The organism is Achromobacter pestifer (assembly GCF_902859625.1).
GTDB classification, from domain to species: domain Bacteria; phylum Pseudomonadota; class Gammaproteobacteria; order Burkholderiales; family Burkholderiaceae_B; genus Achromobacter; species Achromobacter pestifer.
On sequence record NZ_CADIJX010000014.1, the window covers coordinates 1 to 57,671 of the forward strand.

General features: G+C 63.6%; 45 protein-coding genes, 1 tRNA gene, 1 other RNA gene and 1 pseudogene (1 of these 48 running past the window's edge). 19 read left to right on the forward strand and 29 right to left on the reverse strand.

What is annotated here, in order from left to right; genetic code table 11:
- Positions 1-25: 25 nt before the first annotated feature.
- The 5 genes from HV753_RS28995 to HV753_RS29015 all read left to right on the forward strand — a co-directional run bounded on the left by HV753_RS28995 (position 26) and on the right by HV753_RS29015 (position 6,578).
- Positions 26-3,433 carry a YadA-like family protein gene (locus HV753_RS28995; RefSeq protein WP_246288419.1) on the forward strand — a complete coding sequence of 1,136 codons (3,408 nt, stop codon included), beginning with the start codon at positions 26-28 and terminating at the stop codon, positions 3,431-3,433.
- Positions 3,434-3,500: 67 nt separating this feature from the next.
- Positions 3,501-4,322 carry an outer membrane protein assembly factor BamE domain-containing protein gene (gene bamE, locus HV753_RS29000; protein ID WP_175178026.1) on the forward strand — a complete coding sequence of 274 codons (822 nt, stop codon included), beginning with the start codon at positions 3,501-3,503 and terminating at the stop codon, positions 4,320-4,322.
- 194 nt (positions 4,323-4,516) lie between these two features.
- Entirely contained in the window at positions 4,517-5,119 is a 603-nt protein-coding gene (locus tag HV753_RS29005) for a hypothetical protein (RefSeq protein ID WP_246288420.1), read from the forward strand.
- Positions 5,120-5,337: 218 nt separating this feature from the next.
- Positions 5,338-6,078 (forward strand): S1 family peptidase, encoded by a 741-nt coding sequence (locus tag HV753_RS29010; protein ID WP_175178027.1) that lies wholly within the window; start codon positions 5,338-5,340, stop codon positions 6,076-6,078.
- Positions 6,079-6,119: 41 nt separating this feature from the next.
- The gene (locus HV753_RS29015; protein ID WP_175178028.1) at positions 6,120-6,578 is read left to right on the forward strand and encodes a YbaB/EbfC family DNA-binding protein; all 459 of its coding nucleotides are present in this window, start codon (positions 6,120-6,122) and stop codon (positions 6,576-6,578) included.
- Positions 6,579-6,793: 215 nt separating this feature from the next.
- Here HV753_RS29015 and HV753_RS29020 read toward each other — a convergent pair whose 3' ends face one another.
- The 3 genes and pseudogenes from HV753_RS29020 to HV753_RS29030 form a co-directional block, all read right to left on the reverse strand.
- The gene (locus HV753_RS29020; protein WP_217481506.1) at positions 6,794-7,084 is read right to left on the reverse strand and encodes a HigA family addiction module antitoxin; all 291 of its coding nucleotides are present in this window, start codon (positions 7,082-7,084) and stop codon (positions 6,794-6,796) included.
- A 14-nt stretch (positions 7,085-7,098) separates the two neighbouring features.
- Positions 7,099-7,376 (reverse strand): annotated as a pseudogene (locus tag HV753_RS29025) (type II toxin-antitoxin system RelE/ParE family toxin).
- 212 nt (positions 7,377-7,588) lie between these two features.
- Positions 7,589-7,665: transfer RNA gene (locus HV753_RS29030), tRNA-Pro, on the reverse strand.
- Between the two features lie 191 nt (positions 7,666-7,856).
- Here HV753_RS29030 and HV753_RS29035 point away from each other — a divergent pair.
- Complete coding sequence (locus HV753_RS29035) at positions 7,857-9,233, forward strand: MFS transporter (protein WP_175178030.1); 1,377 nt, start codon at positions 7,857-7,859, stop codon at positions 9,231-9,233.
- 71 nt (positions 9,234-9,304) lie between these two features.
- Here the strand turns inward: HV753_RS29035 and pstB are convergent, their stop codons facing one another.
- The 5 genes from pstB to ppk1 form a co-directional block, all read right to left on the reverse strand.
- Positions 9,305-10,081, reverse strand: a complete 777-nt coding sequence (gene pstB / locus HV753_RS29040; protein WP_006221056.1) for a phosphate ABC transporter ATP-binding protein PstB — start codon at positions 10,079-10,081, stop codon at positions 9,305-9,307.
- Positions 10,082-10,129: 48 nt separating this feature from the next.
- The gene (gene pstA / locus HV753_RS29045; RefSeq protein WP_175178031.1) at positions 10,130-10,984 is read right to left on the reverse strand and encodes a phosphate ABC transporter permease PstA; all 855 of its coding nucleotides are present in this window, start codon (positions 10,982-10,984) and stop codon (positions 10,130-10,132) included.
- Positions 10,985-11,010: 26 nt separating this feature from the next.
- Entirely contained in the window at positions 11,011-12,027 is a 1,017-nt protein-coding gene (gene pstC / locus HV753_RS29050) for a phosphate ABC transporter permease subunit PstC (RefSeq protein ID WP_175178032.1), read from the reverse strand.
- Between the two features lie 156 nt (positions 12,028-12,183).
- Positions 12,184-13,224, reverse strand: a complete 1,041-nt coding sequence (gene pstS / locus HV753_RS29055) for a phosphate ABC transporter substrate-binding protein PstS (protein WP_175178033.1) — start codon at positions 13,222-13,224, stop codon at positions 12,184-12,186.
- Between the two features lie 218 nt (positions 13,225-13,442).
- Positions 13,443-15,518 (reverse strand): polyphosphate kinase 1, encoded by a 2,076-nt coding sequence (gene ppk1, locus HV753_RS29060; protein WP_175178034.1) that lies wholly within the window; start codon positions 15,516-15,518, stop codon positions 13,443-13,445.
- Positions 15,519-15,737: 219 nt separating this feature from the next.
- Here ppk1 and ppx point away from each other — a divergent pair, with 219 nt between their 5' ends.
- On the forward strand, positions 15,738-17,225 hold the full coding sequence (ppx, locus tag HV753_RS29065) for an exopolyphosphatase (RefSeq protein ID WP_175178035.1): 1,488 nt from the start codon (positions 15,738-15,740) through the stop codon (positions 17,223-17,225).
- A 177-nt stretch (positions 17,226-17,402) separates the two neighbouring features.
- Here the strand turns inward: ppx and HV753_RS29070 are convergent, their stop codons facing one another.
- The 5 genes from HV753_RS29070 to HV753_RS29090 form a co-directional block, all read right to left on the reverse strand.
- Complete coding sequence (locus tag HV753_RS29070) at positions 17,403-18,209, reverse strand: GNAT family N-acetyltransferase (RefSeq protein WP_175178036.1); 807 nt, start codon at positions 18,207-18,209, stop codon at positions 17,403-17,405.
- A gap of 216 nt (positions 18,210-18,425) precedes the next feature.
- Positions 18,426-19,769 carry a phosphoglucosamine mutase gene (gene glmM, locus HV753_RS29075; protein WP_175178037.1) on the reverse strand — a complete coding sequence of 448 codons (1,344 nt, stop codon included), beginning with the start codon at positions 19,767-19,769 and terminating at the stop codon, positions 18,426-18,428.
- Positions 19,766-20,611: a dihydropteroate synthase gene (gene folP, locus HV753_RS29080; RefSeq protein ID WP_175178038.1), complete on the reverse strand. Its 846-nt coding sequence runs from the start codon at positions 20,609-20,611 to the stop codon at positions 19,766-19,768. The genes glmM and folP overlap by 4 nt, the downstream gene beginning before the upstream one ends.
- An 18-nt stretch (positions 20,612-20,629) precedes the next feature.
- On the reverse strand, positions 20,630-22,516 hold the full coding sequence (gene ftsH, locus HV753_RS29085) for an ATP-dependent zinc metalloprotease FtsH (protein ID WP_175178039.1): 1,887 nt from the start codon (positions 22,514-22,516) through the stop codon (positions 20,630-20,632).
- A 220-nt stretch (positions 22,517-22,736) separates the two neighbouring features.
- Positions 22,737-23,369 (reverse strand): RlmE family RNA methyltransferase, encoded by a 633-nt coding sequence (locus HV753_RS29090; protein WP_175178040.1) that lies wholly within the window; start codon positions 23,367-23,369, stop codon positions 22,737-22,739.
- Positions 23,370-23,387: 18 nt separating this feature from the next.
- Here HV753_RS29090 and HV753_RS29095 point away from each other — a divergent pair, with 18 nt between their 5' ends.
- On the forward strand, positions 23,388-23,987 hold the full coding sequence (locus HV753_RS29095; RefSeq protein WP_175178041.1) for a YhbY family RNA-binding protein: 600 nt from the start codon (positions 23,388-23,390) through the stop codon (positions 23,985-23,987).
- A gap of 129 nt (positions 23,988-24,116) precedes the next feature.
- Here the strand turns inward: HV753_RS29095 and greA are convergent, their stop codons facing one another.
- Positions 24,117-24,593, reverse strand: coding sequence for a transcription elongation factor GreA (gene greA / locus HV753_RS29100; RefSeq protein ID WP_025139566.1), 477 nt, complete (start codon positions 24,591-24,593; stop codon positions 24,117-24,119).
- A gap of 643 nt (positions 24,594-25,236) precedes the next feature.
- On the opposite strand from greA, the gene HV753_RS29105 reads away from it, so the two are divergent.
- On the forward strand, positions 25,237-26,856 hold the full coding sequence (locus tag HV753_RS29105; RefSeq protein WP_175178042.1) for a methyl-accepting chemotaxis protein: 1,620 nt from the start codon (positions 25,237-25,239) through the stop codon (positions 26,854-26,856).
- A gap of 29 nt (positions 26,857-26,885) precedes the next feature.
- Here HV753_RS29105 and HV753_RS29110 read toward each other — a convergent pair whose 3' ends face one another.
- The gene (locus tag HV753_RS29110) at positions 26,886-28,208 is read right to left on the reverse strand and encodes a solute carrier family 23 protein (RefSeq protein ID WP_175178043.1); all 1,323 of its coding nucleotides are present in this window, start codon (positions 28,206-28,208) and stop codon (positions 26,886-26,888) included.
- A gap of 138 nt (positions 28,209-28,346) precedes the next feature.
- On the opposite strand from HV753_RS29110, the gene HV753_RS29115 reads away from it, so the two are divergent.
- The 6 genes from HV753_RS29115 to HV753_RS29140 all read left to right on the forward strand — a co-directional run bounded on the left by HV753_RS29115 (position 28,347) and on the right by HV753_RS29140 (position 34,691).
- The gene (locus tag HV753_RS29115; protein WP_175178044.1) at positions 28,347-28,766 is read left to right on the forward strand and encodes a FlxA-like family protein; all 420 of its coding nucleotides are present in this window, start codon (positions 28,347-28,349) and stop codon (positions 28,764-28,766) included.
- Positions 28,767-28,897: 131 nt separating this feature from the next.
- A complete protein-coding gene (locus tag HV753_RS29120) occupies positions 28,898-30,223 on the forward strand; it encodes an ABC transporter substrate-binding protein (protein ID WP_175178045.1) in 1,326 nt (441 codons plus the stop codon).
- An 84-nt stretch (positions 30,224-30,307) separates the two neighbouring features.
- Positions 30,308-32,020: an ABC transporter permease gene (locus HV753_RS29125; RefSeq protein WP_175178046.1), complete on the forward strand. Its 1,713-nt coding sequence runs from the start codon at positions 30,308-30,310 to the stop codon at positions 32,018-32,020.
- Entirely contained in the window at positions 32,017-33,102 is a 1,086-nt protein-coding gene (locus HV753_RS29130; protein WP_175178047.1) for an ABC transporter ATP-binding protein, read from the forward strand. Before HV753_RS29125 ends, HV753_RS29130 begins: the two co-directional genes overlap by 4 nt.
- Positions 33,103-33,112: 10 nt before the next feature.
- Positions 33,113-34,021 (forward strand): LysR family transcriptional regulator, encoded by a 909-nt coding sequence (locus tag HV753_RS29135; protein WP_175178048.1) that lies wholly within the window; start codon positions 33,113-33,115, stop codon positions 34,019-34,021.
- A 25-nt stretch (positions 34,022-34,046) separates the two neighbouring features.
- Positions 34,047-34,691 carry a histidine phosphatase family protein gene (locus HV753_RS29140; RefSeq protein ID WP_175178049.1) on the forward strand — a complete coding sequence of 215 codons (645 nt, stop codon included), beginning with the start codon at positions 34,047-34,049 and terminating at the stop codon, positions 34,689-34,691.
- Between the two features lie 27 nt (positions 34,692-34,718).
- Here the strand turns inward: HV753_RS29140 and HV753_RS29145 are convergent, their stop codons facing one another.
- The 3 genes from HV753_RS29145 to carA all read right to left on the reverse strand — a co-directional run bounded on the left by HV753_RS29145 (position 34,719) and on the right by carA (position 40,000).
- The gene (locus HV753_RS29145) at positions 34,719-35,483 is read right to left on the reverse strand and encodes an SDR family oxidoreductase (RefSeq protein ID WP_175178050.1); all 765 of its coding nucleotides are present in this window, start codon (positions 35,481-35,483) and stop codon (positions 34,719-34,721) included.
- 109 nt (positions 35,484-35,592) lie between these two features.
- A complete protein-coding gene (carB, locus tag HV753_RS29150; protein ID WP_175178051.1) occupies positions 35,593-38,835 on the reverse strand; it encodes a carbamoyl-phosphate synthase large subunit in 3,243 nt (1,080 codons plus the stop codon).
- A 10-nt stretch (positions 38,836-38,845) separates the two neighbouring features.
- Positions 38,846-40,000: a glutamine-hydrolyzing carbamoyl-phosphate synthase small subunit gene (carA, locus tag HV753_RS29155; protein ID WP_175178052.1), complete on the reverse strand. Its 1,155-nt coding sequence runs from the start codon at positions 39,998-40,000 to the stop codon at positions 38,846-38,848.
- A gap of 243 nt (positions 40,001-40,243) precedes the next feature.
- On the opposite strand from carA, the gene tal reads away from it, so the two are divergent.
- Entirely contained in the window at positions 40,244-41,197 is a 954-nt protein-coding gene (gene tal / locus HV753_RS29160; protein ID WP_175178053.1) for a transaldolase, read from the forward strand.
- Between the two features lie 67 nt (positions 41,198-41,264).
- Here tal and HV753_RS29165 read toward each other — a convergent pair whose 3' ends face one another.
- Entirely contained in the window at positions 41,265-41,792 is a 528-nt protein-coding gene (locus HV753_RS29165) for a carboxymuconolactone decarboxylase family protein (RefSeq protein ID WP_175178054.1), read from the reverse strand.
- A gap of 98 nt (positions 41,793-41,890) precedes the next feature.
- On the opposite strand from HV753_RS29165, the gene HV753_RS29170 reads away from it, so the two are divergent.
- The 3 genes from HV753_RS29170 to HV753_RS29180 are packed head-to-tail and all read left to right on the forward strand — an operon-like array spanning position 41,891 to position 45,119.
- On the forward strand, positions 41,891-44,080 hold the full coding sequence (locus tag HV753_RS29170; protein ID WP_175178055.1) for an ATP-binding protein: 2,190 nt from the start codon (positions 41,891-41,893) through the stop codon (positions 44,078-44,080).
- A gap of 25 nt (positions 44,081-44,105) precedes the next feature.
- Entirely contained in the window at positions 44,106-44,462 is a 357-nt protein-coding gene (locus HV753_RS29175) for a response regulator (protein WP_246288424.1), read from the forward strand.
- A gap of 12 nt (positions 44,463-44,474) precedes the next feature.
- Positions 44,475-45,119 carry a hypothetical protein gene (locus HV753_RS29180; RefSeq protein WP_175178057.1) on the forward strand — a complete coding sequence of 215 codons (645 nt, stop codon included), beginning with the start codon at positions 44,475-44,477 and terminating at the stop codon, positions 45,117-45,119.
- 44 nt (positions 45,120-45,163) lie between these two features.
- Here HV753_RS29180 and HV753_RS29185 read toward each other — a convergent pair whose 3' ends face one another.
- The 10 genes from HV753_RS29185 to HV753_RS29230 form a co-directional block, all read right to left on the reverse strand.
- On the reverse strand, positions 45,164-45,958 hold the full coding sequence (locus HV753_RS29185; protein ID WP_169271640.1) for an ABC transporter permease: 795 nt from the start codon (positions 45,956-45,958) through the stop codon (positions 45,164-45,166).
- 3 nt (positions 45,959-45,961) lie between these two features.
- Complete coding sequence (locus tag HV753_RS29190) at positions 45,962-46,771, reverse strand: ABC transporter ATP-binding protein (RefSeq protein ID WP_175178058.1); 810 nt, start codon at positions 46,769-46,771, stop codon at positions 45,962-45,964.
- Positions 46,764-47,804, reverse strand: coding sequence for an ABC transporter substrate-binding protein (locus tag HV753_RS29195; protein WP_175178059.1), 1,041 nt, complete (start codon positions 47,802-47,804; stop codon positions 46,764-46,766). Before HV753_RS29195 ends, HV753_RS29190 begins: the two co-directional genes overlap by 8 nt.
- An 11-nt stretch (positions 47,805-47,815) precedes the next feature.
- The gene (locus tag HV753_RS29200; protein WP_175178060.1) at positions 47,816-49,075 is read right to left on the reverse strand and encodes a CaiB/BaiF CoA transferase family protein; all 1,260 of its coding nucleotides are present in this window, start codon (positions 49,073-49,075) and stop codon (positions 47,816-47,818) included.
- 68 nt (positions 49,076-49,143) lie between these two features.
- Positions 49,144-49,752, reverse strand: coding sequence for a recombination mediator RecR (gene recR / locus HV753_RS29205; protein ID WP_175178061.1), 609 nt, complete (start codon positions 49,750-49,752; stop codon positions 49,144-49,146).
- A 21-nt stretch (positions 49,753-49,773) separates the two neighbouring features.
- Positions 49,774-50,100 (reverse strand): YbaB/EbfC family nucleoid-associated protein, encoded by a 327-nt coding sequence (locus HV753_RS29210; protein WP_006221090.1) that lies wholly within the window; start codon positions 50,098-50,100, stop codon positions 49,774-49,776.
- A gap of 44 nt (positions 50,101-50,144) precedes the next feature.
- Positions 50,145-52,394: a DNA polymerase III subunit gamma/tau gene (locus HV753_RS29215; protein WP_175178062.1), complete on the reverse strand. Its 2,250-nt coding sequence runs from the start codon at positions 52,392-52,394 to the stop codon at positions 50,145-50,147.
- A 151-nt stretch (positions 52,395-52,545) separates the two neighbouring features.
- An RNA gene (gene ffs / locus HV753_RS29220) (signal recognition particle sRNA small type) lies at positions 52,546-52,643 on the reverse strand.
- 464 nt (positions 52,644-53,107) lie between these two features.
- Positions 53,108-56,557: a UvrD-helicase domain-containing protein gene (locus tag HV753_RS29225; protein ID WP_175178063.1), complete on the reverse strand. Its 3,450-nt coding sequence runs from the start codon at positions 56,555-56,557 to the stop codon at positions 53,108-53,110.
- 3 nt (positions 56,558-56,560) lie between these two features.
- Positions 56,561-57,671, reverse strand: the 3' end of a protein-coding gene (locus tag HV753_RS29230; protein ID WP_175178064.1) for a PD-(D/E)XK nuclease family protein. The gene runs 1,553 nt beyond the window's last position; the window shows 1,111 of its 2,664 coding nt (coding positions 1,554-2,664); the start codon falls outside the window, past its right edge; it ends in the stop codon at positions 56,561-56,563.

Genomic DNA, 57,671 nt, shown 5'->3' on the forward strand with positions numbered 1-57,671 from the left:
CGAAGCCGATAGCGATGTAGTCAACATGTCGCAACTGAATGAGACCAACACCACTGTCTCGACCGTGGACAACCGTGTGACCAGCGTCGATAACCGGGTCACCAGTGTCGACAACCGCGTCACGAACGTCGACAACCGCGTGATCGGCTTGGAAAACGATGCACTGCTGTGGGATCCGGCTGCCGATGGCGGCGCAGGCGCCTACAGCGCCAATCATGGCGGCACCGGCCCGAACAAGATCACCAATGTCGCCGCAGGCGACCTGACCAACACCAGCACCGATGCGGTCAACGGCAGCCAACTCAAGACCACCAACGATCAGGTCACGTCCATCGACAACCGTGTCACCACGGTCGAAGGCGACGTGACGACAATCGGCGACCGCATTGAAAACGTCTACAACACCGGCACCAAGTATTTCCATGCCAACTCCACCGGCACGGACTCCCAGGCCATCGGCCAGGACTCGGTCGCCATCGGCATGGGCGCCGTTGCCAGCCACGACGGCAGCGTCGCGTTGGGCGCGGGTTCCATCGCCACCGGCGCCACGCTGAGCAACGAAGCCTACCTCGTCGGCGGCCAAGCCACGGGTGAAGTGAACGTGGGCGAACGCCGCATCACCGGCCTGTCGGCTGGCGCAGAAGACTCCGACGCCGTCAACGTCGCACAGTTGAAGCAAGTCGCGACCGACTCCACCGCCGATGCCGTGAAGTACGACAACAGTACGCACAACACCGTGACGATGACGGGCGACACGTACAACTCCACCACCAAGACGGGCGGCACGAAGATCACCAACGTCGCGCGCGGCGAAGCCGATAGCGATGCGGTCAACATGTCGCAACTGAATGAGACCAACACCACTGTCTCGACCGTGGACAACCGTGTGACCAGTGTCGATAACCGCGTTACCAGCGTCGACAACCGTGTCACCACGGTGGAAGGCGACGTGACGACAATCGGCGACCGCATTGAAAACGTCTACAACACCGGCACCAAGTACTTCCACGCCAACTCCACCGGCACGGACTCCCAGGCCATCGGCCAGGACTCGGTCGCCATCGGCATGGGCGCCGTTGCCAGCCACGACGGCAGCGTCGCGTTGGGCGCGGGTTCCATCGCCACCGGCGCCACGCTGAGCAACGAAGCCTACCTCGTCGGCGGCCAAGCCACGGGTGAAGTGAACGTGGGCGAACGCCGCATCACCGGCCTGTCGGCTGGCGCAGAAGACTCCGACGCCGTCAACGTCGCACAGTTGAAGCAAGTCGCGACCGACTCCACCGCCGATGCCGTGAAGTACGACAACAGTACGCACAACACCGTGACGATGACGGGCGACACGTACAACTCCACCACCAAGACGGGCGGCACGAAGATCACCAACGTCGCGCGCGGCGAAGCCGATAGCGATGCGGTCAACATGTCGCAACTGAATGAGACCAACACCACTGTCTCGACCGTGGACAACCGTGTGACCAGTGTCGATAACCGCGTTACCAGCGTCGACAACCGTGTCACCACGGTGGAAGGCGACGTGACGACAATCGGCGACCGCATTGAAAACGTCTACAACACCGGCACCAAGTACTTCCACGCCAACTCCACCGGCACGGACTCCCAGGCCATCGGCCAGGACTCGGTCGCCATCGGCATGGGCGCCGTTGCCAGCCACGACGGCAGCGTCGCATTGGGCGCGGGTTCCATCGCCACCGGCGCCACGCTGGGTAACGAAGCCTACCTCGTCGGCGGCCAAGCCACCGGCGAAGTGAACGTGGGCAATCGCCGCATCACCGGTCTGTCGGCTGGCGCAGAAGACTCCGACGCCGTGAACGTCGCGCAGTTGAAGCAAGTGGCCACCGACTCCACCGCCGACTCCGTCAAGTACGACAACAGCACCCACAACACCGTGACGCTGTCTGGCGATACGTACAACTCGACCACAAAGACCGGTGGCACGCGCATCACCAACGTCGCCGCCGCCGTGGACGGCAGCGATGCGGTCAACCTGGACCAGCTTGAAGGGGGGAAGACGCGCTACTACAGCGTCAACGACGGCGGCGTGGTCGGCGCCAATTACGCCAACGACGGCGCGACCGGCAACAACTCGCTGGCCGCCGGTGTCGCCGCCGGTTCAAGCGGCGCGCAAAGCGTGGCGCTTGGCTTTAACGCGAAGGCGTACTCATCGCAGAGCGTGGCCCTTGGCGCCAACAGCATTGCAAACGCAAGCCTGGTTGCCGGTGCCTACAACCCGAATCCGCTCTTCACCTTGGCCGGCCTGACGCCGATCGGCGAAGTCTCTGTGGGCTCGGTCAGCCAGGAACGCCGTATCACCAACGTCGCCGCCGGCTCCGCCGACACCGACGCGGTGAACGTCAGCCAATTGCGGTCAGCAGTCAGCGCCATCCCGACGACGCCCACGGTCAACGACCGCGCGGTGAAATACGACGGCGCAGCAGGCTCGCCCAAGAACAAGATCACCCTGGAAGGAGCCGTCTCGACGGACGGCGGAAAGACCGGCGGCACGACGATCACCAACGTCAGCCAAGGTGTTCTTTCCAAGACCAGTACCGACGCGGTCAACGGCAGCCAGCTTTTCGAAACCAACCAGAAGGTCGAGAACATCGATGGCCGCGTGACCAATATCGAAAACAAGTTCATCGAGAACATGAACGACCTGGAGAACGGCTCGCGCTACTTCAAGGCGGACGGCACCAACACGGATGCCGACAAGGCGACCGTGCAGGCCGGCACCAACGGCGTCGCATCCGGCGCCAATGCGAACGTCACCGCGAACAACGGTGTCGCCATCGGCAACAGCGCCGTGTCTTCGGCGGAAGAAGCCGTGGCTGTCGGCGCGAATGCGAAGGCCTCCTCGGCCGGAGCGACCGCGACAGGCAGCGGGGCGCGCGCCTCGGGCAAGAAGAGCGTCGCGGTGGGACAAAACGCCAACGCCAGCGCCAACAACGCTGTCGCGGTTGGCGCGGGCGCCCAAGCGTCGCATGCAAACAGCGTGGCGTTGGGCACGGACTCGGTGACCAGCCGCGACAACTCCGTGTCGGTGGGCTACGCAGGCGGCGAACGTCAGATCACGAACGTGGCGGCAGGCACGGCCCCCACCGATGGCGTCAACGTTTCGCAGTTGAATGACGCCAAGAACGACGTCATCAACTACACGAACGGAAAGCTGAGCAACCTGCGCAACGATGCCAACGCTGGAACGGCATCCGCGATGGCCATGGCCGCGTTGCCGCAAGCGACCCTTCCCGGCAAGGGCATGGTTGCGATCGGCGGCGGTACGTACGGCGGCCAAAGCGGCATGGCGGTCGGTGTCTCGGGCATGTCCGAGAGCGGCAAGTGGGTGTTCAAGGCAAACGCCACCACCAATACGCGAGGCAATGTAGGCGCCGGCGTGGGTGTCGGCTTCCACTGGTAATCCGTCCGTCACTAACCCTCCCTGCGGCCGGTCTGGCCGCAGGCGACTTCTCTCTGGTTGAACGATCATGAAGACAAACAGAATGTGGACAGCCCGCGCCCTGGCGGTGTCGGTCCTGATGCTCTTGCAGGCATGTTCCTTCGCACCTGCCGGGATGGGCGGGGCAGCGGAATCCGCCTTTCCCGCGCCGGAAAAGGCGTGGCCCAAAGAAGGCTCCTATCCCAACCCCGAAAACCTCCGGCTATTGAGGCCGGGAATGACCAAAGACCAGTTGTACGGCCTGTTGGGCAGACCTCATTTCAACGAGGGGTTCTTCAACGTGCGGGAATGGAACTACCTGTTTCAGATCAGCGCCAGCGGCGCGCCCTCGGCATACGTCGTCACGTGCCAGCTCAAGGTCAAGTTCGACCCCAACATGCGGGCCGAATCTTATCAATGGAAGCCAGAAAACTGCGCAGAACCGCAGCCTGCGCCCCTCCGTGCCCATGCCCCGTCTGTCGAGGTCCTGAAGCGGGTAGTCCTGTCTGGCGACGTCCTGTTCAGTTTCAACGGATCGAGCCTGAACGACATCACGCCCCGGGGCCGCCAGCAACTGGAAAAACTGGCGGCTGAACTCGACGGGTTGAAGAATGTCTCCCGGATCGAGATTTCGGCCTATGCCGACCGGATCGGCAGCGACGGGTACAACCTGGCGCTGACGCAAAAGCGTGCGATGTCGATCCAGGCGCTGCTGGAGCGCTCGGGCTTCGATGCAAGCATCATTCAGGCCCGCGGTCTGGGCAAGTCCTCTCCGCCGGTTTCGCAATGCGGCTCCCTGCCGAAAGCAGAACTCATCCGGTGCACCGCACCTGACCGTCGGGTAGAGATTCAGGTCATCGGGATGTACTGATCCCCATTGGCGTGAAAGAGGGTTAGCGTGCTTCCTGTGCTAACCCATTGTTTTCAGTGTCCGGAAGATGCGGCGCAATCGGTGCGGCCTGCGCGAAATGTGACATTTTGCCCATCATCCACGCCCTGGCGCTAGCAGGCCGCCATGTCGAAAGCGGTATCATGACGCCACCCTAAATCACCGGATCCGTTGTCGTGACAAAACCCGCATTGCTGCTGGCGCTGGCCATTGTATTGGCTGGCTGCTCCAAAGAAGAATCGCCTTGGACCCGCCTGCAAGCAGCGACGCCGCAATTGAAGGTAACGGCCAATACTCCAGACGCCGCCGTGAAATCCTGGTGGCATGTCCGCGACGAAGAAGAACGGTACGCGGTCGCCGTCTGCAAGGAGTTGGCCGAGCTGTACCGCCCTCTCCGCTCCGCCCGCGACAGCGTGTCGACGGAAGGGCTCCAGGCCAATCTGGCTGGCAATGAGAAATGCGACCAGGAGAGCTACGACCGGGAAATCGTGAACGTCGATGTCCAATCCAACACCCGCGCACTCGTCGTCGCCCACATCCGGAATTCCAAGCCTCCCACCCCGGGCTATGTCATGAACATCGATGAACGGGACAAGAAAGAACGGGGCGTGCGGATGCAGTACCTGCTTGAACGCGCCGACAACACGCAGGCCTGGAAAGTCGCCCAGGTTTACGACCAGCATCGGTACTGCACGGTCACGCCGGTGAACGGATGGTGCCCGCTGTACAACCAGAGCCCGGGCTCCGGCCATACTTACGTGTTGGAGTCCGCCCAGTAAGCCCGAACGACGTGTCGTTCACGGGCAGGTACGGCGGGATCAGTTGGCGGTCGCGCCCGTCCGCCGGGTTTCATGACGCCTGAAAGACATGACTGCCCGCCCGCCTGCCAGGACGGTCACTGGCGGGACATGCTTGGGCAGTATCCTCGCAGCCTTTGATCCCGCCCCGGCCTTGCGCAGCGACAGCGCTCCGGGCGCCCGCTACCGGAATAAGCAGGATGAAGGGTTGGCACCACCCCGTGCACTGGCGGCAATGGGCACTGATCGCGGCCGCCGCGTTCGGTGCCGCGCCGTCCTGCATGGCGGCACCGCTTGCGACACTGCAAACTCAGGCGTCCGGCGTGTTCTTGAATGCGTCGGGCAATGTCCTGACCGCGCGCCATGCCGTGACGGATTGCGCCGTCGTCTACGCGATCAAAGGCAGCCAGGTTGTGCGCGCCCATCTGTTGGCGCAAAGCGAGGCGCTGGATCTGGCCGTGCTGGACACCACCCTGACGCCGTATCTGGCCGCCACGCTGCCTAGCTCGGACGACTGGGAAACCGGCCAGATCGGTGTCTTCGCCGAGGCGTACGGCGTCCTGCAAGACATGCCCGAACGCGCCAGCACCGTATTCAACGCCATGACGGTCCCGTCGGACGACAGCCTGTCGATGCTATCTCCGGTCAGGCCCGGCGCCAGCGGCAGCCCGGTACTCGGAAAAGCGGGCCTGATGTTGGGCGTGATCGTGGAGCGCGTGGCCGTCGACCGTTCCGGGCCGGGTCGCGTCATGCTCAGCCGGGCGCAATCCGCGCCGTCCGGCATCGGCACCCGCGTGAAGGCCGTCTCCGCGCCGCGCATCAAAGCCTTCCTGCGCGAGCAGAACATTGCCTTTTCCGAAAGCGACGCCCCGCAGTTGGGGCCGATGCAGGCCCAAGCCCCAAGGGCAGCCACGCTGTCCGTCGGCATCATCTGCGGTTGAGTCCTGTCATCCGACCCAGCCCTCTCCCTCTGGAATCCGCCATGGCCATTTCCCCATCCGCCGTCCTTCCTTTCCGGTCCCGTCTGCGCGTGAAGGCAGGCAACGCCTTGCGCGTCCTGACGATGGCATTGGGCTTGAGCACCGCCCACGCGCCCGCTCAGTCGCAGTCCGCGGTGCCGCAGCACTGGATCAACTATGCGCAGTTGGTCGGTAACCAGTTCCAGGCCTGGCTGGCAGACCCCGCGCAGGAATCCGCGCAGCGGCTGCACGCGCAGTTGCAAGCACGCGCCGAACATGGCGAGCCGACCGCGCCTATCGTGATGCGCGTCTGGATCGGGCTGGATGGGCGAGTGGAACGTGCCGAGTTCAATTCCCTGGGCGATCTGCAAACCGACACCGACTTGCGGGGAGTGCTGATGGCTCAACCGTTGTCGGAACCCCCGCCCCGGGACATGAAGCAGCCGTTGATCATGCAGTTGAATTTGCAGGTAGGCACCTAGCCCACACGTAACGGCCAGACAGGCTTCAGACCCGCATCGGCCCGCGCAGGTTGCACGTTTCATGCTTACCGACGGCAGGCGGACGTTCCTCGGGATGACAACGGCAAACCGCCGACGATTCCGACTAGCGCTGGCCACTACTGGCCCACAACGCACAAAGGGTTAGCTCATTGACTGGGCTAACCCTTTGATTTTATGGCTTGGGACGGCCAGAGTCATTGCGCAGTTGCTGTCGAGGCCAACGGTCTAACGGGCGGCTGCTCGTGCTGTAGCGCCTGCCACAAATCATAGTTGGCCTGCATTGCAACCCAAGCCTGTGCAGTACCAGCCCCGGCATGCTCCAGCCGGACGGCCAGGTCGGGGCTGATGCCCGCCTTGCCATTGAGCACCCTGGACAGAGCCACCCGCGACATAGCCAGCCTGTCGGCGGCCTCAGTCACAGAAAGCCCCAAGGGGACAATGACATCCTCCCGGAGAACTTCGCCCGGATGCGGAGGGTTGTGCATCATGATGGTGGTTCCTAGTGGTAATCCTGGTAATCGACCAATTCGGCACCGGCCCCTGTAAAACGAAAAGTCACGCGCCAATTGCCGTTGACCCAGACCGACCAATGTTCCGCCAAGTCCCCTTTCAGGGAATGCAGCTTATAGCCTGGCAATTCATGTCCTGCGGCCCCTTCGCGACGTCCAAAACGGACAGAATGCGTCTGAGCTTGCCGACGTGTGCAGCCTGAATGCCTCGGGTTGAACCCGTGCGATAGAAGGCCTCAAGACCTTTGTGGCGGAATCCGATGACCATTCACAACCGTATCTTGTAACGATACACGATTCAAGCAGAGAGGGATGCAATTGTCTCGCTCGGCGGGGACATATACGGCAGGCATTGCGCCTGCTCGTCCACCACTCCAATCGGCCACAGGGTTGGTCAAATAGGAACCTCACAGCCCCAGACATAGCCCCAGAAATGCACAAGGGCTTACGCTTTTAAAGCGTAAGCCCTTGATTCTTTATTGGTCGGGGCGGTGGGATTCGAACTCACGACCCTCTGCTCCCAAAGCAGATGCGCTACCAGGCTGCGCTACGCCCCGAAGGGTGGCAACTATACCAGAATCCAACCCTGCCTGGGGCGCACTCGCCCCTTCGTCCCGAAACGACCGCTTTCCGGCATTCCTCTAATTGACACCTATATAGTTCAAGCCTAAATTAATTACGACTTCCGGCGCGACGATCGGTAGCGGCCTGCGGGCAAAAACACGCAAAAACACTCATCGGGAAACTCATGGCAAACGCCTCCCCTCCATCCGCCTGGGCCGTGCCCCGGCGGACTACCTATACTGTGCTGTTCGTCTGCTGGCTGGCCATTCTGTTTGAAGGCTACGACGTGGGCGTGATGGGTGCGGTGCTGCCGGCGCTGGCCGACGACAAGAGCTGGAACCTGTCTCCGATCGAGCTTGGCGTGCTGGGCAGCTACGCGCTGGCGGGCATGTTCGTTGGGTCTTTCGCCGTCGGCACGCTAAGCGATTTGCTGGGACGCCGCCGCATGCTGCTGGCCTGCGTCAGCCTGTTTTCGCTGACGATGATCGGCGCGTCCTGGGCGCCCACGCCCACTTGGTTCGCGGCGTTCCGTTTCGTCGGCGGGCTGGGGCTGGGCGGCGTGATTCCCGTCGCCGCTGCGCTGACCATCGAATACTCTCCACCGCCCAGGCGCGGCTTCAACTATGGGGTGATGTATTCGGGCTATTCGCTGGGCATCCTGTGTTCGGCAGCCGTCGCGATGGCCTTGCTCAGCCACTGGGGCTGGCGCTCGGTGATCGCCGTGGGCGCCCTGCCCTTGCTGCTGGTGCCGGTGCTGGCGCGGCTGTTGCCCGAATCGCTGGAATACCTCTTGGCCAAGGGTGACGAGGCCGGTGCGCGTGCGCAAGCGCAACGCCTGGGCATCGTGTCGCTGGATCCGTTCCGCCCCCGCGAAATGCCGGGTGAAAAAGCCACATGGCGCGATGTGCTGGCGGCCGTGTTTTCCCCCCGCCACCTGCGCGCCACCCTGTGCTTCTGGGGCGCCTTGTTCCTGGGCATGATGCTGGTCTACGGCCTGAACACCTGGCTGCCGCAGATCATGCGCAAGAACGGCTATGACCTGGGCTCCAGCCTGTCCTTCCTGCTGGTGTTCAGCCTGGCGTCCGCGATTGGCGGCCTGGTGTTGGGGCAGTTCGCCGACAAGACGGAACCGCGCAAGATCGTCGCCCTGTTCTTCCTGGTGGGCGCCGTGGGCATCTACTGCCTGACCTACAACAACCCGCTGGTGGTGAACTACCTGTGGGTGGCCCTGGCCGGCATAGGCAGCATTTCCTCTTCACTGATCTTGACGGGCTATCTGGCCGGTTACTACCCGGCGCACGCGCGCGGCGCGGCGACGGGCTGGGCGCTGTCGTTTGCCCGCATCGGCGCGATGAGCGGCCCTATCGTCGGGGGCTACCTGGCCGGCCTGAAACTGCCGCTGGCCTGGAACTTCATCGCCTTCTCTTGCGCGGCGGTGTTGGCGGCAATCTTCGTCGTGTTGATCCCCGCCCGCTACGCCGGCAACCGCGCGAACGCCGCACCGGACACCCCACAAGCCGGAGCCATGCCAGAACCTGCACGGACCTTGCAGCGTTCCTGATCCCTGGAATGCAAAACGGCGTGCCACACAGGCACGCCGTTTTCACATCAGGGCCTTAGCCGTATACGGAATCAGCCGAAACGGCCCGTGATGTAGTCTTCGGTTTCCTTGCGCGACGGCTTCACGAAGATCTGGTCGGTCTGGCCGAATTCCATCAGCTCACCCAGGTACATGTAGGCGGTGTAGTCCGAGCAACGGGCCGCCTGTTGCATGTTGTGCGTCACGATCACGACCGTGTAATCGTTCTTCAATTCAGCGATCAGCTCTTCGATCTTGGCGGTGGAAATCGGATCCAGCGCCGAACACGGCTCGTCCAGCAGCAGCACTTCCGGCTTGATGGCCACGCCACGCGCGATGCACAGACGCTGTTGCTGGCCGCCCGACAGGCTGTTGCCGCTTTGGTGCAGCTTGTCTTTCACTTCGTTCCACAGCGCGGCCTTGCTCAGCGCCCATTCCACGCGCTCGTCCATCTCGCCCTTGGACAGGCGTTCAAACAGGCGCACACCGAAAGCGATGTTGTCGTAGATGCTCATCGGGAACGGCGTGGGCTTCTGGAACACCATGCCGACTTTCGCGCGGATCAGCGAAATATCAGTCTTGGCCGTCAGCAGATTCTCGCCGTCCAGGATGATTTCGCCTTCGGCGCGCTGGCCAGGGTACAGCTCGAACATGCGGTTGAACGTGCGCAAGAGCGTCGACTTGCCGCAGCCCGACGGGCCGATGAAGGCCGTGACCTTCTTCTCCTGGATCGACATGTTCACATTGCGGATCGCATGGAACTTGCCGTAGTAGAAGTTCAGGTTCTTGACCTCGATCTTGTTCTTGACGGCGGTAGCGGTGTTTTCCATTTCTCTTCCCTTGGCTCCGGCACGCCATGCGTGCCGGCAAAGCGATCTTTACTTGCGGAACATGTTGCGGGCAATGATGTTGATGCCCAGCACCAGCAACGTAATCAGCGTGGCCCCGGCCCAGGCCAGGTCGTTCCAGTCCTTGAAGGGGCTGGCGGCGTATTGGTAAATCACGACAGGCAGGTTGGCCATCGGCGCATTCATGTTGAACGACATGAACTGATTGGACAGCGCGGTGAACAGCAGCGGCGCGGTCTCGCCCGAGATCCGGGCAATCGCCAACAGCACGCCGGTGATGATGCCGCTCTTGGCTGCGCGATAGCACACCAGGGTGATCATGCGCCACTTGGGGCAACCCAGCGCCGCCGCGGCTTCGCGCAAGCTGTTGGGTACCAGCAGCAACATGTTGTCGGTCGTGCGCACCACCACCGGAACCACCAGGATGGACAGTGCGATGGCGCCGGCCCAGCCCGAGTAGTGCCCCACCTGAGCCACGTACACGGCATAGATGAACAGGCCGATGATGATGGACGGCGCCGACAGCAGCACGTCATTCAGGAAGCGCGTCGCCGGCGCCAGCCAGCCCCGCTGGCCATACTCGGCCAGGTAGGTGCCGGCCAGGATGCCCACGGGCGTGCCGATCAGCGTCCCCACGCCCGCCATCACCACGCTGCCGAAGATCGCGTTGATCAGGCCGCCGGATTGGCCCGGCGGCGGCGTGATCTCGGTGAACAGCGTGTACGACAGTGCGGGCGCGCCCTTGACCAGCAGCGTCAGAATGATCCAGAACAGCCAGAACAACCCGAACGCCAGCGTGCCCAGAGACACGGTCAGCATGATGCGGTTGAGAATACGGCGGCGGCGGTAGACGCCATTCTGCATATTGAGTACGGATACAGCCATGATCTTTTCCTTGTGCTCGCGCCGCGTCAGGTCTTCTTGCCTTCACCTGCGGACAGGCGAACCAGCAATACCTTGGCCAAGGCCAGCACGATCGTCGTGATCAGGAACAGGATCAGGCCCAGTTCCAGCAACGCCGATTTCTGAATGCCGCCCGCTTCATTGAATTCGTTGGCCAGCGCAGAGGCGATCGAGTTGCCCGGCGAGAACAACGAGCCAGACCACTTGAAGGCGTTGCCGATCACGAACGTCACGGCCATCGTTTCACCCAGGGCACGCCCAAGGCCCAGCATGATGCCGCCGATGACGCCCGACTTGGTGAAGGGCAGCACCACGCGCCACATCACTTCCCAGGTCGTGCTGCCCAGGCCGTATGCCGATTCCTTCAACATCGTCGGCACCAGCTCGAACACATCGCGCATCACTGCGGCGATGAACGGAATGATCATGATGGACAGGATCAGGCCGGCAGTGAAGATGCCGATACCAAACGGCGGGCCCGCGAAGATGCCGCCGATGACGGGTACGCTGCCCAAGGTGGCGATCAGGAAGGGCTGCACGTACTGCTGGAATACGGGCACGAAAACGAACAGGCCCCACATGCCATAAATGATGGACGGGATGGCCGCCAGCATTTCGACTGCCGTGCCCAGCGGGCGGCGCAGCCAGGTGGGTGACAACTCGGTCAGGAAGATGGCGATGCCGAACGACACCGGCACCGCAATGATCAACGCGATGGCCGAGGTCAGCAAGGTGCCGATGATCGGCACCACGGCGCCATAGTTCTGATTGACGGGATCCCAGTCATTCAGCCACAGGAACGACAAGCCATATTTGGCCAGTGATTCGCGGCTGCCGTAGATCAGGGATACGAGAATCGCCGCCAACAGAATGAACACCAGGAAGGCGAACAGGCGGGTCAGATTCTTGAAAAGCGCATCCATCAGCGCATTTTTATTTTGCTTCATAGGCGAAGGAGTGCCGGTAGTCACGGAGTCCGCCGCATTGGGCGAAAGCGGCACACTATTATCCATTACCGCGCTCATGGATGGACTTTCCTTAGGTAACCTGGGGGAACAACGGGAGGACTTGCGGCGAACCGCCCCGGTTCTTCTGCGGACAGAAGTCCTGGGGCGGTTGCTGATGAGTTGCGCGTTGGGACCGGCGTTCTTGTGCCGACCCTTCCCGCGCTACACCCATCCTTACTTCCAGACGGCCTTGCCGTCGGCAGCCTTCACTTCGCCCCAAGCAGCACGGATTTCCTTGGTGACGGCTTCCGGCAGCGGCACGTAGTCCATGGCTTCGGCCGACTTGGCGCCGTTCTTGAACGCCCAGTCAAAGAAGTCCAGCACAGCCTTGCCTTGAGCCGGCTTGTCTTGCGACTTGTGGATCAGGATGAAGGTGGCGGCGGTGACGGGCCAGGAATCAGCACCCGGCTCGTCGGTCAGGACCACGCCCATACCCGGGGCGCTCTTCCAGTCGGCGTTGGCGGCAGCGGCGGCAAAGGCCTTTTGCTCCGGCTGCACGAACTTGCCTTCCTTGTTCTTCAACTGCGTCCAGGCCAGCTTGTTCTGCTTGGCGTAGGCGTATTCAACGTAGCCGATCGAGTTCTTCAGCTGGCCGACGTAGGCGGCGACGCCTTCGTTGCCCTTGCCGCCTTGACCCACGGGCCACTTGACGGCTTTGCCTTCGCCGACTTGCGACTTCCAGTCAGCCGACACCTTGGACAGGTAGTTGGTCCAACCGAAGGTGGTGCCCGAGCCGTCCGAACGGTGCACGACGATGATGTCGGCCGAAGGCAGCTTGAGGTCGGGGTTCAGCGCCTTGATGGCGTTGTCGTCCCACTTCTTGATCTTGCCCAGGTAGATGTCGGCCAGCACGGCGCCCGTCAGCTTCAGCTTGCCCGGTTCGATACCGTCGACGTTCACGACAGCCACGGTGCCACCGATCACGGCCGGGAATTGCAGCAGACCATTCTTTTCCAGGTCAGCAGCCTTCATGGGATCGTCCGAGGCGCCGAAATCGACGGTCTTGGCGATGATCTGTTGCTGGCCGCCGCCCGACCCGATCGACTGGTAGTTGACCGCGCTGTTGGTGGCAGCCTTGTAGTCGGACGCCCACTTGGCGTAGACCGGGTACGGGAACGATGCGCCGGCGCCGGTGACATCGGCTGCCTGGACGGCAAAGACGGCGGCGCTCAGCGCAACGCCCAGGGAAACTTGCTTGAAGACACGTTTGAACATCAGGGTTCCTTCTGTGCTCGTTGGAGAGGTCTGGACAGGCTTTTTCGGTGCCTGTCTTTCAGCGACCCTCGCATCTTAGAAGCCCAACGTGACAAGATAGTGACAGTCACATACGCTTCATGCGACACCACATTTGTCCCTCAAAACACCACGGCCGCCCTGAGAATCAGGGCGGCCGCAGTATTTAGGGACGAGCCCCCATGTGACAACCAGGCGGGTTACACGCCCAGTTTCTGCATCAGGTACAGGTGCAGATTGAAAGGTTCACGGCGGCTCTTGACCCGCGCGTAATCACCGTCCGCCTGCTGTTGCCATGCCAATTGGTTATCGCGAAGCGCGTAAGTGAACGCCTCGTCGATAACGCGCTTCTTCAAGACCTTGTCGTAGATCGGGAAGGCAATTTCCACGCGGCGGAAGAAGTTGCGATCCATCCAGTCGGCCGACGACAGATAAACCGTTTCCTCGCCGTCCGCATAGAAATAGAACACCCGCGAATGCTCCAGGAAGCGGCCCACGATGGAACGCACCCGGATGTTCTCGGACAATCCCGGCACGCCGGCGCGCAGCGCGCAAACACCGCGCACGATCAGGTCGATCTTCACGCCGGCCTGGCTCGCCTTGTAAAGCTCTTCGATGACCTGTTCTTCCAGCAGCGAATTCATCTTGGCCATGATGCGCGAACGCTTGCCCGCCTTGGCCGCCCGGGCTTCCGCGCGAATCAGCGCCACCATCCCGTCATGCATGGTGAACGGCGACTGCATCAACGCCTTGAGCGAACGGCGCGCGCCCAGCCCGGTCAACTGCGCGAACACCTTGTCCATGTCCTCGCATAATTTCGGGTCCGCGGTCAGCAGCCCGAAATCGGTATAGAGCCTGGCCGTGCGCGGGTGGTAATTACCGGTACCCAAGTGGGCGTAGCGACGCAGCCGGCCGTTCTCACGGCGCAGCACCACCGCCATCTTGGCGTGCGTCTTGTGCGCCACCACCCCATACACCACGTGCGCGCCCACCTCTTCCAGCTTGGACGCCCAGTTGATGTTGGTCTGCTCGTCAAAGCGCGCCATCAGCTCCACCACCACCGTCACTTCCTTGCCGGCGCGCGCGGCGGCCAGCAGGATCTTCATCAGCTCGGAATCCTCGCCGGTGCGGTAGATGGTCTGCTTGATGGCCATCACGTCCGGATCCAGCGCCGCGGCCGTCAGGAAATCAATGACGGGCTGGAACGACTGGTACGGATGGTGCAACAGACGGTCCTGCTGGGCCACGGCCTCGAACAGCTCGGACGGCTTGTCACCCACGCGGTCGAACGGCGCCGGCACCGGCGCACGGTAATCCGGAAACAGCAGATCGGGCCGCAGATCCGAATTGCACAACTGCATCAGGCGCGACAGGTTCACCGGCCCGGGCACGCGGTAGGTATCCTCGGCCGTCAGCGAAAACTCGCGTTGCAGGAAGGTTTCCAGCGCGACGGGCGTCAGCTTGTCGATTTCCAAGCGCACGGCGGCGCCGAAGTTGCGCTGCGACAACTCGCCTTGCAGCGCATGGCGCAGGTTGGTGACTTCTTCCTCGTCCACGAACAGATCGCTGTTGCGCGTGACGCGCCACTGGTAGCAACCCAGCATCTCCAGCCCCGGGAACAGTTCGCCCACGAAGGCGCGCAGCAGGGACGTCAACAGGATGAAGCCTTCGGGGTGGCCGGACAGTTCCGGCGGCATCTTGATCAGGCGCGGCAAGGCGCGCGGCGCCTGCACCACGGCAATCGACGCCTGACGGCCAAAGGCATCGGCCCCTGCCAGCGAGACGATGAAATTCAGGCTTTTGTTGTAGACGCGCGGAAACGGGTGCGCCGGGTCCAGACCAATCGGGGTCAACAGCGGCATCACGTCGCGGTTGAACACATCGCGCGCCCATTCCTGCTGCTCGGCATTCCATTCGGAAGCGTGATGCAGGGTAATGCCCTCGGCCTGCATCGCCGGCAGAATATCGTCGTTCAGCAGGTTGTATTGCCGCGCAACCAGGGAATGCACAGCCTGCTGGACGTTTTCAAACGCCTGGTCCGGCGTCATGCCATCGGGGCCGACCAGATTGGGCGACTGGCGCTGTTGTTCCTTCAGGCTGGAAATCCGGATTTCAAAGAACTCGTCCAGATTGGAACTGACGATACACACGTACCTCAGCCTCTCCAGCAAGGGCGTCTTCGGATTCTCTGCCATCGCCAGCACACGTTCGTTGAATTTGAGCAGCGACAACTCGCGATTCATGAGCAAGGGCTCGCCGGGCGGGCGTGTGGGCATACCGGATTCCATACGTAGGGGGAGCGTGGAGTTTTACTGCAAATAGGTGACGGTTCTATGACACACCACTAAAACCGTAGCGTACGCCAAAATCGGGACGTATAGCATGTGCCCGATTTCGGCCAAGCCTCTGTTCCATAAGCGAAAACCCGTAGCTCAGGGCACTGTCATATGGGGTCTCTATAATCAGGCCACCTCAAAGCCAATATTACGAGCCGCATGGATCAACTTCTGGCCGCGGTGGACCTCGGGTCCAACAGCTTCCGCCTCTCCATCGGACGCATCGTTCAACAGGACGGTACGCCCCAGATCTATCAGATTGATCGTCTCAAGGAAACCGTACGGCTTGCCGCCGGCCTGGACGCCGAAAAGCGCCTGGGCGATGACGCCATCGAGCGTGCCATCGCCGTCCTGGAACGCTTTGGCGACCGTCTGCGCAGTTTCCACCCCAATCGGGTTCGCGCGGTGGCCACCAACACCTTCCGCGTGGCCCGCAACACGCGGGACTTCCTGCCTCGGGCCGAAGCCGCGCTGGGCTTTCCCATCGAAGTCATCGCGGGCCGCGAAGAAGCCCGCCTGATCTTCTCGGGCGTGGTCCACACACTGCCTCCGTCGCCCAACAAACGGCTGGTCATCGACATCGGCGGCGGTTCCACCGAAGTCATCATCGGCAAAGGCCACGAGCCCGGGCTGATGTCGTCGCTTTACATGGGCTGCGTCAGCTACAGCCGCCAGTTCTTCTCGGACGGCGTGGTCGACGCGCACCAGATGAAGCAAGCCGAACTGGCCGCCCGGCGCGAAATCGAAGTCATCGCCAAGCAGTACCGCAAGATGGGCTGGAAAGAAGCCTATGGCTCATCCGGCACCGCCAAGGCACTGTTTGCGATCCTGACCGAAAGCCGCTTTTCCGACCGTGGCATCACCCGCGCGGGCCTGGCCAAGCTGAAAGACCGCATCGTGCGCTCGGGCCGGGTCATCCCGTCCGAGCTGCCGGGCATCAAGATCGAACGCTCCGACGTGCTGCCCGGCGGGCTGGCCATCATGAGCGCCCTGTTCGACGAGCTGGGCATCGAAGTCATGCACACCGGCGACGGCGCGCTGCGCCTGGGCGTGCTGTATGACCTGCTGGGCCGCGACGACGAGCACGACAAGCGCGACGAATCGGTGCGCCAGTTCATGAAGCGCTACCACGTCGACCTGAACCAGGCTCGCCGCGTGCGCCACGCCGCACTGACACTGTTCGACGCGATGTTCCCGGAAGGCCCGGAACGCGACGAGCTGCGCCCTGCCCTGGGCTGGGCGGCGGATCTGCACGAAGTGGGCCTGTCGATCGCGCACAATGCGTATCACAAGCACTCCGCCTACGTGCTGGAAAACGCCGACATGCCGGGCTTCTCGCGCGCTGACCAGCAACTGCTGGCGCTGCTGGCGCTGGGCCACCAAGGCAAGCTGACCAAGCTGGAACCGCTGATCCGCACGCGCCCGCAATGGAAAGCCATTCTCAGCCTGCGCCTGGCCGTCCTGCTGTTCCGCCGCCGCGGCGAAATCGAACCACTGCCGCTGACGGCATCGGTGCGTGACACGTCCATCGTGGTGCGCGTCAACCGCGAATGGCTCGCCCAACATCCCTTAAGCGACTTCACGCTGCGCGCGGAAGAAGCGGAATGGAACAAGGTCGGTTTTTCGTTTGAATTGCTTGAGTTCTAACGCGCACACCAGCGTCTGAACGACAACAAGGGCGATGGCGGCAACGCCATCGCCCTTCTGTTTAAAACGGCGACAGATCCGTCTCGCGATGAAGCTGCTTGAGCTCCATGCGCAAGGGCCGCGTGGCCCGCCGTATCAATCTGATCTTCATACGGCGGAACAGGCGGCGCATGATGATCAGCGCTGGCCGTTGATGGCCGTCGGTTGATCTAGACCGAAGTGACGGCGGTAGCGCTCGTCCATGCGATCCATTTTCAGCAATACCGGGAAGTCCGCAGCATTGAAATCCGGATCCCAGGCGGGTTCACCACACACCTTGGCACCCAGCTTCAAGTAACCCTTGATCAGCGGCGGCACGCGGGCCGGCAACGTGCTGTTCAGCTTTTCCACCGGATAACGGTGCAGCGGCATCACGCGGGGCTCGTTGTCCTGCGGCAAATGCTTGGAGATCGTGCGCCAGACTTCCGCGGCGGTGACGCCATCGTCGCGCAGGCTGACGCTTGCACAACCCAGCACATATTCGTAACCACCCCGGCGCAGGTATTCGGCCAGGCCGGACCACAGCAGCATGATGACAGCGCCGTTGCGGTAGTCCGAGTGTGTACACGAGCGGCCGACTTCGACCAATTCGTCCCGGATCGAACCGAGGCCGGAAAGATCGAATTCGGATTGCGAGTAGTAACCGCCCGCCTCCCGCGCCTTTTCAGGCGTCAGGATTCGATACGTGCCGACGACGCGACCTGTATCCATTTCGCGGACCATCAGATGCTCGCAGAAGGGATCGAAACGATCATGTTCGATACCGTCTTGGGCGTCAGGAAACACCGCGCCCATATCCTCAGTGAAGACGTCGTAGCGCAGACGCTGAATCTGCTCGATTTCTTCAGCCGTGCGCGCCAAGCCAACCGCCAGCACCTTCTGGGCGGCGCCAGTCCACGGTTCTGCGGGATTACGACTTGGGTTGATGCGTGCTAGTTCTAGCATTGCGCGAAGCTCCTAGAGAGTCCAGTCAGTGTGGACGCCCTGTATGTCAAAGACTTGACCAATATGTTACGTGACTATGAAGTTTAGTTCGGAGGAGATAGCTCAACTTTGGGCAAATCTCGACAAAACTTTACAATTCAATACTCGTCTTCAATACACAAAAGCCACCCACCGCCAGGGCGGTGGGTGGCTTTCATCAACAGCAATCCGCAGTGCTTACCCCAGACTGGCGGCAAGCTTCTCGGCGCAGGAAACGGCAAGGGACTCATCCTCAGCTTCGACCATCAACCGCAGCTTCGGTTCGGTGCCAGAGGCACGAATCAAAATGCGGCCCCGGTCGCCTAGTTCCGCCTCGACCGCCTTGCGCGCGGCCGTCAGGCCGGGATGGGTCTTCCAGTCCTGGCCTGCTGCCAGCGGCACGTTGATCATCTTCTGCGGATACATGCGCAGATCGCCCACCCATTGCGCCATCGATACGTTGTTGCGCCGCAACGCGGTCAACACTTGCAGGGCGGCAATGATGCCGTCGCCCGTCGAATGGCAGTCCAGGCACAGCAAGTGGCCAGAGCTTTCGCCGCCGTACAGCCAGCCGCGCGACTGCATCTGCTCCAGCACGTAGCGGTCGCCCACATTGGCGCGCTCGAAACCCACGCCCAGGCGTTCCATTTCGCGCTCGAAACCAAAGTTGGTCATCAGCGTGCCAACCACGCCGTCCACCTTGCTGCGCTGCATGCGTTCGCGGACGATCGCGTACAACAGTTCGTCACCGTTATAGATGCGGCCTTCGCCGTCCACCACCTGCAAGCGGTCGGCATCGCCGTCCAGCGCGACACCCAACTGGGCACCGCGGGCCTTGACTTCCTTGGCCAGCGATTCCGGATGCAACGCTCCCACACCCTTGTTGATATTGAAGCCGTCCGGATGCACGCCGATGGCGTGCACCTCGGCGCCCAACTCGCGGAACACGTGGGGAGCGATGTTGTAGGCAGCACCGTGAGCGGCATCGACGACGATCGTCATGCCGTTCAGGTCCAGATCGTTGGGGAAGGTGCTCTTGCAGAATTCGATGTACCGGCCCTGCGAGTCCGACATGCGGCGCGCGCGGCCCAGGCCTTCAGAGGCGACACAACCCAGCGGTTCGTCCAAGGCGGCTTCGATATCGGCTTCGATCTCGTCCGGCAGCTTCATGCCCTGCGCCGAGAAGAACTTGATGCCGTTGTCCTGGTACGGGTTGTGGGAAGCACTGATGACGATACCCGCCACCAGGCGCAGCGCCCGGGTCAGGTAGGCCACCGCCGGCGTCGGGATCGGACCCGCCAACAGCACGTCGATGCCCGCAGCCGACAGGCCGGCTTCCAAGGCCGATTCCAACATGTAGCCAGAAATCCGGGTGTCCTTGCCGATCACGACTTGCGGACGGCTGCCGCCGCGCACGGCATGTTCGCGGGCCAGCACACGGCCGGCCGCATAACCCAGCCGCAGGGCGAATTCGGCGTTGATCACCGGACCACCCACTTCACCGCGCACCCCATCCGTACCAAAATACTTGCGTCGAATCATGAACTGATAGCTCCTTGTTCGGCCGCGTGCCATACCTTGAGGGCATCCACGGTGGCGGCGACATCGTGCACGCGCACGATCGAGGCCCCCCGGGATACACAGGCAAGCGCAGCGGCAATGCTGCCGGACAACCTGTCGCCAACCGGCCGGCCAGTGGCCTGGCCAATCATGTTCTTGCGCGACAAGCCGATCAGCAATGGATAACCCGTGCTGCGCAGGCTGGACAGCCGGCGCAATAACTGAAAATTCTGGTCTGCCGTTTTACCGAACCCAAAGCCCGGGTCCAGCACGATACGGCGAGGATCAATCCAGGCCGCGCGCAGCTTTTGCGCCCGCGCGCCCAGGAACAGCCCGATTTCACCGATCAGATCGGTGTATTCGGGCGGACTGGCCTGCATCGTGCGCGGCTCGCCCTTCATGTGCATCACACATAGTCCGCACCGCGATTGCGACACTGCCTCGATGGCGCCGGGCTGCCTGAATCCGTAGATATCGTTGATCATGTCGGCACCCGCATCCAGCGTGGCCCGCATGACTTCCGGCTTGAAGGTATCGATGGACAGCGGCACACCGCAATCGCGCAGCGCTTCGATCACCGGCAACAAGCGGTCCAATTCGTCTGCCACCGACACAGGGGCCGCGCCCGGGCGCGTGGACTCGCCGCCCAGATCCAGGATCTGCGCGCCCTCTTCAATCAACTGGCGCGCATGCGCCACCGCGGAATCCGTATCGTCGTGCTCGCCGCCGTCGGAAAAAGAGTCCGGCGTGACATTGACGATACCCATGACAAGCGGGCGCTCGAGATCAAACTCGAAGCGCCCGCAAAGAAAGTTATTTGCCATAACTCAGGACAAAAAACCTCAGACAGCAGCAGCCGTGCTACCACCAGCCGCCAGGCCGGTCGGCGGCGTGTCGGCGGAATCCGACGGGCCTTGCGGCGTTTTCGGGGGACGCGGAGGACGGCCCTCGATGATGTCGTTGATCTGGTCTGCGTCGATGGTTTCCCATTCCAGCAGCGCCGAGGTCATCACTTCGACCTTGTCGCGGTTTTCTTCCAGGATCTTGCGCGCAACACCGTACTGCTCGTCGATGATGCGGCGGATCTCGGTATCCACCTTCTGCATGGTGGCTTCGGACATGTGCGTCGTCTTGGTGACGCTGCGGCCCAGGAACACTTCGCCTTCGTTCTCGGCGTAGACCATGGGGCCCAGTTCGTCGGTCATGCCGTAGCGCGTGACGATGTCGCGGGCGATGGCGGTGGCGCGTTCAAAGTCGTTCGAGGCGCCCGTCGTCATCTGGTCCATGAAGAGTTCTTCGGCGATGCGGCCACCGAACAGCACGGCGATGGTGGACAGCAAGCGGCCCTTGTCCATGCTGTAGCGATCGGTCTCAGGCAACTGCATCGTCACGCCCAGCGCACGGCCGCGCGGGATGATGGTGACTTTGTGGACCGGATCGGTCTTGGGCAGCAGGCGGGCAACGATCGCATGGCCGGATTCGTGGTACGCGGTGTTCTTGCGTTCCTCTTCAGGCATGACGATGGAGCGGCGCTCGGCGCCCATGATGATCTTGTCCTTGGCCTTTTCAAAGTCGGACATATCCACCGTGCGGCCATTGCGGCGCGCGGCGAACAGTGCAGCTTCGTTGACCAGGTTGGCCAGGTCGGCGCCCGAGAAACCGGGGCAGCCGCGCGCCAGGATGGTCGCGTCGACGTTGGGCGACAGCGGAACCTTGCGCATGTGGACCTTCAGTATCTGCTCGCGGCCACGGATATCAGGCAGCGGCACCACGACTTGACGGTCGAAACGGCCCGGACGCAGCAGCGCCGGATCCAGCACGTCAGGACGGTTGGTGGCAGCGATCACGATGACGCCCTGGCCGGATTCAAACCCGTCCATTTCCACCAGCATCTGGTTCAGCGTCTGTTCGCGTTCGTCGTTGCCGCCACCCAGGCCGGCGCCACGCTGACGGCCCACCGCATCGATTTCGTCGATGAAGATGATGCAAGGCGCGTGCTTCTTGGCGTTTTCGAACATGTCGCGCACACGGGCAGCGCCCACGCCGACGAACATTTCAACGAAATCGGAACCCGAGATGCTGAAGAACGGAACCTTGGCTTCGCCAGCGATGGCCTTGGCCAGCAGCGTCTTGCCGGTACCGGGCGAACCCACCATCAGCACGCCACGCGGGATACGGCCACCCAGCTTCTGGAACTTGCTGGGATCGCGCAGGAAGTCGACCAGTTCCTGGACGTCTTCCTTGGCTTCATCGCAGCCAGCGACATCCGCGAACGTGATCTGGTTGGTGTTTTCGTCAAGCATGCGGGCACGCGACTTGCCGAAGCTGAACGCACCGCCCCTGCCGCCGCCTTGCATCTGTCGCATGAAGAATACCCAGACGCCAATCAGCAGCAGCATGGGGAACCACGAGACAAAGATGCTCATCAGCAGCGATTGCTCTTCGCGCGGCTTGCCCGACACCTGCACGCCGTACTTCAACAGATCGGAGACCATCCAAAGGTCGCCGGGAGAAGTCAGCGTGTAGGCGCGGCCCGCGTCCGGGGTGACGTAAAGCACGTCGCCCTGAACGTCGACCTTGCGGATACGTCCCGCCTTGGCGTCGTCCATGAACTGCGTGTACGTCACGCCGTCCTGGGTCTGAGCGCGTCCGTCGAACTGTTTGAAGACGGTGAACAGCACAAGGGCTATCACCATCCAGACAGCGACTTTGGAAAATGAATTATTCAAGGTCGATCTCCTGCTTTCGATTCCGACCCGCGACCGCGCACCCGCATATGGCACAGTCACAAGTATGTCAATAGCCCATTCTACCCTGTTGGACCCGATTGCGTCCTGGGATCCCTGGGGCCCGTGTAGTTACGTCTGATTCGTGATTTGGTAGGTCGTTGTCTCGCCAAGCAGGTAGCGTTTTTTTTGGGGTTCCGGAGCAACAGGCCCCGGCCCGGGGTTACTTCAGATCGCGTGCAACCAGAAAGGTTTCGGATGATTTATCCCGCGACGCCTTCGGCTTGCGCTCGACCACCCGCTTGAAGTGCTGTTTGAAGGTCTGCACGATCTGCGAAAAGCCGCTGCCGTGGAAGGCCTTGACGATCAGCACCCCGTTGGGCTTGAGGTGATTGCGGGAAAACTCCATCGCCAACTCGCACACATGCTGAATGCGCGCGGCGTCGGCGATACCCACGCCTGACAAGTTGGGGGCCATGTCTGAAATAACAAGGTCCACGGCGCGCGTTCCGACCATGTCTTCCAATTGTTTCAGAACGTCATCGTCGCGAAAGTCGCCCTGGATGAACTCCACGCCCGCGACCGGCTCCATCGGGAGCAAATCGAGCGCAATAATACGTCCATCCACGACCCCGCCTGGCCCGGCCAGGCGCTCGCGCGCCACTTGGGACCAACTGCCGGGCGCCGAGCCCAGATCGATGACCAGGTCGCCCCGGCGCATCAATTTTTCGGTGTCCAGGATCTCGATCAGCTTGAAAGCGGCGCGGGCCCGGTAGCCCTTCTGTTGCGCCAGCTTCACATAGGGATCGTTGATGTGCTGGTGAATCCAGTCTTTAGAGAATTTATTCTTGGCCATTACCGTACAATTCCACGCATGCCTATATTAGAACTCACCTCTCGTGAGCGCAGCGACCTTCGCTCCGCCGCTCACCCTCTGCGCCCTGTCGTCCTGATTGGCGACAATGGCCTGACCGAAGCCGTGCTCAAGGAAATCGACCTGGCACTGTCTTCGCACGGCCTTATCAAGGTACGCGCCGGCGGCGATGACCGCGAGGCCCGCGAGACCATGTTGTCGACGATTTGCGACACTCTGTCTTGCGCCCCGGTGCATCACCTGGGCAAGACCCTGATTCTTTTCCGCCCGCTGGCCGGCAACGTCAAGCCCGCCGCCCTGGCCGCCATGGAGCCCGAGGCTCCTGCCAAGCGTCGCGCTTCCGAGCCTTACACGCCCAAGAAGCTGGCCGCCGAAGGCAAGACCCTTGGCAAGCGTCCGCGCCGCAGCGAGTCCGAAGAGCCCAAGCCGGCCAAAACCCGCTTCGTGCCGCAGGACCAGCTCAATAAGAACGGCAAGCCCATGCGTCCCAGCAACAAACGCGCCACCGTCAGCGGCCACGGCATTCCTCGCCGCGCCGGCAGCGCGCTCAGCCTTCGGGCCGGGGCACGCAGCGGCACCAGCCGCAAGACGTCAAAGTAAGCGCGGGCACAAAAACGGGCGCTCTACGCGCCCGGTCCACCATAGCGATCCGCGAATGTACCGCGGAATCCAGACGAACGCAGGGTTCGAGCTATGGTGTTTTGACAGCAAACTGCTTGGGTTGCCGCGTTAGATGTAACGCACACCCAGTACTTCATACTCGCGAACGCCAGCCGGGGCCTTGACCTCGACGACATCGCCTTCGCTCTTGCCGATCAGCGCGCGCGCCACCGGGCTCGACACGGAAATCAGGTTGGACTTGATGTCGGCTTCAACGTCGCCAACGATCTGGTAAGTCACGCGGTCGCCCGAATCCAGATCCTCGATGTCGACGGTGGCGCCAAACACAGCGCGGCCTTCGGCTTCCAGGGAAGAGGGGTCGATCAAGTGGGCGTTGGAAAGCGTGCCTTCAAGCTCGGCAATCCGGCCCTCGATGAAACCTTGGCGCTCGCGAGCGGCATCGTATTCGGCGTTTTCCGACAGATCACCCTGCGCACGCGCCTCAGCGATCGCGTTAATCACGGCAGGACGTTCCACGGTTTTCAGCCGCTGGAGCTCTTCTTGCAAGCGCTCGGCCCCGCGCACGGTCAAAGGAATGGCAGACATGTCGTTTCCCAAACAAAAAGTAGAAAAACGCCCCGACGGAGCGTTCTCGGTGAAGGTCGTTACCCGGGCGCGCGCATGTGGTCTGTTGCCTTTTGGGCAGGACGTGCGGCGCGGACGACCAAAACAAAACCCCGGCTCGGGTCGGAACCGGGGCAATCAAGGTCATATTGTGGTCAAAGTCCACCGGAATTGCAAGCCACGGCAGAAAACGTGCTTTTCGGCGCATTTCAGCGCTGTAACCCGCTAAAACCGGGGATTTCCTGAAAAATTCTCCGACACCATAGGCGCCGCCCCCTGGCACCCTTTTCGGCACGTTGCGTAAAAGATACTTGTCGATAGTTTTTTGGCGACAAGCTGCGAATTTTCAAGAAAATCCGCCAAAAAAAAACGATAAAAACGGTATAACTAACAAGTAGCAGCACTAATAACAATTACATACAAATAAGCAGTACCGGCGCACCTCCTTATTCAAATGTTGCGGGCAACGCGGCAAGTCATGCCGCGGTATCGATTGATTGTGCGTGTTTGCAAGTTTCAGGCGGACGCATCGCAGTCATCCGGCTCGACGTCCGTTCCTTTGCCGCAAAGCCGGCGGACGCTGCCTGCCTGCGCGAAGGATCGCGTTCATGAAAGAGGAGCTCTCATGCTGGAAAAATTGAAAGTCCGAACGGGCATGCTGCTGGTGCTGGCGTGTTTTGTCATCGCCTTGGCGCTGGCTTGCGGGTTGAGCTGGATGAATGCGGACAACAGCGTCCGCGAAATCGAAGATCTGAATACCGTGGCCGTGCACCAGGTCGACCCGCTGTATGAAGCCAACGGCGCCTTGCTGCGGACGCGGCTGGCACTGGACGACGCCCTGGCGGGCATCCAGGCAGGCAACGCGGATCAGACGAGCAAAGCCGAACAAGAGGCCGCCACCGAACTGGCGCAGGCGCGCGAGCGTTTCGCGCGTTACATGGAGGTGCCCAAAAGCGAGCGCGGCCAGGCCCTGGCGCTGACCCTACAGGGTCGTTTCACGGAATATGCGTCCTTGCTGGACAACCTGAGTGCCGCCATCAGGGAACGCGCGCCGGCAAAGTACCAGCAGGAAGTGGGCCGTACCCGGCAGATCGACGCCATGTTCATCAAGGACATGAAGACCTTCCTGGCCCGCGTGCAAGAGCGCAGCGACAGCGTGCTGGCCAGTTCGCAAGCCACCTATTCCAATGCCCGGATATCGGCGATTGCCTTGCTGTCGGTTGCCCTGCTGCTGGCCATCCTGTGCTGGACGTTCATCCGCCGCGGCTTGCTGCTGCCCTTGCAGGACGCCGGCCGGCACTTTGACCGCATCGCGGGCGGCGATCTCACCACCCGCATCGAAAACCGTTCCAACAATGAAATCGGCGCCCTCTTCGCCTCGTTGAAGCGCATGCAGGAAGGCCTGATCCGCACGGTGACATCGGTGCGCCAAGGCGTCGAGGAAATCAACGTGGGCGCAGCGGAGATCGCCGCCGGGAACACCAACCTGTCCACCCGTACCGAAGAGCAGGCCGCCGCCCTGGAAGAAACCGCCGCGACGATGGAAGAGCTGGCCGCCACCGTCAAGCAGAACGCCGAAAATGCCGCCCAGGCCAATCAACTGGCCGCGGTCAGCATGCAGGTCGCGCAGCGCGGCGGCAACAACGTGGGCCAGGTGGTCGCCACCATGCAAGGGATTTCGGACAGCTCGCGCAAGATCTCCGACATCGTGTCGGTGATCGACGGCATCGCCTTCCAGACGAATATCCTGGCGCTGAACGCCGCCGTGGAAGCTGCGCGCGCTGGAGAACAAGGCAAGGGTTTCGCGGTGGTGGCCGGTGAGGTGCGGACACTGGCTCAGCGCGCCGCGCAGGCGGCGAAAGAGATCAAGGTGCTGATCGAGGCGTCCGCGGATACCGTGCAAGCCGGGTCAGCGCAGGTGTCCGCCGCCGGTCAGACCATGCAGGAGATCGTGGCATCGGTGCAGCGTGTCACGGACATCATGGGCGAGATCTCCGCCGCGTCCACGCAGCAGGCCAGCGGGATCGATCAGGTCAGCCTGGCCGTCTCGCAAATGGATGAGGTGACGCAGCAGAACGCCGCGCTGGTGGAAGAGGCCTCGGCCGCCGCTTCCGCGATGGAGGAACAGGCGCGGCGCCTGTCAGAGGCCACCGCCGTGTTCAAGACGCAGTCGGGTCAGGTGATCGAGGCCGTGCCCAGCCAATTGTCCCGCTCGAAGCAGGCGGCACGGCTCTCAAGATCCTGAGCGCGGCGGGGCCTGGCCCCGCGCGCGGATCAGGCCGCCGCCGGCTTTTTGCGGCGCAGCAAGGCGTACAGGATGATGGCGCCGAAGGTGGCGGTACCGATGCCTCCCAGCATGAAGTCACCCAGCTTGATGGTGAAGTCGCCCGCGCCCAGCACCAACGTGACGGCCGCGACGATCAGGTTGCGGTTGTCGCTGAAGTCCACCTGGTTCACCACCCAGATACGGGCGCCGGCGATGGCGATCAAGCCGAAGACCACCACCGACATGCCGCCCAGCACCGGGCCCGGGATGGTCTGGATCAACGCGCCGAACTTGGGCGAGAAACCCAGCACGATCGCGATCAGAGCCGCCACGACGAACACCAGCGTGGAATAGATGCGGGTCACCGCCATGACGCCGATATTCTCGGCGTAGGTGGTGACGCCCGTGCCGCCCACGGAGCCCGAGACCATGGTGGCCACGCCGTCGCCCACGAAGGCGCGGCCCAGATAGCGGTCCAGGTCCTGGCCGGTCATGGCGCTGACCGCCTTCACGTGACCCAGGTTTTCGGCCACCAGGATGATGGCCACCGGAACGATCAGGCCCATTGCCTCGGCCTTGAAGACCGGCGCAGCGAAATGCGGCAGGCCGATCCAGGCGGCGGCGGCCACACCCGAGAAATCAATGGGCTTGCCCAGGCCCATGCCATTGGCCAGCACCGCATACACCACGCAGGCCAGGATCAGTCCGACCAGGATCAGCAGGCGCTGGACCATGCCCTTCGTGTAGACGGCGATCCCGCCCACGCAAACGATGGTGACCAGGGCCATGAACGTATCAAAGCCCGACGCCCCCATCGCGCCCTTGGCAGCAATCGGGGCCAGGTTCAGGCCGATCACGGCCACGACCGCGCCCGTGACGACGGGCGGCATCAGTGTGTCGATCCAATTGGCGCCGCCCCCGGCCCGCGCATTGACGATCCACACGATGACCCCGATCAGCGTATAGACCAGGCCGCAGGCGATGATGGCGCCCAGCGCCACGCCAATATTGGCGTTGGCGCCGCCCCCGGCGTAACCCGTGACCGCGATCACGCCGCCGATGAAGGCGAAGCTGGATCCCAGGTAGCTGGGCACCCGACCGCCGACGAACAGGAAGAAGATCAGCGTGCCAATGCCGGACATCAGGATCGCGACGTTAGGATCGAAACCCATCAGCAACGGCGCCAGCACGGTGGACCCAAACATCGCGACCACGTGCTGCGCGCCCATGGCGACGTTCTTGGGCCAGGACAGCCGCTCATCAGGCGCGATGATGACGCCGGGTTCGGCATCGTCCGCCAGGCGCCAGCGCGGAAAATAGGAATTGGACATGGGTTTCCCAAAATGGGGGTTGGGGATGAACGGGCGCCAGTGTAAATGGGGCCGCGAAGGGGCGGCAATGTTTAAGTTTGCCGACAGAATGCCGTATTAGTGGAAACCCCGAAAACCAGCTTGGCAACAGGAGCAATCATGGCGACTACCCCCCTTAGCGGCATCTCCCGGACCAGCACCCTGGCCGATCTGTGGGCTGAACGGATCCAGGCCAACAAGGACGCCAAGTCGGCCAACGGCGAAGAGGCGACGACCGTGAGCGCAGACGGCAAGATCCGCGTCAACGCGCCCGGCGCCTCGAAGGTGGGCGGCGCGCAGGCCAGCGAAGAAACGGACAACGACGACGAATACACTCGCCAGATCAAGGAACTGCAAAAGCAGCTCAAGCGAGTCATGGACCAGATCGCGAAGGTCAAGGCCAGCGGAATGTCGGATGAAATGAAAGCGCAGCAGCTCCTGGCGTTGAATGCCCAGGCGCTGCAAATTCAAGGCCAGATTTCCCAGGTGATGCAACAGCAGGCCCGCGCAGCCCAGGGCGGCGTTTCCACCACCGCGTAAACCGCATCATGGCCCGCGGGCGCCGGCACCAAGGCGCCCGCACTGATGATGCGCATCAAAATTTGTGATTGGACGCATAGCAGGGCAAACATTACTGTCTCCGAACAAATCAAAAACTACGGAGACAAACCATGCATGCAATGCGCACAGCCCTTGCAGGAGCGCTGCTGGCCATCAGCACGGCGCCCGCCTTGGCCGGCACCGTCACGGTGATCACGTCGTTCCCCAAAGACCTGACCCAGGCTTACAAGACCGCGTTTGAAAAGGCCAATCCCGGCATCTCGCTGGAAATTCTGAACAAGAACACGGTGTCGGGCATCGCTTATGTGCGCGAAACGCCTGCCGGCCAGCGCGCCGAAGTGTTCTGGGCCAGCGCGCCCGACGCCTTCGAGGTGCTGGGCCGCGACAAGCTGCTGGCCAAGTCGTCCGACGTAGCAAACAAGGATGTGCCGGACAAGATCGGCAACTACCCCATCAATGACCCCGGCGGTATGTACCTGGGCCAAGCCCTGGCCGGTTACGGCATCGTCTACAACACGCGCTACATCGCAGCGCACAAGATCCCCGCCCCGGTGGAATGGAAGGATCTGCTGTCACCCAAGTGGTTCGGCCACGTCGGCATCACCTCGCCATCGCGCTCGGGCACGATGCACCTGACCGTCGAAACCATTCTGCAAGGCGAAGGCTGGGATGACGGCTGGAACACCTTGCTGCGCATGTCGGGCAACAGCAGTGCGGTCACCGAGCGGTCGTTCGGCGTGCCCGATGGCGTGAACAACGGCCAGTTCGGCGCCGGCCCGGTCATTGATTTCTTCGGCCTGTCCAGCAAGTATTCCAAGTTCCCGGTGGAGTTCGTCTACCCGTCGGAGACCGCAATTGTGCCGGCCAACATCGCCCTGATCGAAGGCGCGAAGAATACCGAGGAAGGCAAGAAATTCATCGCCTTCACGCTCAGCCAGGCCGGCCAGGAACTGCTGCTTGAGCCGAAGATCTCGCGATTGCCGGTACTGCCCTATTCCGCGCTGGCCGGCAAGATTCCGGCGGGCTATCCCGATCCGGCTGACATCGCCCGCCGCAGCAAGGTGCAGTTCAACGCCGACCTGTCGCAGACGCGCTACTACGTCGTGCAATCGCTGTACGACCAGACCGTCACGTTCCGGCTGAAGGAACTGCAAACCGCCACCAAGGCCATCTATGACGCCGAAGCCAAGCTGGGCGACAAGGCCAAGAGCGGCCAAGCCGCCGAATTGCTGGCGCAGGCGCGCAAGCTGACCTGGGCCCCGCTGGTGGACGGCAAGAAAGCCGCCGACCCGGCCTTCCTGGCGATCTTCGCCGGCAACAAGAAGGACGCCGCCGTGAACCAGCAGATCACGCAGCTGGAAGGCGAATGGAACGGCCAGGCCAAGGCCAACTACGAAGAAGCCGTCAAGCTGGCCAAACAGGCCGCCGCGCTCTGATATCCGCATGACGCCCGCGGCAACGGACGGGATGATTCCCGTCCGTCCCGCCGCGCTTTCTTGGCAACGATTTCGGGAATCTCGATGAATTCTTCGGGCCACTCACGCCTGCCCGCTGGCCCCGTATTGACGGCGCTGCTGGTGTTCGGCTTTCTACTGCTTTTCCTGGCCGTGCCGGTGGGCACGGTGTTCTATAGCGCCTTCGTGAACGCGGATGGCAGCTTCACGATGGGCCACTTCGGCGCGTTCTTCAATCAACCGCTGATGAAGGAAGCCTTCTTCAACAGCCTGTACGTGGCGGGCTGGTCGGCGCTGCTGGCGTCCCTGATCGCCGTGCCGCTGGCGTACTTCACCGTGCGCTTCGACTTCCGGGGCGCGCTGCTGATCCAGACGCTGGGCATTCTGCCGCTGATCATGCCGCCCTTTGTGGGCGCGGTTGCGATGCAGTTGATCTTCGGCCGTTCGGGCAGCGTCAATCTGCTGCTGAACGACTGGTTCGGCTTCACGATCCCGTTCATGGACGGGTTGAACGGCGTGATCTTCGTGGAAGCGCTGCACTACTTCCCGTTCATTCTGATGAACCTGGTGGTGGCACTGCGCAACATCGACGGCGCCATGGAGGAAGCCGCGTTCAACCTGGGGTCGCGCGGGTTCCGGCTGTTCCGCCGCGTGATCTTCCCGCTGGCCCTGCCCGGCTACGTGGCGGGCACGTCGCTGGTGTTCGTCAAGGTGTTCGACGATTTGGGCACGCCGCTGGTGCTGGGCACGACCAACATGCTGGCCCCGCAAGCCTATCTGCGCATTACGCAAGTGGGGCTGGAAGATCCGCTGGGCTATGTGATCAGCGTGATCATGATCGCGTTCTCGATCCTGGCGCTGTGGCTGTCGGCGCGCGTGCTCAAGGGCCGCGACTACTCCACCCTGCAAAAGGGCGGGAATTCGATTCAGAAGCGCAAGCTGGGGCCGATGGAAAGCGTGCTGGCCTATGGATGGATCATCCTGGTGCTATTGCTCGTGCTGTCGCCGCACATGGGCGTGCTGCTGCTGTCGCTTGCCAGCGTCTGGAGCTTCGCGCCGCTGCCTGATGGGTACACGCTGGCGCATTACTCGGCGGTGTTCTCCGAGTCCCAGGGCATGATCGCCAACACCCTGCTCTACTGCGGTCTGGCGGCGGGCGTGGATGTGATCCTGGGCACCGCCATCGCCTACCTGATGCTGCGCACCCGCCTGCCGGCCCGCCAATGGCTGGACTTCATGGCGTCCGCGGCGCTGGCGATTCCCGGCATCGTGCTGGCGATCGGCTTTCTGCGCACCTTCCGTGGCATCGAATTGCCTGGCACCGGCACGTTGCTGACCTCGTCGTGGATCATCATCATGATCGCGTACTCGGTCAGGCGGCTGCCCTACGCATTGCGGTCTTGCGTGGCGTCCTTGCAGCAGATCAACGTCTCGCTGGAAGAGGCGGCCCAATCGCTGGGCGCCACCCGCATGAGCACGATCCGACGCATCGTGGTGCCGCTGATGGCTGGGGGCATGCTGGCGGGATTCGTGACCAGCTTCGTGACGGCGGCGGTGGAACTGTCGGCCACCATCATGCTGGTCACGAAAGACAGCCAGGCGCCCATGAGCTACGGCATCTATCTGTATATGCAAAGCGCGGCCGGCCGAGGGCCGGGCGCCGCGCTGGGCGTGCTGGCGGTGGCCGCGGTGGCTATCGGCACGTATGTATCGCACTTGCTGGTGGAGCGCGCGCAGTCGCGCCAGCGTCCGGCACGCAATGAAGGGGAATCCGCATGAAGAAAGTCAGCGTCGAATGCCGCAACATCCGCCTGTCCTATGGCAAGACGGAAGTGCTGAAGGATGTGAACATCAGCATCGAGCCTGGCGAGTTCTTCGCCCTGCTGGGGCCGTCGGGCTCGGGCAAGTCCACCCTGTTGCGGCTGATCGCCGGCTTCAACCGGCACAGCGCGGGGCAACTGCTGGTGGATGGCAAGGACATCAGCGGGACGCCGCCCTGGGACCGCAACATCGGCATGGTGTTCCAGAACTATGCGTTGTGGCCGCACATGACCGTATGGGACAACGTGGCCTTCGGTCTGGTGGAGCGCAAGCTGCCGAAGGCGGAGATCCGCGCCAAGGTGGAAGCGGCGCTGGAACTGGTGGGCCTGTCGCAGTACGGCAAGCGCCGCCCCAACCAGTTATCCGGCGGGCAACAGCAGCGCGTGGCGCTAGCCCGCACCATCGTCATCGAACCGCAGGTGCTGCTGCTGGACGAACCGCTGTCCAACCTGGACAAGAAGCTGCGCGTGCAGATGCGCCAGGACTTGCTGAGCCTGCAACGGCGCTTGGGCATCACCACCATCTTCGTCACGCACGACCAGGAAGAGGCCATGACCACGGCCGACCGGATGGCGGTGCTGGACCATGGCGTGGTGCAGCAAATCGGCGCACCCAGCACGCTGTTCGACTACCCCGTGAACCGCTTCGTGGCCAATTTCGTGGGCACGATGAATGTGCTGGAAGGCAATGTGCGCGAACGCACCAGCGGCAGCGTGGTGCTGACGGTGGAAGGCGTGGGCGACCTGCACCTGCCCCTGACGGCCGAGGCGCCGGCCGCGTCCCGGCTGGCGGCCAGCTTCCGGCCCCACACGGTGCAGATCGAAATGGCCGACGGGCTGGGTGACGCGCGCTATGTGTGGCTGCCGGGCATCGTCGAAAGCAGCGAATTCCTGGGCGAGTTCACGCGCTATCAGGTGCTGATTGGCGAACAGCGCCTGACCGCAGACCAGTCGCACCTGGCGGGATTGTCGCCTTTCCCGGTCGGTGCGCCCGTTTCGATCGGTTTGGAACCTACCCAAGTGCGGCTGCTCGCAGCCTAAACTTGCGTCCATGGAAATCTATCAGATCCGCGCCTTCGTCACGGTCGCCCGGCTGGGCAACCTGACGAAGGCGGCCGAGGCGCTGTCATTGACCCAGCCTGCCGTCACCGCCCAGATCAAGGCGCTGGAGCAGAGCCTGGGCGTGGCGCTGTTTGACCGCAGCGGCGGACGGCTGGCGTTGGCCAAAGCGGGCGAGGTGCTATTGCCCACGGCGGAATCGCTCTTGGTGCTGGGCGCGCAGCTCAAGTCCGAAGCGCAGCAATTGCAGGGCAGCCTGCACGGTGTGGTGGAATTGGGCGTGCCCAGCGAAAAGCCGGATTTCCTGCGGTTGGGCGAATTGGCGTCCGCCGTGAACCAGCGGCTGCCGCTGGTGGAGTTGAAGACCCAGACCTTGCCTGCCGCCACCCTGGCCGAACAGGTCAGCACCGGCCGGCTGCCCGCCGCGCTGACCATTGCCGCCAATCCCCCACGCGGGGTGCTGTGGCTGCCCTTGCGCAGCGTGCGCTACCGCATCGCCATGCCCAAGGAGCACGCGGCCGTCCTCAAGCGCGGCGGCTGGCGGGAAGTGTCGCAACTGCCCTGGCTGGACGGCCCATCTGGCAGCCACACCCATCTGCTACTGCGCGACATGTTCGAGCGCCATGGCCTGTCGCCTCGCGTGGTCATGCAAAATGACGACCAAGCCAATCTGGAAGCGCTGGTGCGCGCCGGGGCAGGCTGCGCGCTGCTACGCGAGGAAACCGCGCTGACGGGCGCGGCTTCCAATGATTTCATCGTGTGGGGCCAGGCGCGCGTCGACGCCATGCTAGGCTTCATCCTGCCTTATGAGCGCGCTAGCGAGCCTGCATTGGTCGCGTTAAGCTCGATCATTCAAACCATCTGGAAGCCGCGCGCGGCCATCACGCCGGCCCAGCTTTAAGCCTTACTCCCGCATCACGATCCCAATGACTGAAATCTGGTTCATCCGCCACGGCGAAACCGACTGGAACCGCCAGCGCCGCCTGCAAGGCTGGAAAGACATTCCCTTGAACGAATTCGGCGTCAACCAAGCCAGTTTGCTGGCGGCTCGCTTGCGCGAAGAAGCTCGCCATACGCCGATCCACGCCATCTACAGCAGCGACCTGCAACGCGCCCATGCCACCGCCGTGCCGGTATCCGAACAGTTGGGCTTGCGCGTGCGCGTGGAGCCCGGCATCCGCGAGCGTGGATTCGGCGTGCTGGAAGGCCTGGATCACGAAAAAATCGACGTGCTGGCCCCGGAAGCCGCGGCCGCCTGGAAAAGCCGCGATCCGCTGCGGCCGCTGGACGGCGGCGAAACACTGGGCCAGTTCCAGTCGCGCGTGATCTCCACCGTGGACGATATCGCCAGCCGCCACGACAACGAACGCATCCTGCTGTTCACGCACGGTGGCGTGCTGGACATCATCTGGCGCCATGCGTCGGGCGTGCCATTGCATGCGCCGCGCGACGCCGCGTTGTTGAACGTCAGCATCAATCGCGTCAGCGTGCAGGGCCGCAAGTGGGAAGTGCTGGACTGGGGTGACGTAGGCCATGTGGCCGACGAAGTCGGCGACGACGTGGTGCCGTAAACGGCAACGCCCCAACGCGCGGCGGGGCTACCCCGCCTTGCGCGGCTTGCGCGGCGCGTTGCGCGCCAGCCGGTCATACACGGCATTGGGCAACAAGCGCATCAGCTTGGCCACCACGCCCATCTGCCACGGGATCACCGTATAGGACGTGCCACGGTCGATCGCCGCCTGCGCACGTCGCGCAAAGGCGTCCGCCTCCATCAAGAACGGCATTGAGTACGGATTGTGCGCCGTCATGGCGGTCTTGATGTAGCCGGGGGCGATCGTCACCACCTGTATGCCCTCGGCCGCCAGCTCCAGCCGCAGGCTTTCGCAATAGGTCACCACCGCTGATTTTGACGCGCTGTAAGCCCCCGCCCCTGGCAGGCCGCGCACGCCAGCCACGCTGGCAATCCCCACCAGGCGGCCCGCGCCCGCCGCGCGCATCGCGCCCACGAACGGCTCGAACGTGGCGACCGTGGCCAGCAGATTGGTATCGACGATTGCCTTGAACACGTCGTAGTCCTCGCCGTGTTCAGTCAACGTGCCCGCGCTGATGCCGGCGCTGGCGATGACCACATCCACCCTGCCCTGGCAGAACGCGATGAAGTCGGCCGCGGCCGCATGCAAGGCGGCGCGGTCACGCACGTCCACCGCATAGCAGCGATGTTCGCCCGGCAAACTGGCTGCCAATTCACGCAGCGCGTCTTCACGCCGGCCCAGAAGACCCAAGGTGGCGCCGCTGGCGGCATATTGCTGCGCCAGCGCGCGGCCCAGGCCGCTACTGGCGCCGGTAATGAAGACTCTGTTCATGGATCGTCGTGGCCGGTAGAGGAAAAAGGGCGGCCCCTTATCCAAAGGGCCGCCCCGGCATCCTACAACAAGCGCGCAACAAACTGCGTTGGCGTCGCGCGCTTTCGTCTTAGCTCTTTGCCAGCGATGCGTGCAGATCCTGCAACGGGTACACCTGCAAACCCAGGCCTTGGCGCAGGTATTGCATGCCTTCCACCGCAGCGCGGGCGCCAGCGATCGTCGTGAAGAACGTGACGCGGGCAGCCAACGATTGCGTACGGATGGTGCGCGAATCAACGATGGCGTTGCGACGCTCTTCGACCGTGTTGATGACCAGCGCGATCTCGCCGTTCTTCACCATGTCGACGATGTGCGGACGGCCTTCGGTGACCTTGTTCACCACTTGCACCGGGATGCCGGCCGCTTCGATCTCGGCGGCGGTGCCGCGCGTGGCGACCAGCTTGAAGCCCAGGGCGTGCAAACCGCGCGCCACTTCGACGGCGTGGGGCTTGTCCTGGTTCTTCACGCTGATGAACACCGTGCCGGATTCCGGCAGACGCACGCCAGCAGCCAGCTGCGACTTCACGAAGGCTTCGCCGAAGCTCATGCCCACGCCCATCACTTCGCCGGTCGACTTCATTTCCGGACCCAGGATGGTGTCCACGCCCGGGAACTTCACGAACGGGAACACGGCTTCCTTGACCGAGAAGTAAGGCGGCACGACTTCCTTGGTGATGCCCTGGGCCGCCAGCGTCTGGCCGGCCATGGCGCGCGCGGCGATCTTGGCCAGTTGCAGACCCGTGGCCTTGGACACGTAAGGCACCGTGCGCGAGGCGCGCGGGTTCACTTCCAGCACGTAGACGTCACCGCCCTGGATGGCGAACTGCACGTTCATCAGGCCGCTGACGTTCAAGGCCTTGGCCATCATCGTGGTCTGGCGCTTGATCTCGGCGATGACATCCGCCGACAGCGAGTACGGGGGCAGGCTGCAAGCCGAGTCGCCCGAGTGCACGCCGGCCTGTTCGATGTGCTCCATGACACCGCCGATGAAGACGGTTTCGCCGTCGGCCAGGCAGTCCACGTCGACTTCGATGGCGTTGTTCAGGAAGCGGTCCAGCAGCACGGGCGAGTCATTGCTGACCTTCACGGCTTCGCGCATGTAGCGTTCAAGGTCTTGCTGCTCGTGCACGATTTCCATGGCGCGGCCACCCAGCACGTAGCTGGGACGGACGACCAGCGGATAGCCGATTTCCGTGGCGTGGGCCAGGGCCTCGCCTTCGGTGCGCGCGGTGCGGTTGGGCGGCTGACGCAGACCCAGCTTGTTCAAGAGCTTCTGGAAGCGTTCGCGGTCTTCGGCGACGTCGATGGATTCCGGGCTGGTGCCGATGATCGGCACGCCGTTGGCTTCCAGGGCGCGCGCCAGCTTCAACGGGGTCTGGCCGCCGTACTGGACGATCATGCCGACCGGGTTTTCCTTGTGGACGATTTCCAGCACGTCTTCCAAGGTCAGCGGTTCAAAGTACAGGCGATCCGACGTGTCGTAGTCAGTGGACACGGTTTCCGGGTTGCAGTTGACCATGATGGTCTCGTACCCGTCTTCGCGCAGCGCCAGTGCGGCATGCACGCAGCAGTAGTCGAATTCGATGCCCTGGCCAATCCGGTTCGGGCCGCCGCCCAGCACCACGATCTTCTTTTTGTCGGTCGGCGCGGATTCGCACTCTTCTTCGTACGTGGAATACATGTACGCAGTACGGGTGGCGAATTCAGCGGCGCAGGTGTCAACCCGCTTGTAGACCGGGCGCACGTTCAACTGGTGACGCAGCTTGCGCACTTCGGATTCCACGGAATCCAGCAGGAAAGCCAAGCGGCGGTCGGAGAAACCGCGGCGCTTCAATTCCCACAGGGTGGCGTAGTCCAGGTCGGCCAGCGTCTTTTGTTCCAGCGCCAGTTCGATGTCGACGATTTCCTTGATCTGCGACAGGAACCACGGGTCGATGTGCGTGATGTTGTGCACTTCGTCCAGCGTGAAGCCTTGCGCAAAGGCGTCGCCCACGTACCAGATGCGTTCCGGGCCCGGTTCGCCCAGCTCGACTTGCAGCTTTTCGCGGTCGGTCGTCTTCTGGTTCAGGCCATCGACGCCCACTTCCAGACCACGCAGCGCCTTCTGGAACGACTCCTGGAAGGTGCGGCCGATGGCCATGACTTCACCCACGGACTTCATCTGGGTGGTCAGGCGCGCGTCGGCGGTGGGGAATTTTTCAAAGGCGAAACGCGGCACCTTGGTGACGACGTAGTCGATCGACGGTTCAAACGAAGCCGGGGTGGCACCACCGGTGATTTCGTTCTTGAGCTCGTCCAGCGTGTAACCCACGGCCAGGCGCGCAGCGACCTTGGCGATGGGGAAGCCCGTGGCCTTGGAGGCCAGTGCCGACGAACGCGACACGCGCGGGTTCATCTCGATGACGATCATGCGGCCGTCGCGAGGATTGACGGCGAACTGCACGTTCGAGCCGCCCGTATCCACGCCGATCTCGCGCAATACCGCGATCGATGCGTTACGCATGATCTGGTATTCCTTGTCGGTCAGCGTTTGCGCCGGCGCCACGGTGATCGAGTCACCCGTGTGCACGCCCATCGGGTCCAGGTTTTCGATGGAGCAGACGATGATGCAGTTGTCCGCCTTGTCGCGGACCACTTCCATCTCGAATTCCTTCCAGCCCAGCAGCGACTCTTCGATCAGCAGTTCGCTGGTCGGCGAGGCTTCCAGGCCACGACGGCAGATGGTCTCGAATTCTTCGGCGTTGTAGGCAATGCCGCCGCCCGAACCACCCATCGTGAAGCTGGGGCGAATCACGGCCGGGAAACCCGAGGTGCCGACTTCAGCCGCGATGCGGCGCTGCACTTCCCAGGCTTCGTCCATGCTGTGGGCCACGCCCGACTTGGCCGATTCCAGGCCAATGTCGGTCATCGCCTGCTTGAACTTCTGGCGGTCTTCGGCCTTTTCGATGGCGTGTTCGTTGGCGCCGATCAGCTCGACGTTGTGCTTTTTCAGCACGCCGTGGTGAGCCAGGTCCAGCGCGCAGTTCAGTGCGGTCTGGCCGCCCATGGTCGGCAGCAGCGCATCGGGCTTTTCACGCTCGATGATCTTTTCGACGGCTTGCCAGGTGATGGGCTCGATGTAGGTGACGTCGGCCGTTTCCGGGTCCGTCATGATCGTGGCCGGGTTGCTGTTCACCAGGATGGTGCGGTAACCCTCGGCCTTGAGCGCCTTGCACGCCTGTGCGCCGGAATAGTCGAATTCGCAGGCCTGCCCGATGATGATGGGGCCGGCGCCGATGATGAGTATGCTTTTTAGGTCTGTACGCTTGGGCATGATGCAATCTTTACTTTTGGCCGGACATCAGGGCGATGAACTTGTCGAACAGTTCAAGGATGTCGTGCGGACCCGGGCTGGCTTCGGGGTGACCCTGGAAGCAGAAGGCCGGGCGGTCGGTGAGCTCGAAGCCCTGCAAGGTGCCGTCAAACAGCGACACGTGCGTCACGCGCGCATTGGCCGGCAGGCTGGCCGCGTCGACCGCGAAGCCGTGGTTCTGGCTGGTGATGAACACGCGCTTGGACTGGAGGTCCTGCACGGGGTGGTTCGCACCGTGGTGGCCCGTCTTCATCTTGAGCGTCTTGCCGCCCACGGCCAGGCCCATGATCTGATGGCCCAGGCAGATGCCGAACACCGGCAGCTTCTTTTCCAGGAACACGCGCGTAGCAGCGATGGCGTAGTCGCAAGGCTCGGGATCGCCGGGGCCGTTGGACAGGAACACGCCGTCAGGATTCAGCTTCAGCACGTCTTCGGCGCTGGTTTGCGCCGGGACCAGGGTCAGGCGGCAGCCGCGGTCAGCCAAGAGGCGCAGGATGTTGGTCTTGATGCCAAAGTCATAGGCGACGACGTGGAACTTGGATTGGTCGGGCTTGGAGAAGCCTTCACCCAATTGCCAGGTGCCTTCGGTCCATTCGCTGCTGGTCTTGACCGAGACCACCTTGGCCAGGTCCTGGCCGGCCATGCCGGCAAAACCCTTGGCCATTTCAACGGCACGCTCGGCGTCGGTGCCGACGAAGATGCAGGCGCCCTGAGCGCCTTTTTCACGCAGAATGCGCGTGAGCTTGCGGGTGTCGATGCCAGAAATGGCGACGATGCCCTGCGCGGCCAGATAGTCGGGCAGGGATTGCGTGGAACGGAAGTTCGACACGCGGGCGGGACAGTCGCGGACCACCAGTCCGGCGGCATAGACGCGATTGGCTTCCACGTCTTCGGCGTTGACGCCGGTGTTGCCAATATGCGGATAGGTCAGTGTGACGATCTGGCCGCTATAGCTGGGATCGGTGAGAATTTCCTGGTACCCGGTCATCGCGGTGTTGAACACCACTTCGGCAACGGTAGCCCCAGGCGCACCGATCGACACGCCTCGAAAAATGGTACCGTCCGCCAGAGCCAGAATTGCAGGAGGGAAGCGGTTGATCCCCTCGGGAAAAAGTTGCGGCAGCACAGTAAACCCCGGTTTTAGAATCGATAATCAAACCTTCGGATTATACCTTGACCGGACAATTTCCCCCGGGAACCGCGCCAAATAAGGCCGAAACCGGCGATTCATCCCTTTCCGGCCCCACGCCACGCGCCCCTCGCGTTCAGGGTTGAGCAAGGGCCCCGCCTTTGGCGGACAGCAAGCGGCTGACGGCAGTGATACGCTAGGCACACCTTCAACCCTTGCCGTTGTGAGCCGTATCTGTCCATGTCCAGCCAACTTGACGCCCTGCGCAATCACACCACCGTTGTCGCCGACACCGGGGACTTTGAAGCGATGAAGGCGTTGCGTCCCACCGACGCCACCACCAATCCGTCCCTTATTCTTAAGGCCGTCCAGCAGGATACGTACCGCCCCTTGCTGGAAAAAACAGCGCGCGACCATCGCGGCGCCCCGACACCCGAATTGGTGGACCGCCTGCTGGTGGCCTTCGGCCGCGCCATTCTGAACATCGTGCCGGGCCGCGTGTCGACCGAGGTGGATGCCCGCCTGTCGTTCGACACCCGCGCCACCATCGAACGCGCCCGCGGCCTGATCGCCCTATACGAAGCTGCCGGCGTGCCGCGCGAGCGCGTGCTGATCAAGATCGCTTCCACCTGGGAAGGCATCCAGGCCGCCCGCGCATTGCAGGCCGAAGGCGTGCGCTGCAACCTGACCTTGCTGTTTTCGCTGCCGCAGGCCGTGGCCTGCGCGGACGCGAACGTGCAGCTGATTTCGCCTTTTGTCGGCCGGATCTACGACTGGTACAAGAAAAGCGCCGGCGCCGCCTGGGTGGAAGCCGACAATGCCGGCGCGCAAGATCCCGGCGTGCTGTCCGTGACCCGCATCTACCGCTACTACAAGCAACATGGCATCGCGACGGAAATCATGGGCGCCAGCTTCCGCAACGCCGGTCAGATCCTGGCCTTGTCGGGCTGCGACCTGCTGACCATCAGCCCAGACCTGCTGAACCACTTGGCCAGCACGGAAGGCGATGCGCCCGCGCAATTGCGCGCCGACGACACCGGTGCCGCCCTTGCCCGCGTGGCCGCGGACGAAATCAGCTTCCGCACCCTGCTCAACGACGACGCCATGGCCACCGAGAAGCTGTCGGAAGGCATCCGCCTGTTCGTCGCGGACGCGGTCAAGCTGGACGCCTTGATAGACGCCCAGCGCGGCTGACGCTAACGCCTTGAAAAAGGCACGTGAAGCACGCGCGCGCCTTGCCGGCGCGCGCAACCCTCTCTGCCTAGCGGTGATCGTGCGAATGCACCTGTAGCGCTTCCAGGAAGCGCGACACCATGTTGTATGCCGCCACCGTCGCGGTCAGTTCAACAATGAGTTTTTCTGACCCCATTGCCGACCGCGCCGCCTGGAACACCGCTTCCGGCACCTGCACCTGGCGCGTCATCGCATCGGTATAGGCCAGCACCGCCTTTTCGCGCTCATCGAACAAATCCGAGTCTTCCCAGGCGGCAAGCGCATCCAGCTGCGCCTGCGATACGCCTTCCTTCAACGCGATCGGCGCGTGTTGGTCGGCCTCATAAGGCGCACCGTTAATCGCCGCCACCCGCATGATCACCAGCTCGCGCAGATCACCCGGCAGCGTGCTTAGCTGGCGGATCGACGTCAGATAGTTGAGCCAACCACCCGCCACCGCCGGGCTGTGCAGCAGCATTTGGTACAGATGCAGGACGCTGCCTCGTTCCGCCACGATGCGGTCAACCAAGGGTCGTGCTTCGGGATGAGTCAGATCGGCGTAGGGAAGACGGGCCATGAAAACTCCATATCGGTGACAGGGCTGCAAATGCACACATTCGTACAATATCTTTGACATAATGACAGCATATTGCGCGTCCCCGGTATACACCCAGAATGAATGCGCCCACCCAATCCCGTCCGCCGGTCACCTTAGCCAACTGCGATAGCGAACCGATACACATACCGGGCGCTATTCAGCCGCTAGGCGCCCTGCTTGCCTTCGATGCGGACGGCCATTTGCGGTTTGCCAGCGAAAACGCCCCCGATCTGCTGAGTACCTCATTGACGCTGGGCCAGCCTTGCGCCGCCGGCACGCTGCCCCCAAGCCTGGCCCATTACCTGGCCGTCTGGCTGGACAACCCCGATCCCGTGTTCGACCCACTGACCATCGCGCTGGAGACCGGCACGTTTGATGTGATCGGCCATCGCAACGCTGACGGCCTGACCATCATCGAATTGGAACAACGGGGCGACCACGCGGGTATCGCCGAGCCTGAGCGCATCTACCGCAGCATCGAGCGCGTGCGCCGCCAGCGCGACATCCAGGGCTTGCTGGACAGCGCCGTGCGGGAAGTGCGCCGCGCCACCGGTTTCGACCGCGTCATGGCCTACCGATTCCATCCCGACGACAGCGGCGAGATCGTGGCCGAGCAACGCCACGATTCACTGGAAGACTGGGTCGGGCGCCGCTATCCCGCCGGCGACATCCCTGCTCAGGCCCGCCGTCTGTACACCGTCAACACCTTGCGTCAGATCGCCGATGCGCGCTACACGCCCATCCGTGTGCTGGGCACGCCATCGGCGAACCCGCAACCGCTGGACATGAGCTTTTCGGCATTGCGCAGTGTGTCGCCAATCCATCTGGAATACATGGCGAACATGGGCGTGTTGGCGTCCATGAGCCTGTCGATCGTGATCGGCGGGCGGCTGTGGGGCATGATTGCCTGCCACCACCATTCGCCGCGCCCCATCCCCTACCCCGCGCGCCTGGCATGTGAAGCGCTGGCCCAGGTGTTGTCGGCCGCGCTGGCCAACATTGAAGGCACCGCACGCGCCAACGAGTCGCGCCGCAATGCGGCGCTGGTCAGCGACCTGACCGAGCGCGTGTCCGCGTCGGAAAACCTGCATCTGGCCTTGTCCGTTGGCCCGGAAACGCCTGCCTCGCTGATACCCAGCGACGCTGCGCTATGCCTGTGGGGCAACAGCGTCACGGTGTTTGGCGGCATCGCGCCGCGCGGCGAATTGGCCGGCATCCTGTGTGCGCTGGACCAAAGCGGCCAGCGCCTGGTGCATAGCGACAACATCGCCCGCGACTACCCCGACCTGCAAACCGATCTGGTCCCGTACGCGGGCCTGCTCGCCTGCAAGTTCGACCCCATCAACAACGGTTGGCTGATCTGGCTGCGTAAGGAACAGATCGAAACGCTCGTGTGGGGCGGCAAGCCCGAAAAGCAGTACACCGTCGGCAACCTGGGGCCTCGCCTGACGCCGCGCGGCTCGTTCGAGGCATGGCGCGAAGTCGTGCGCAACACCTGCACGACCTGGCTGCCCGCCGAGCTGGACGCCGCCGACAACCTGCGCGACGAACTGTCCCACATCGCGACCAGCCGCGCGGCGGACGTGGACCGGGCGCGCACTGCGCTGCTGGCCATGCTTGGCCACGACCTGCGCGATCCGCTGCAATCGATTTCCATGGCAGCCACCCTGCTGTCCAAGACCGATTCAGGCGCCCGCATGGGTGAGCGCATCCGCTATTCCAGCGGCCGGATGCAACGGCTGATATCCCAAGTGCTGGACCTGTCCCGCCTGCAAGGCGGCATGGGGCTGGGCATTGAAAAGCGGCCGTGCAACCTGAGCGATCTGGTGAACAGCTTGATCGATGAGAAACGTCAGGCTTATCCAGGGCTGCGCATCGAACCCGAGGTTGCACCCGGTCTGGATCTGATGGCCGACACCGACCGCATCGCTCAGGTCGTGACCAATCTGATGAGCAATGCCCGTCAGCATGGCGCCCCACGCCAACCGATCCGTGTCCTGGCGCGGCAAGTCGGCGACGACATCGAATTGCGCGTCGTCAATCATGGCGCACCGATCTCGGAAGAGGTGATGGCGCATCTGTTTTCGCCTTTCAAACCTGAATCGCTGGGTCATTCCCGCAACCGCAACGGGCTGGGGCTGGGCCTGTACATCGCCGATCAGGTCGTGCGCGACCACGACGGCGAGATCTCGGTGGAATGCCGCGACGGCTTGGTCATTTTCACGGTGACGTTGCCGCGCAACCTGCGCGACGCGCCTGTCCCTTGATTGCTGGAGACACCCTTTGAACGACGTGCGTGCGATCCGCGTCCTGCTGGTTGACGACAATGAAATGGGCTCGGAGCTGCTGGCCGAGTTCTTGGCGCTTTCCGGACTGGAAACGCGGTGCGCCACCACCGGCCAGGCCGCCCTGGAGCTGGCCGACAGCTTTGCCCCCGAGGCCGTGCTGGTGGACATTCTGCTGCCCGACATGGACGGCTACGAATTGGCGGCTCGGCTGCGCGCCCGTGACGCCTCGCCCCGCATTTATGCTTTGAGCGGGCTTGCGCGCCAAGATCGGCGTGACGACGCGGACGGCATGTTCAATGGCTGGATTGAAAAACCCGCCGACCCCGACGCGCTGCTGGCTATTCTGCGCCAGACGCAATAAGAAGCTGCCCCGATGCCACTCGCCACTCCCCTGCAAGTCCTGGCGGCCCATGGCGTGCGGCTGAAAGTGCTGGCTCAGGTCTTTCCCGTGCTGCGCCACGAGGTAGTCGGGCCGTTGTCCAACGCGACGCTGGCTGCCGCAATGCTGCGCCAGACACCCGAAGGCGCCGACGCCAGCGCCCTGCAACAACGCTGCCAGCGGCTGGCGGGTGACATGACGGGCATGCTTGAAGACAGTGTCAACGTGGTGCGGGACTTGGATCAATGGCTGACGGACAAGGGCGCGCTTGCGCCGGCCGACGCCTTGCTGCGGGAATGCCGCAAGCTGATGTTCTCGCATCTGCTGCTGTCGCGGCGCAGCGTGACGTGGCCCGACGAGATCGCGGCCATCGATTTACCGCAATTCACCACGCGCTATCTGCTGCTGGCGTGGCTGCTGTGCCTGCTGCCCGCGCTTCCCGAGGATGCCGATGTGACGCTGGATTTCTCGCAGGCCGATATCTGGCATGCCTGTTTTTCCGCCCCGCCGGACTTTGCCGTGGGGCAGCAGGTGGCGTTCGATCCGCAGGAGGTCGAACTCCTTGCCGCCGAGTCAGGCTGGCATTTGGAGCGCCATACGCATCGTTGGTCGCTCCGCCTGCCAGCCCCTGCGCCTTGATGCTTGGGTGGTCTGACTTGAGTGGGTCTGACTGCGGTGCCTGACTACAGCTTTTCGGTTTCACCCGATTTCGGCTGCCACTTCATCAAGCGCTTTTCACCGATGCCGACGATGTAGTCCAGCACCAGCGCGAATGCCGTCAACACGACGATGCCCGCGAACACCGTGTTCACATCAAACGTGCCTTCCGCCTGAAGGATCAGGTAGCCCACACCGCTGGCCGACCCCAGATATTCCCCGACCACCGCGCCCACGAAGGCCAGGCCCACGGACGTATGCAGGCTGGAGAACACCCAACTGGTGGCGGACGGCAGGTAGACGTGGCGCAGCAATTGGCGCTTGCGCGCACCCAGCATGCGGGCGTTATCCAGCAAGGTGGGGCTGACTTCGCGCACGCCCTGGTAGACGTTGAAGAACACGATGAAGAACACCAGCGTAACGGCCAGCGCGACCTTCGACCAGATCCCCAGCCCGAACCACATGCCGAAGATGGGCGCCAGAATCACGCGCGGCATCGAATTGGCGGCCTTGATATAGGGATCCAGAATGGCGCTTGCGCGTGGCGACAGGCCCAGCCACAAGCCGAAGCCCAGGCCGGCGATGGTGCCGATGAAAAACGCCAGCACGGTCTCGGTCAGCGTCACCCACAAGTGCGTGTAGATATCCGCATTGGTGATGAACCAGGCCCAGATGCGGCCCCAGACTTTCAGCGGCTCGCCAAAGAAGAAGGCCACTTTGGAATCGCGCGACGCGAAATGCCAGACGCCCAGGATGACGACCAACAACAGCAGTTGCCAGAAGCGCAGGCTGGCGGAACCGGATTTGAATGACTTCGACATACCTCAGGCTCGCTTCTGTTGGGCATAGCCCTTGAGCACTTCTTCGCGCAACACAGCCCAAATGGCCGAATGCAGCTCGACGAAGCGCGGATGGGCGCGCACCTCGGCCACATCGCGCGGACGTGGCAGATCGATGGTGAATTCGCCGATCGGATGCGTACCGGGGCCCGCCGACAGCACGATCACACGGTCGCTCATCGCGATGGCTTCGTCCAGGTCGTGCGTGATGAACAGCACCGCCTTGCGCTTGGCCATCCATAGTTCCAGCACTTCGTTTTCCATCAGCTGGCGCGTCTGGATGTCCAGCGCGGAAAACGGCTCGTCCATCAGAATGATGTCCGGATCACGAATCAGCGTCTGAGCCAGCATGGCGCGCTTGCGCATGCCGCCGGACATCTGATGCGGATAGCGACTTTCAAAGCCTCCCAGACCCACGCGGCGCATCCATTCCCGGCCGCGCTCAAGCGCTTCCGAGCGAGGCACACCCGCAAAATCCAGCCCCGCCACCACGTTGTCCAGCGCGCTGCGCCAGGGCAAGAGCGCCTCGCCCTGGAACATATAGCCCGCGCGGGCGTTGATGCCCGACAGGGGCTCGCCGAAGACCTTCACCTGCCCCGTCGACGGCGACAGCAAGCCGGCGCCGACGTTGAGCAAGGTGGATTTTCCGCAACCGGTCGGGCCCACCACCGACACGAACTCCCCTGGCGCGATGGCCAGGGTCGTGTCGCTGACAGCGGTGTAGCGCTGCGACCGGTCGTCACGCGAAACAAAGGTGCAACTGATATTTTCCAGCGACAGTGCGGCTTCAGCCATTGGCATACTTCTCGTTGGCACGACGGGCAAAATCGTTGGTCCAGACCTTGGAAGGATCAATCTTCGAGCCGTCGAAGTCCGCCTGGTAAGCGGCCAGCGCCTTCAGCGCGGTCGCCGCGCCGTCCTCGGGGATCATGCCGTTGGGCGACAGACCTTCCAGGCTCTTCGCGATGGCAGCCTTGTAGACGGCCGGATCGCCCAGCAGATAGGTTTCCGGCACGATCTTGGCAATCTCGTCGGGGCCTGCCTTCTGGATCCACTTGTCCGCCCGGACCAGCGCGTTGGCCAGCGCCTGCGTGGTATTCGGATTGGCGTCGATGAACGCTTGCGGCGCGTACAGGCAGCCGGCCGGCATGTTGCCGCCGAAGATGTCCTGCGTGTCCTTGAGGGTGCGCGTGTCGACGATGATCTGGATGTCGCCCGGCATCTCCAGCATCGACACCACGGGGTCGGTGTTGGAGATGGCGTCGATCTGGCCGCTGCGCAGCGCCGTCACGGCACCCGCACCTGCGCCCACCCCGATGATCGAGACGTCCGACGCCTTCAGGCCATGCTTGGCCAGGAAGAAGCTGACCACCATGTTCGTGGACGAGCCCGGCGCGGTCACGCCGATCTTCTTGCCCTTCAAGTCGGCCGGACCCTTGTAGTTGGGCAGGTTCTTCTTGGAGACGCCCACGCCGATCATCGGCGCGCGGCCTTGCAGCACGAAAGCGCGGTAGGCCTGGCCCTTGGACTGCATGGAAAGCGTGTGCTCGAATGCGCCCGACACGATGTCGGCGCTGCCGCCCACCACTGCCTGCAACGCCTTGGAGCCACCCGCGAAGTCGGCAATGCTGACCTCCAGACCTTCATCCTTGAAGTAGCCACGGGCTTCGGCGATGGACAAGGGCAGGTAGTAGATCAGGGGCTTGCCGCCCACGGCGATCTGGACCTTGGTCTTTTCAAGCTTCTGTGCGCGCACGATGGCGGGCGCCATGCCCATGACGCCGGCAGCGCCAGCCATCTTGAGCAATTCACGGCGGGTAACTGACATGTGGTTGTCTCCTAGTTGTCGGGTTTACCGATAGCGCCGGTCTTCGCCAGCTCATCAATAGCCGCTGAATCATACCCCAGCGATTTCAGGACTTCCTCGGTATGTTCCCCTAATGCCGGCCCCACCCAGCGCGTCTGTCCGGGGGTCTCCGACAGCTTGGGAACCACCGCCGGCAGCTTGACCGGACTGCCATCGGCGAAGTGATGTTGTTCGATCATTCGGCGTGCCAGGAACTGCGGATCGCTGAACATATCGGCCACGCTGTAGATCTTGCCGACGGGCACATCCGCGCCCTTCAGCGTGCCCAGCGCCTCTTCGATGCCGCGTCCGCCGCACCATTGCTGGATGGCGCCATCGATCTCCTCGACCCGGCGCGCGCGGCCGTCGTTGCGCACCAGATCAGGATCTTCGGCCAGGTCGTCCCGGCCAATGGCGCGCATCAGGCGATGGAAGATAGCGTCGCCGTTGCCGGCGATGACGACGTTCTGGCCGTCGCGCGTGGTGTAGGTGTTGGACGGCACGATGCCTGGCAACGCGCCGCCGGTGCGCTCGCGCACCACGCCGGCCACGTCGTATTCGGGCACCAGGCTTTCCATCATGTTGAAAACGGCTTCGTACAGCGCCACGTCAACCATCTGGCCCTGCCCGGCCTGGCTGGCATCGCCCGTCTTGCCATTCCAGCGCCCGCCCGTGGCATCGCGGTGGCGCAACGCCATCATGGCGCCGATCACGCCATGCAACGCAGCGATGGAGTCGCCAATGGAGATGCCAACCCGCAACGGCGGACGATCGGGGTGGCCCGACACGTAGCGCAAGCCGCCCATCGATTCACCGATGGCCCCAAAACCCGGCTGGTCCTTCATGGGGCCGGTCTGGCCATAACCGGACAGCCGGACCATGATCAGCGCAGGGTTGATGGCGCGTAGCTGTTCATAGCCCAGGCCCCATTTTTCCAGCACGCCAGGCCGGTAGTTTTCAACCACGACGTCGGCGTCCAGCGCCAGCTTGCGCGCAATTTCCTGCGCGCGCGGGTCTTTCAGGTTCAGGGCGATGGATTGTTTGTTGCGAGCCTGCACCGTCCACCAGAGCGAATTGCCCTCGTGCAGGTGGCGCCAGCTACGGATGGGATCACCGCCGCCCGTGCCGTCAGGGCCATGCGGCGTTTCCACCTTGATGACATCGGCGCCGAATTCGCCGAAGATGCGCGCGGCAAAGGGGCCGGCGATGAGCGTGCCGAGTTCCAGGACCTTGAGTCCGGTCAGCGCTGACATGGTTTGTCTTCCTCACGTGTCTTGCCATGCCGGTACGTTGCCGGCTGGCTATTGTGATGCGGCGAGCCCTAGGTCGTCTTTCGCTCCATCAGGGCCCAGGCGATCGTGCCGGCATCAACGTATTCCAATTCACTGCCGGCCGGCACGCCGCGCGCCAGCCGCGTCACGCGCAAACCGCGTTCGCCCAGCGCTTCGCCCAGAAAGTGGGCGGTGGTCTCGCCTTCGGCGGTGAAGTTGGTGGCCAGGATGACTTCCTGCACCACGCCGTCGGTCGCCCGCTTGATGACGCGGTCGAAGTCCAGCTCGCGCGGACCAATGCCCTCAAGCGGCGCCACCCGGCCCATCAGCACGTAGTACAGCCCGCGATAGCCGTGGCTGGACTCGATCATGTTCTGATCGGCCGGCGTTTCCACAATGCACAAGAGCGAGGGATCGCGTTTGGGGTTGGCGCAGGTGCCGCAGACTTCGTCTTCCGCAAAGCTGTTGCACCGCGCGCAATGCTTCAGATCCCGCACCGCGCCGGCCAGGGCCTGCCCCAGCATGTCCGCGCCTTGCGGGTCATGTTGAAGCAGGTGATACGCCATGCGTCTGGCCGATCGGATGCCCACGCCGGGCAGGCGCCGCAGCGCCTCGATCAGCGACACCAGCGGTTCGGGTTCAGGCAGTAAGGGATCCATTGCAGCCTATTGCGGCCTTGATCAGAAAGGCAGCTTCATGCCCGGGGGCAGCGGCATGCCGGCGGTGACGCCTGCCATCTTTTCCTGGGAGGTGGTTTCCGCCTTGCGCAGCGCGTCGTTGAACGCAGCGGCAACCAGGTCTTCCAGCATGTCTTTGTCGTCGCCCAGCAGGGACGGATCGATGACCACGCGCTTGACGTCGTGACGGCAAGTCATGGTGACCTTGACCAAGCCGCCGCCCGAGGCGCCTTCGACCAGGATCTCGGCCAGCGCATCTTGCGCCTTCTTCATGTTTTCCTGCATCTGCTGCGCCTGGCGCATCAGGCCGGCCAGTTGTCCTTTCATCATGATGGATGTTCCTTGAACGAGGGAAATAAGAGATTGCCGCTACCTCAGGCAGCAGCTGGGGGATCAACGTGGCGGATGGAGCCAGATACGATCTGGCCCCCGAAATCGGCCAACAACGCTTGTACAAAAGGATCGACGGCCACGGCGTCTTCCGCGGCCTGCTGGCGCGCGGCGCGCTCGGCCTGTGCCACGGCATGTGCCGTGGCGTCGCCGGTGACGCCGACTTCCACGACCAGCCGGATGCCCTGACCGAAATGTTCGCACAAGACGGTTTGCAGGCGAACCCGGCTTTCGCTTTCGGCCAGCGTTTTGACCGCCACGCGCAGGACCACGGCATCGCCCTGGACGCCGGCCCATTCACTCTGGCGTGCCAGTTCCGCGGCAAGGCCGGTCACCGGCAGGCGCGCGGCCAGCTCGGGCCAGCCTGCGGAGGTCATGTCCGTCATGCGGGCGCGCGATTGGCGCTTGCGTGCGGGCGCCGGGCCCTCGCGCCGGGCCGGCGTGGCGGCAGCCGGAGCCGCTGACGGCGTGCTGCTGGCCAGGGTTTCAAATTCGTCGTCCGGGTCGGACGTGAAGCCGCCATCCGGAACAAAGCCGCCTTCGGCTTCAAACGGGATTTCTTCGTCGACCCACGAAGGCGGGCCATCGACCGGCCCATCCGCGGGAACCGGCGCCGGGGCCAGCACCGCAGCGACGGCGGGCGTGACGGCCAGCGCGGCCGAACCGGCGGACTTGGCGGCGGCCTCCGGGGCGACGGGGGTGTCAGCCGGCAGATCTTCCCAGGGCGGCACGCCATCAGCCTGAGCGGCCTGCTGCTCAGGCGCACTGGCGACGGGTTCCGGGGACGATGCGGGTTCAGCCTCTGCCTGCACCGTGGCGGGCATGACTTCAGGCACCGGTTGCGGCGTGGCAACCTGCGCGGCGGGTTCGACCGAAGCCGCTACGGCGGCAACGGGCACGGCCGCTGCGGGTGCCGCTGCGGGTGCCGTTGCAGGTGCCGTTGTAGGTGCCGTTGCAGGTGCAGCTGCGGGAGTCGGTGCCGGTGCGGGCGCGGGTGCCGCCGCAGCGGGAATAACAGCGGCGACGGGCGCGGCGACCGGAGCGGCCATGGCAGGCGCTGGCGCCGCGACGGGCGCAGCAGTAGCGATAGCCGGTTCCGCCGTCTGGCGGGCAGGCACGGCCGGCGATTCCAACGCGGCCTGCGGGCCTGCGTCACCGTTCAGCGCCAACATGCGCAAGCAGGCCATGATGAAGCCTGCGTACTCGTCGGGAGCCAACGTCAGTTCGCTGCGGCTATGCACCGCCACTGAATAGAACAGTTGCACGGCATCGGGGTGCAGGGCCAGCGCCAGGCGCGCGATGTCGGCCGCCAAGGGGTCTTCGGCAGGCGTGACGCCGGTGACCCGCTGCTCGATCGCCACGCGCGACAACAGCACGGCCAGATCAGCCAGCGCACCGGCATATGACAAGCCACGGGTCGCCAATTCATCGGCAACCGCCAACACGCCCTTGGCGTCGCCCGCGGACAAGGCGTCCAGCAAGCGCACCAGATGGCGTTGGTCGATCGTGCCAAGCATGCCGCGCACGGCATCCTCGGTCATGTTGCCCGCGCTGTAGGCGATGGCCTGGTCGGTCAGGGACAGCGCGTCGCGCATGGAACCCTGGGCCGCCTGGCCGATCAGCCGCAAGGCAGGCACTTCAAAAGCGACTTCTTCCTGGCCCAGCACCGCCTGCAAATGCCCGACGATGGAGTCGGCCGGCATCTGCTTCAAATTGAATTGCAGGCAGCGCGACAGCACCGTCACGGGGATCTTTTGGGGATCCGTCGTGGCCAGAATGAATTTGACGTGAGGCGGCGGCTCTTCCAGCGTCTTCAACATGGCGTTGAAGGCGTGCCCGGTCAGCATGTGCACTTCGTCGATCATGTAGACCTTGAAGCGCCCCGCGCCAGGCGCGTACACCGCCTGCTCAAGCAGCTGCGTCATTTCCTCGACGCCGCGGTTCGAGGCCGCGTCCAGTTCCAGGTAGTCGACGAAGCGTCCGGAATCGATCTCCGTGCACGCGCGGCAGACGCCGCACGGCTTGGACGTGATGCCGGTTTCACAGTTGAGCGATTTGGCCAGGATCCGGGACAGGGTGGTCTTGCCCACGCCCCGGGTGCCGGTAAACAGCCAGGCATGGTGCAGGCGTTGGGTGTCGAGCGCATGAGTCAACGCGCGCACCACGTGATCCTGTCCCACGAGGGTATCGAACGATCGCGGCCGCCACTTGCGGGCCAGTACCAGATAAGTCATGGCTGGATTGTAGAGCCTGTTTCGCGTGCTGGCTGAAATGCAAAGGGGACGGGCTTATTCCCGTGGAACGAATCCCTGGAAAATAACCCCGTCCCCCTTGAAAGCAATCGCGTGGTGGGTTGAATCACTACCCGTTGCTTTGAAGAATCCGGTTGGCGAGCCTTACTCCGGCACTGACCCTAAACGACTATGGCTGCTTCGTTCCCGACCTGACCAGGTTCACCGTCGAACCATGCGGAGGGGCCCGCCAGCCGGAATTCTAGCAGAGCTGCGCGTTGCTTGCTTGCTAGCCTTCCGGCAGGCGGGCCCCGAGGGGCTGTATGTGCGTCCCTCCCCCCGGTCCTCCCCCCGTGGGCAGGGGGTGATGGCTTTGCTTCGCTTGCCATGTTGGCTCGCTTCGCCTCGCCTTGCTTGCTAGCCTTCCGGCAGGCGCGCACCGAGGGGCAGTATGTGCGTCCCTCCCCGATCCTCCCCCCGAGGGCAGGGGGTGATGGCTTTGCTTCGCTTGCCATGTTGGCTCGCTTCGCTTTGCCTTGCTTGCTAGCCTTCCGGCAGGCGCGCACCGAGGGGCAGTATGTGCGTCCCTCCCCGGTCCTCCCCCCGAGGGGAGGGGGTGATGGCTTTGCTTCGCTTGCCATGTTGGCTCGCTTCGCGTTGCCTTATTTGCTGCGCTGGTTCTGGGGGGGTTGCTTTGATCTGCTGGCCTTTCTTCTTTAACTGGTTAGGTCGATCCAGGCTTTGGCTCGGGGGAAGTAGAGGGCCGCTCTGGCTCGGCGGCCGTCCAGGGCGGTGACTTGGGCGCAGTAGCGCTGGAGTTGTTCGCCGTGGCGTTGACGCATGCGGGTGGCGAAGGCGGCGGGAGGTTCGCCGGGGTGGGGGCGGCCGGTTTTGTAGTCGACGATCAGCCAGCCGTCTTCCGTGCTGAGAGCAAGGTCGATGACTGAGACTTTGCCGGCGGCGTCGATCAGCGGCCATTCCCGGCGGGCGCCGGATTGGGATAGCAGCCACAGCCCCCGCTCGTCGGCCAGCGTGGCTTGCAAGGTATCAAGTACCGCTTCGGCGGCGTCATCGGCCTGGCTGGCCGGAATGCCGGCGCGGGTCAGTTGGCGGCGCATGGCGGCCAACCGTGCCGCCAGCGCATCGGCTGGCCAGGCATCCACGCCGTCCTGCCCGATCCGCGCCAGCCAGGCGTGCGCCAGCGTGCCGATGGCGGCATCGTATCCGGCTTCCAATTGCCATGCGGGATGCTCGCTGCCATCGCCCCAGGCGCCTCGGGCCGTGGCGCCAAAGCCGGCGCTGACGGTGATGTCGGACAGCCGCGCCAATTGCGCCAGCCCTTCATTCCCGACCCGTCGCAGAGGTTCGCCCTGCCATTCCGGACCATCGGCGGTTTCGGGTTCGGCGTCGCCCTGGGCAGGCGGCGGTGTGGGAGTATCCAGACAAGGCCACAAGCGGCCCAGCAGGCTGGCCGAGGGCGGTGTCTTGACCTGGCCCGTGGCCTCGTCCACCGATACGTGCCCCACCAGATGCAGGCGCTTGCGCGCCCGGGTTGCCGCCACGTACAGCAGCCGGTCGATTTCATAGGAAGCGCGACGCGCCTCGCGTGCGCCCAGGTAGCGCGACACCGGGTCGGCCTCGGTTTCCGCGCGTGGCTTGACGGGGCCGAACAACACGCGGCCACCGCTTTGTTCAAAACGCACCAGCGGCGCCTGATCGCCACGCGGCGCACGGTGCAGGCCATACAGGATGACCGTCTCAAACTGAAGACCCTTGGACTTGTGCATGGTCATGATCTCGACCGCGCCCTCGTCCTCGTCCGCCGCATCCGGGGCGGCGAACAGGCGCGAAATGCCCGCGTCCAGCGCGGCCGGATCAATGCCCCCATGCGGCGCAAGGCGCTCGACCAGCTGGAACAGGCTTTCCGCATCGTTGGCCACGGACAGGCCGGCGTACAGCGCCGGGCCGCCCAGGCGGCGCCACAGCGATTCGACCCATGCCGCAAACGGCATCGCGCCGGAATCGTTGCGCTTGTCCAGCAGGATGGCGGCCACCTGGCGCAGCCGCGCGAATTCGTCGGCGCCAAGCAGGGATTGCGCCGATGGTGAATCGGGCACGGCCGGCACAGCGTCAAACAGCGACCCTTGCGGCGCAGTGTTGGCTGTCACGGGCAAGGTCGGCGGCACGATGCGCAGCGCGCGCTCCAGCAGCACGGGAACGGGGGTGATGTGGTCGTCGCCAAACAGGCGTTGCAAGGACGTCAGCGTCAGCCCGCAATACGGCGCGCGCAGCACCGACAACCAGGCAAGCCGATCCGCCGGATGCGACAACGCGCGAACCAGCTGCACCAGGTCCGCCACCACCGGACGCAACGCCAATGGAACCAGATCCACGGCGCGACAGCGGATGCCTTCCTGCGCCAGCCGGCGCGTCAGGTTGCCCAGGTGGCTACGGGCGCGCACCAGGACGGCGACCGGATGCTTGGCGCCCTGATGGTCGATCAGCGCCTGCTTCACCAGCCCCACCGCGATTTCTTCGGCCTGCTCTTCTGCTGGCGGTGCCTCCGCACGCGCCCAGGCGGGATGAAAGCGCACCGCCGGATCGGGCAGCGCTTCGTGGAAGGCGGTGGAGGGACTGTACGTGATGGCGCCCGCCGCCGCGTCACTGCGCTTGGGCAATAGATCCACGAACGACCGGTTCACCCATTCCACAATGCCCGCCTGCGAACGGAAATTGTCGGTCAGGTTCAGGAAGTCGGGCTGCAATTCGCCCACCCCGGTATCGGCCACTTCCAGGAACAATCCCACTTCGGCCTTGCGAAAACGATAAATGGACTGCATGGGGTCGCCCACCAGGAACAAGCTGCGGCCATCGCCTTCCTGCCAGCCCGAGGTCAGCGTGCGCAGCAGGTCCAGCTGCGTCTGGCTGGTGTCCTGGAATTCGTCGATCAGCAAGTGGCGGATCGAAGCGTCCAGTTTCAGCAGCAATTCGCCCGGATCGTCCGCGCTGCCCAACGCCGAGGCCGCGCGTTGCGCGATCTCGATGAAATCAACCTCGCCCTGGTCAGCAAAACGCAGGCGCAACTGCGCCACGGCCAGCGCCAGGGTCATCAGTTGCGCGCCCAGAACTTCCCATTGCGCATCGGTGAAACGTGGTTCCGGAATATCCCGCACCGCGTTCAGGCGGCGCACCCAGGCCGCTTGCCCGTCAGCGGATTCCAGCCACGCCACAAAGGGTTCCTTGTGCGCGCACTTGGCCGGAAAGCCCAGGTTCTTGTTGACCGTCTTGCGCAAACTGCCCGTGCCGGTCAGCAGCAAATGCGCCACGGCACGCCATTGATCCAGCACATCGGCATCGGGTGGAAGTTCCTCTGTCCAGTCCAGCAGTGCCAGCAGCTTGTTGTCTTCATCGCCGTCCTGCAATTGCGTGGCCGCCAGCCGGGCCGGCCCGCACAGCGCTTCAGCCCAGCCGTAAGGCATGGCCTCGCTGAGCGCGTCCAGGTCTTCACCGATGGCTTCGACCAGCATGGCCTCCATGCCCGCGCGGTCGGAACCGTGGCGCAGCAACGGCAGCCACTGGTCGCGCTGTCCGAGCATGTCGGCGATGGCGTCCTTGGCCGCCTGCACGTCCACGTCCAGATGCTGCAACAAGACGCGCACGGCGTCGTAATCGTCAGCCAGATCCAGCGTGGCGCGCGCCGCGGCTTCGTAATGCGCGCGGGCGTTATCCGTGATCTCGGGCATGCCGCCCAATTCCGACAGCCACGGCATGCTGCGCACCAGGCCCGCGCAGAACGAGTCGATGGTGCGGATGGCCAGGCGTGCCGGATGGTCCAGCAGATGCCAGCCCTGCTCGGCGTTGCGTGCCAGCGCGGCGCGGGCCAGCTCCCAGCTGCGACGTTCGTGCATGGCCTCAGGCGGCGCATCCAGCCCACGGCGCAGTTTGCTCAGCACGCGCGCATGCATCTCGGAGGCAGCCTTGCGTGTGAAGGTGATGGCAACGATTTCTTCGGGACGGTTCACCGTCGCCAGCAGCGCCAGGATGCGATCGGTCAGCAGCTCGGTCTTGCCCGACCCGGCGGGAGCCTGCACCAGAAACGAACGAGTGGGGTCCAGCGCGTCGGTGCGCGCGGCGTGATCCTGCGGCAAGCGCTCTTGTTCAGTCATGGCTCATGCGTCCTCGTCGTCCAGATGCAAACGCAGGAACGGCAATGCATCGCAGTATTTCAGGTCATCCCGGCGGTAGGCCACGTTGGCCGCCACTCCGGCGACATATTCGTCGGCCAGCGCTTCGATCGCCACGCGCCAGCGCTGCCGGATCTCGGGCCAGGACAGGCCGTCGAAGTATTTGCTGTCGCTGGCCAGCGTCACGCCCGGCACGCCCAGATCTTCGTCGGCCAGGCCTTGCGCGGCCACCTGCCGCGCGTGGATCTGCGCCAACACCAGGCCGGCCACCTCGCCGCCGGCGGCGTCCGCCAGCACCGACGCATAGAACGGCAATTGCACGTTCACCGGACGGCTGCGCGACCAGTCAGGTTCTGGCTTGGCGGCAGCCACGCCCGTCTTGTAGTCGACGATGACGTTGCGGCCATCGGCCAGGCTGTCGATACGGTCCAGCCGCAGCTTCAGCGTCAACGCGCCGCGCTGCCACTGGTGGTTCTTCTCAACCTGGGCCACGGCGAACGGCAGACGCTGCGCCTCCATGTCCAACCAGGATGACAACACTGCTCGGGCGCGTTGGCATTCCAATGCCTTCAGCGCCGGGGCGTAGTCCTTGAGTTCTTCCTCGGCGGCCTGCGCCACGGCCTGCTCCAGCAAGGCGGGCAGTCGGCCGGTGGCCATGACGTCGTGCAAGGTTTCCTGATCCGGCATCATGCCCCACACCAGTTCCAGCGCCTTGTGCAGGAACTGGCCCCGCACGTTCACGGTGGCGGTATCCGCATAGGGCGCAAGCTCGCGTCCGCCCAAGCGATGGCGCACAAAGGCCCACAGCGGATTGCGCGCCTGCGTGTCCAGGACATCCAGGCCCCCGCCTCCGCGATTGCCGGGAGCCAATGGCGGCCCCTGGTTGTCATCCAGGGACTCTTGCGGCAACGCCGCCACAAGATCGGCCGCCGCCGGTGTCCAGTCCGTCAACGCAGTGGCGGCGATCAGCGGCGAAGGACGCAATTCGCGTTCACCATCCATGTGGGCATGGCTGACGATGATGTCGGGCGCGCAGCGGCACAGCGCGGCGTACATGCCTTCAGCCCATTCGCGCTCACGCTCGGGCGTGGCGCGC

Bases quoted from the DNA above. Each gene is read 5' to 3' on its own strand.
- pstS (WP_175178033.1), bottom strand. From the start codon at position 13,224: ATGTTCAAACGTGTCTTCAAGCAAGTTTCCCTGGGCGTTGCGCTGAGC.
- HV753_RS29120 (WP_175178045.1), top strand. From the start codon at position 28,898: ATGCATGCAATGCGCACAGCCCTTGCAGGAGCGCTGCTGGCCATCAGC.
- HV753_RS29135 (WP_175178048.1), top strand. From the start codon at position 33,113: ATGGAAATCTATCAGATCCGCGCCTTCGTCACGGTCGCCCGGCTGGGC.
- HV753_RS29090 (WP_175178040.1), bottom strand. From the start codon at position 23,369: ATGGCCAAGAATAAATTCTCTAAAGACTGGATTCACCAGCACATCAAC.
- HV753_RS29195 (WP_175178059.1), bottom strand. From the start codon at position 47,804: ATGTCAGTTACCCGCCGTGAATTGCTCAAGATGGCTGGCGCTGCCGGC.
- HV753_RS29210 (WP_006221090.1), bottom strand. From the start codon at position 50,100: ATGATGAAAGGACAACTGGCCGGCCTGATGCGCCAGGCGCAGCAGATG.
- HV753_RS28995 (WP_246288419.1), top strand. From the start codon at position 26: ATGTCGCAACTGAATGAGACCAACACCACTGTCTCGACCGTGGACAAC.
- HV753_RS29180 (WP_175178057.1), top strand. From the start codon at position 44,475: ATGCCACTCGCCACTCCCCTGCAAGTCCTGGCGGCCCATGGCGTGCGG.
- greA (WP_025139566.1), bottom strand. From the start codon at position 24,593: ATGTCTGCCATTCCTTTGACCGTGCGCGGGGCCGAGCGCTTGCAAGAA.
- HV753_RS29035 (WP_175178030.1), top strand. From the start codon at position 7,857: ATGGCAAACGCCTCCCCTCCATCCGCCTGGGCCGTGCCCCGGCGGACT.
- HV753_RS29015 (WP_175178028.1), top strand. From the start codon at position 6,120: ATGGCCATTTCCCCATCCGCCGTCCTTCCTTTCCGGTCCCGTCTGCGC.
- glmM (WP_175178037.1), bottom strand. From the start codon at position 19,769: ATGATTCGACGCAAGTATTTTGGTACGGATGGGGTGCGCGGTGAAGTG.
- HV753_RS29145 (WP_175178050.1), bottom strand. From the start codon at position 35,483: ATGAACAGAGTCTTCATTACCGGCGCCAGTAGCGGCCTGGGCCGCGCG.
- HV753_RS29185 (WP_169271640.1), bottom strand. From the start codon at position 45,958: ATGTCGAAGTCATTCAAATCCGGTTCCGCCAGCCTGCGCTTCTGGCAA.
- HV753_RS29140 (WP_175178049.1), top strand. From the start codon at position 34,047: ATGACTGAAATCTGGTTCATCCGCCACGGCGAAACCGACTGGAACCGC.
- ppx (WP_175178035.1), top strand. From the start codon at position 15,738: ATGGATCAACTTCTGGCCGCGGTGGACCTCGGGTCCAACAGCTTCCGC.
- tal (WP_175178053.1), top strand. From the start codon at position 40,244: ATGTCCAGCCAACTTGACGCCCTGCGCAATCACACCACCGTTGTCGCC.
- HV753_RS29020 (WP_217481506.1), bottom strand. From the start codon at position 7,084: ATGCACAACCCTCCGCATCCGGGCGAAGTTCTCCGGGAGGATGTCATT.
- HV753_RS29070 (WP_175178036.1), bottom strand. From the start codon at position 18,209: ATGCTAGAACTAGCACGCATCAACCCAAGTCGTAATCCCGCAGAACCG.
- HV753_RS29215 (WP_175178062.1), bottom strand. From the start codon at position 52,394: ATGACTTATCTGGTACTGGCCCGCAAGTGGCGGCCGCGATCGTTCGAT.
- HV753_RS29225 (WP_175178063.1), bottom strand. From the start codon at position 56,557: ATGACTGAACAAGAGCGCTTGCCGCAGGATCACGCCGCGCGCACCGAC.
- pstB (WP_006221056.1), bottom strand. From the start codon at position 10,081: ATGGAAAACACCGCTACCGCCGTCAAGAACAAGATCGAGGTCAAGAAC.
- bamE (WP_175178026.1), top strand. From the start codon at position 3,501: ATGAAGACAAACAGAATGTGGACAGCCCGCGCCCTGGCGGTGTCGGTC.
- HV753_RS29115 (WP_175178044.1), top strand. From the start codon at position 28,347: ATGGCGACTACCCCCCTTAGCGGCATCTCCCGGACCAGCACCCTGGCC.
- carB (WP_175178051.1), bottom strand. From the start codon at position 38,835: ATGCCCAAGCGTACAGACCTAAAAAGCATACTCATCATCGGCGCCGGC.
- HV753_RS29125 (WP_175178046.1), top strand. From the start codon at position 30,308: ATGAATTCTTCGGGCCACTCACGCCTGCCCGCTGGCCCCGTATTGACG.
- HV753_RS29190 (WP_175178058.1), bottom strand. From the start codon at position 46,771: ATGGCTGAAGCCGCACTGTCGCTGGAAAATATCAGTTGCACCTTTGTT.
- folP (WP_175178038.1), bottom strand. From the start codon at position 20,611: ATGGCAAATAACTTTCTTTGCGGGCGCTTCGAGTTTGATCTCGAGCGC.
- pstA (WP_175178031.1), bottom strand. From the start codon at position 10,984: ATGGCTGTATCCGTACTCAATATGCAGAATGGCGTCTACCGCCGCCGC.
- HV753_RS29105 (WP_175178042.1), top strand. From the start codon at position 25,237: ATGCTGGAAAAATTGAAAGTCCGAACGGGCATGCTGCTGGTGCTGGCG.
- HV753_RS29095 (WP_175178041.1), top strand. From the start codon at position 23,388: ATGCCTATATTAGAACTCACCTCTCGTGAGCGCAGCGACCTTCGCTCC.
- HV753_RS29130 (WP_175178047.1), top strand. From the start codon at position 32,017: ATGAAGAAAGTCAGCGTCGAATGCCGCAACATCCGCCTGTCCTATGGC.
- HV753_RS29165 (WP_175178054.1), bottom strand. From the start codon at position 41,792: ATGGCCCGTCTTCCCTACGCCGATCTGACTCATCCCGAAGCACGACCC.
- HV753_RS29170 (WP_175178055.1), top strand. From the start codon at position 41,891: ATGAATGCGCCCACCCAATCCCGTCCGCCGGTCACCTTAGCCAACTGC.
- HV753_RS29200 (WP_175178060.1), bottom strand. From the start codon at position 49,075: ATGTCAGCGCTGACCGGACTCAAGGTCCTGGAACTCGGCACGCTCATC.
- ppk1 (WP_175178034.1), bottom strand. From the start codon at position 15,518: ATGCCCACACGCCCGCCCGGCGAGCCCTTGCTCATGAATCGCGAGTTG.
- HV753_RS29110 (WP_175178043.1), bottom strand. From the start codon at position 28,208: ATGTCCAATTCCTATTTTCCGCGCTGGCGCCTGGCGGACGATGCCGAA.
- HV753_RS29010 (WP_175178027.1), top strand. From the start codon at position 5,338: ATGAAGGGTTGGCACCACCCCGTGCACTGGCGGCAATGGGCACTGATC.
- recR (WP_175178061.1), bottom strand. From the start codon at position 49,752: ATGGATCCCTTACTGCCTGAACCCGAACCGCTGGTGTCGCTGATCGAG.
- pstC (WP_175178032.1), bottom strand. From the start codon at position 12,027: ATGAGCGCGGTAATGGATAATAGTGTGCCGCTTTCGCCCAATGCGGCG.